This is a genomic window from Novosphingobium sp. (assembly GCF_030696665.1).
Taxonomy (GTDB): domain Bacteria; phylum Pseudomonadota; class Alphaproteobacteria; order Sphingomonadales; family Sphingomonadaceae; genus Novosphingobium.
Map to the genome: position 1 here is coordinate 1 of NZ_JAUYRV010000050.1, position 43,030 is coordinate 43,030.

The 43,030-nt window shown below is 62.1% G+C and carries 39 protein-coding genes and 1 tRNA gene; 25 read left to right on the top strand and 15 right to left on the bottom strand.

Going from position 1 to position 43,030, the window contains the following annotated elements:
• The coding region (locus Q8R81_RS15870; RefSeq protein WP_371135390.1) for a crotonase/enoyl-CoA hydratase family protein at positions 1-736 on the bottom strand (736 nt) is incomplete at its 3' end.
• Positions 737-883: 147 nt separating this feature from the next.
• Positions 884-2,083: an LL-diaminopimelate aminotransferase gene (locus Q8R81_RS15875; protein ID WP_305619535.1), complete on the bottom strand. Its 1,200-nt coding sequence runs from the start codon at positions 2,081-2,083 to the stop codon at positions 884-886.
• A gap of 181 nt (positions 2,084-2,264) precedes the next feature.
• On the opposite strand from Q8R81_RS15875, the gene Q8R81_RS15880 reads away from it, so the two are divergent.
• The 3 genes from Q8R81_RS15880 to clpS all read left to right on the top strand — a co-directional run bounded on the left by Q8R81_RS15880 (position 2,265) and on the right by clpS (position 5,793).
• The gene (locus Q8R81_RS15880) at positions 2,265-4,133 is read left to right on the top strand and encodes an alpha/beta hydrolase (protein WP_305619498.1); all 1,869 of its coding nucleotides are present in this window, start codon (positions 2,265-2,267) and stop codon (positions 4,131-4,133) included.
• Between the two features lie 147 nt (positions 4,134-4,280).
• A complete protein-coding gene (locus Q8R81_RS15885) occupies positions 4,281-5,165 on the top strand; it encodes a phasin family protein (protein ID WP_305619499.1) in 885 nt (294 codons plus the stop codon).
• A 217-nt stretch (positions 5,166-5,382) separates the two neighbouring features.
• Entirely contained in the window at positions 5,383-5,793 is a 411-nt protein-coding gene (gene clpS, locus Q8R81_RS15890; RefSeq protein WP_305619500.1) for an ATP-dependent Clp protease adapter ClpS, read from the top strand.
• Between the two features lie 4 nt (positions 5,794-5,797).
• On the opposite strand, the gene Q8R81_RS15895 is transcribed toward clpS, so the two are convergent.
• Complete coding sequence (locus Q8R81_RS15895) at positions 5,798-6,238, bottom strand: hypothetical protein (protein ID WP_305619501.1); 441 nt, start codon at positions 6,236-6,238, stop codon at positions 5,798-5,800.
• Positions 6,239-6,546: 308 nt separating this feature from the next.
• On the opposite strand from Q8R81_RS15895, the gene lptF reads away from it, so the two are divergent.
• Positions 6,547-7,788, top strand: coding sequence for an LPS export ABC transporter permease LptF (gene lptF / locus Q8R81_RS15900; protein WP_305619502.1), 1,242 nt, complete (start codon positions 6,547-6,549; stop codon positions 7,786-7,788).
• Entirely contained in the window at positions 7,778-8,878 is a 1,101-nt protein-coding gene (gene lptG / locus Q8R81_RS15905) for an LPS export ABC transporter permease LptG (RefSeq protein ID WP_305619503.1), read from the top strand. Before lptF ends, lptG begins: the two co-directional genes overlap by 11 nt.
• Before the next feature lie 4 nt (positions 8,879-8,882).
• Here lptG and Q8R81_RS15910 read toward each other — a convergent pair whose 3' ends face one another.
• On the bottom strand, positions 8,883-9,977 hold the full coding sequence (locus tag Q8R81_RS15910; protein ID WP_305619504.1) for a fatty acid desaturase: 1,095 nt from the start codon (positions 9,975-9,977) through the stop codon (positions 8,883-8,885).
• A gap of 155 nt (positions 9,978-10,132) precedes the next feature.
• Here Q8R81_RS15910 and Q8R81_RS15915 point away from each other — a divergent pair, with 155 nt between their 5' ends.
• A complete protein-coding gene (locus Q8R81_RS15915; protein ID WP_305619505.1) occupies positions 10,133-11,290 on the top strand; it encodes an N-acetyltransferase in 1,158 nt (385 codons plus the stop codon).
• Positions 11,291-11,536: 246 nt separating this feature from the next.
• Here Q8R81_RS15915 and Q8R81_RS15920 read toward each other — a convergent pair whose 3' ends face one another.
• On the bottom strand, positions 11,537-12,331 hold the full coding sequence (locus Q8R81_RS15920; protein ID WP_305619506.1) for a Crp/Fnr family transcriptional regulator: 795 nt from the start codon (positions 12,329-12,331) through the stop codon (positions 11,537-11,539).
• 237 nt (positions 12,332-12,568) lie between these two features.
• Between Q8R81_RS15920 and Q8R81_RS15925 the strand changes: the two genes are divergently transcribed.
• Positions 12,569-12,907 (top strand): response regulator, encoded by a 339-nt coding sequence (locus Q8R81_RS15925; protein ID WP_305619507.1) that lies wholly within the window; start codon positions 12,569-12,571, stop codon positions 12,905-12,907.
• An 83-nt stretch (positions 12,908-12,990) separates the two neighbouring features.
• The gene (locus Q8R81_RS15930) at positions 12,991-13,785 is read left to right on the top strand and encodes a response regulator (RefSeq protein WP_305619508.1); all 795 of its coding nucleotides are present in this window, start codon (positions 12,991-12,993) and stop codon (positions 13,783-13,785) included.
• A 72-nt stretch (positions 13,786-13,857) separates the two neighbouring features.
• Here Q8R81_RS15930 and Q8R81_RS15935 read toward each other — a convergent pair whose 3' ends face one another.
• Positions 13,858-15,582 carry a CHASE domain-containing protein gene (locus tag Q8R81_RS15935; protein ID WP_305619509.1) on the bottom strand — a complete coding sequence of 575 codons (1,725 nt, stop codon included), beginning with the start codon at positions 15,580-15,582 and terminating at the stop codon, positions 13,858-13,860.
• 315 nt (positions 15,583-15,897) lie between these two features.
• Between Q8R81_RS15935 and Q8R81_RS15940 the strand changes: the two genes are divergently transcribed.
• The 3 genes from Q8R81_RS15940 (at position 15,898) to Q8R81_RS15950 (ending at position 17,999) form a co-directional block, all read left to right on the top strand.
• Positions 15,898-16,071 (top strand): NepR family anti-sigma factor, encoded by a 174-nt coding sequence (locus Q8R81_RS15940; protein WP_305619510.1) that lies wholly within the window; start codon positions 15,898-15,900, stop codon positions 16,069-16,071.
• The gene (locus tag Q8R81_RS15945) at positions 16,064-16,678 is read left to right on the top strand and encodes a sigma-70 family RNA polymerase sigma factor (protein WP_305619511.1); all 615 of its coding nucleotides are present in this window, start codon (positions 16,064-16,066) and stop codon (positions 16,676-16,678) included. The genes Q8R81_RS15940 and Q8R81_RS15945 overlap by 8 nt, the downstream gene beginning before the upstream one ends.
• 148 nt (positions 16,679-16,826) lie before the next feature.
• Positions 16,827-17,999: an AI-2E family transporter gene (locus Q8R81_RS15950; RefSeq protein ID WP_305619512.1), complete on the top strand. Its 1,173-nt coding sequence runs from the start codon at positions 16,827-16,829 to the stop codon at positions 17,997-17,999.
• Here Q8R81_RS15950 and Q8R81_RS15955 read toward each other — a convergent pair.
• Both Q8R81_RS15955 and Q8R81_RS15960 read right to left on the bottom strand, forming a co-directional pair.
• Complete coding sequence (locus tag Q8R81_RS15955; protein WP_305619513.1) at positions 17,987-18,601, bottom strand: superoxide dismutase; 615 nt, start codon at positions 18,599-18,601, stop codon at positions 17,987-17,989. The genes Q8R81_RS15950 and Q8R81_RS15955 overlap by 13 nt on opposite strands.
• Before the next feature lie 125 nt (positions 18,602-18,726).
• Positions 18,727-20,037 carry a dicarboxylate/amino acid:cation symporter gene (locus Q8R81_RS15960; RefSeq protein WP_305619514.1) on the bottom strand — a complete coding sequence of 437 codons (1,311 nt, stop codon included), beginning with the start codon at positions 20,035-20,037 and terminating at the stop codon, positions 18,727-18,729.
• Between the two features lie 83 nt (positions 20,038-20,120).
• Here Q8R81_RS15960 and glmM point away from each other — a divergent pair, with 83 nt between their 5' ends.
• The 3 genes from glmM to thiD all read left to right on the top strand — a co-directional run bounded on the left by glmM (position 20,121) and on the right by thiD (position 22,524).
• Entirely contained in the window at positions 20,121-21,458 is a 1,338-nt protein-coding gene (gene glmM, locus Q8R81_RS15965; protein ID WP_305619515.1) for a phosphoglucosamine mutase, read from the top strand.
• Positions 21,459-21,698, top strand: a complete 240-nt coding sequence (locus tag Q8R81_RS15970; RefSeq protein WP_305619516.1) for a DUF1272 domain-containing protein — start codon at positions 21,459-21,461, stop codon at positions 21,696-21,698.
• A gap of 79 nt (positions 21,699-21,777) precedes the next feature.
• A complete protein-coding gene (gene thiD, locus Q8R81_RS15975) occupies positions 21,778-22,524 on the top strand; it encodes a bifunctional hydroxymethylpyrimidine kinase/phosphomethylpyrimidine kinase (protein ID WP_305619517.1) in 747 nt (248 codons plus the stop codon).
• Positions 22,525-22,533: 9 nt separating this feature from the next.
• Here thiD and Q8R81_RS15980 read toward each other — a convergent pair whose 3' ends face one another.
• Together Q8R81_RS15980 and Q8R81_RS15985 are read right to left on the bottom strand one after the other, a co-directional pair.
• On the bottom strand, positions 22,534-23,412 hold the full coding sequence (locus Q8R81_RS15980; protein ID WP_305619518.1) for an LOG family protein: 879 nt from the start codon (positions 23,410-23,412) through the stop codon (positions 22,534-22,536).
• Positions 23,413-23,488: 76 nt separating this feature from the next.
• Entirely contained in the window at positions 23,489-23,674 is a 186-nt protein-coding gene (locus Q8R81_RS15985) for a hypothetical protein (RefSeq protein ID WP_305619519.1), read from the bottom strand.
• A 246-nt stretch (positions 23,675-23,920) separates the two neighbouring features.
• On the opposite strand from Q8R81_RS15985, the gene Q8R81_RS15990 reads away from it, so the two are divergent.
• Complete coding sequence (locus tag Q8R81_RS15990; RefSeq protein WP_305619520.1) at positions 23,921-29,809, top strand: Ig-like domain-containing protein; 5,889 nt, start codon at positions 23,921-23,923, stop codon at positions 29,807-29,809.
• A gap of 266 nt (positions 29,810-30,075) precedes the next feature.
• On the opposite strand, the gene Q8R81_RS15995 is transcribed toward Q8R81_RS15990, so the two are convergent.
• Positions 30,076-30,149: transfer RNA gene (locus Q8R81_RS15995), tRNA-Gln, on the bottom strand.
• Positions 30,150-30,309: 160 nt separating this feature from the next.
• Here Q8R81_RS15995 and Q8R81_RS16000 point away from each other — a divergent pair.
• Together Q8R81_RS16000 and Q8R81_RS16005 are read left to right on the top strand one after the other, a co-directional pair.
• Positions 30,310-31,620: a Ppx/GppA phosphatase family protein gene (locus tag Q8R81_RS16000; RefSeq protein ID WP_305619521.1), complete on the top strand. Its 1,311-nt coding sequence runs from the start codon at positions 30,310-30,312 to the stop codon at positions 31,618-31,620.
• Positions 31,617-32,297 carry an RlmE family RNA methyltransferase gene (locus Q8R81_RS16005; RefSeq protein ID WP_305619522.1) on the top strand — a complete coding sequence of 227 codons (681 nt, stop codon included), beginning with the start codon at positions 31,617-31,619 and terminating at the stop codon, positions 32,295-32,297. The genes Q8R81_RS16000 and Q8R81_RS16005 overlap by 4 nt, the downstream gene beginning before the upstream one ends.
• Positions 32,298-32,390: 93 nt before the next feature.
• On the opposite strand, the gene Q8R81_RS16010 is transcribed toward Q8R81_RS16005, so the two are convergent.
• A complete protein-coding gene (locus Q8R81_RS16010; RefSeq protein WP_305619523.1) occupies positions 32,391-32,771 on the bottom strand; it encodes a hypothetical protein in 381 nt (126 codons plus the stop codon).
• A 125-nt stretch (positions 32,772-32,896) separates the two neighbouring features.
• Positions 32,897-33,523: a cytochrome c family protein gene (locus Q8R81_RS16015; RefSeq protein WP_305619524.1), complete on the bottom strand. Its 627-nt coding sequence runs from the start codon at positions 33,521-33,523 to the stop codon at positions 32,897-32,899.
• Between the two features lie 167 nt (positions 33,524-33,690).
• Here Q8R81_RS16015 and Q8R81_RS16020 point away from each other — a divergent pair, with 167 nt between their 5' ends.
• The 8 genes from Q8R81_RS16020 to Q8R81_RS16055 are packed head-to-tail and all read left to right on the top strand — an operon-like array spanning position 33,691 to position 41,383.
• Positions 33,691-34,581, top strand: coding sequence for a prephenate dehydratase (locus Q8R81_RS16020; RefSeq protein WP_305619525.1), 891 nt, complete (start codon positions 33,691-33,693; stop codon positions 34,579-34,581).
• Positions 34,582-34,627: 46 nt separating this feature from the next.
• Positions 34,628-35,290: a DUF4129 domain-containing protein gene (locus tag Q8R81_RS16025; protein ID WP_305619526.1), complete on the top strand. Its 663-nt coding sequence runs from the start codon at positions 34,628-34,630 to the stop codon at positions 35,288-35,290.
• Positions 35,287-36,567 (top strand): DUF4350 domain-containing protein, encoded by a 1,281-nt coding sequence (locus Q8R81_RS16030; RefSeq protein ID WP_305619527.1) that lies wholly within the window; start codon positions 35,287-35,289, stop codon positions 36,565-36,567. Before Q8R81_RS16025 ends, Q8R81_RS16030 begins: the two co-directional genes overlap by 4 nt.
• Positions 36,568-36,584: 17 nt before the next feature.
• Entirely contained in the window at positions 36,585-37,541 is a 957-nt protein-coding gene (locus Q8R81_RS16035) for a MoxR family ATPase (RefSeq protein WP_305619528.1), read from the top strand.
• The gene (locus tag Q8R81_RS16040; RefSeq protein WP_305619529.1) at positions 37,538-38,866 is read left to right on the top strand and encodes a DUF58 domain-containing protein; all 1,329 of its coding nucleotides are present in this window, start codon (positions 37,538-37,540) and stop codon (positions 38,864-38,866) included. The genes Q8R81_RS16035 and Q8R81_RS16040 overlap by 4 nt, the downstream gene beginning before the upstream one ends.
• Positions 38,863-39,930 (top strand): stage II sporulation protein M, encoded by a 1,068-nt coding sequence (locus tag Q8R81_RS16045; RefSeq protein ID WP_305619530.1) that lies wholly within the window; start codon positions 38,863-38,865, stop codon positions 39,928-39,930. The genes Q8R81_RS16040 and Q8R81_RS16045 overlap by 4 nt, the downstream gene beginning before the upstream one ends.
• On the top strand, positions 39,930-40,910 hold the full coding sequence (locus Q8R81_RS16050) for an RDD family protein (RefSeq protein WP_305619531.1): 981 nt from the start codon (positions 39,930-39,932) through the stop codon (positions 40,908-40,910). Before Q8R81_RS16045 ends, Q8R81_RS16050 begins: the two co-directional genes overlap by 1 nt.
• A complete protein-coding gene (locus tag Q8R81_RS16055; RefSeq protein WP_305619532.1) occupies positions 40,907-41,383 on the top strand; it encodes a GNAT family N-acetyltransferase in 477 nt (158 codons plus the stop codon). The genes Q8R81_RS16050 and Q8R81_RS16055 overlap by 4 nt, the downstream gene beginning before the upstream one ends.
• Positions 41,384-41,426: 43 nt before the next feature.
• On the opposite strand, the gene Q8R81_RS16060 is transcribed toward Q8R81_RS16055, so the two are convergent.
• A complete protein-coding gene (locus Q8R81_RS16060; protein ID WP_305619533.1) occupies positions 41,427-42,359 on the bottom strand; it encodes an electron transfer flavoprotein subunit alpha/FixB family protein in 933 nt (310 codons plus the stop codon).
• Positions 42,359-43,030: electron transfer flavoprotein subunit beta/FixA family protein (locus Q8R81_RS16065; protein ID WP_305619534.1), on the bottom strand; the 672-nt coding region annotated here is incomplete at its 5' end. The genes Q8R81_RS16065 and Q8R81_RS16060, both read right to left, overlap by 1 nt.

Genomic DNA, 43,030 nt, shown 5'->3' on the forward strand with positions numbered 1-43,030 from the left:
TCTTCGAATACATCAGTTCGTGCTGGGCGATGGATTCAGCCATCAGCACTTCGTCCACGGCCATATCGGGCGTGCGGTTGGAGAGCATCTTTGCGCCGCGCACAGCGGTGGGGCTTTTGGAGGCGATGTCCTGCGCCAGAGCCATCGCATCGGCCAGAGGATCAGCGCTGACGTGGGTGGCGAAGCCGAAGCGGACGGCTTCCTCACCGCTGAATTCGCGGTGGGTGTAGGTCAGTTCGCGCAGCACATCATCGCGCACGTTGCCGCGCCACAGCACGTATCCGGCCATGTCGGGCACGAGGCCCCATTTGACTTCCATCACCGCCAACCGCGCGTCAGGCGCGATGAAGCGCACGTCCGCGCCGCTGGCGACTTGTAGGCCGCCGCCGAAGCACACGCCGTGGACGGCGGCGATCACTGGCATGGGCAGCTTGCGCCATACCATCGCCGCCTGTTGTGCCCGGTTGGCGTTGCCGTGGGTGCGCTCGGCCAGGCCACCTTCACCCCAGCGATCCGCCTGCCCCATGCTCGACAGGTCCAGCCCCGCGCAGAACGAGCGGCCCGCGCCCGACAGCACCACTGCACGCACGCCACGTTCGGAATGGAGATGGTGCCCGGCGGCGATGATAGCTTCGAACATGGCGTCATCGAGCGCGTTCATCTTGTCTGCCCGGTCCAACAGAACGTGAGCGACATGGTTTTCGACGGTGATGGAAACGCGCTCATGAAAGTTCATCGGGGGCATCCGCTCATTGTTTGTTGCGAGCCAAGGTGCCTTACCGAATGGCGCGGGTCCAGTGTCCACTTATGACGGATGGCGCATACGGAAACGGCCCTCCCCGCGCTGGCGGAAAGGGCCGTCACTTCAATCAGATGTGGCGCGTCAGGCAGCCGAGGAATTGACGCCCATCGACTGCAGGTAGCGCTTGATATTGCGTGCGGCCTGGCGGAGGCGCTGCTCGTTCTCGACCATCGCGATGCGCACGTAGCCTTCGCCATCCTCGCCATAACCGACGCCCGGGGCGACCGCGACTTCGGCGTGGGTGAGGAGCTGCTTGGAAAATTCGAGGCTGCCGAGGTGCATCAGCGCAGGCGGCAAAGGTGCCCATGCGAACATCGACGCCTTGGGGCTGGGGATGTCCCACCCCGAACGGCCAAACGCCTCGACCATCACATCGCGGCGCTTCTGATACAGTTCGCGGTTCTTCTGCACGATGTCCTGCGGGCCGTTGAGCGCGGCGCAGGCAGCGGCCTGAATCGGCGTGAACGCGCCGTAATCGAGGTAGGACTTCACCCGCTTGAGCGCGGCGATCAGATGGGCGTTGCCGACCGCAAAGCCGACGCGCCAGCCCGCCATCGAGAACGTCTTGGACATCGAGGTGAATTCCACCGCCACGTCCTTTGCGCCCGGAACCTCAAGGATCGAGCGGGTGGGATTGCCGTCAAAATAGAGTTCGGAATAGGCAAGGTCCGACAGGATCCAGACCTTGTTTTCCTTCGCCCACGCAACCAGCCGTTCGTAGAAGGCCAGATCGACCGTTTCGGCCGTCGGGTTCGACGGATAGTTGACGATCAGCACCGACGGGCGCGGCACCGAATACTTCATCGCGCGATCAAGCGAATCCCAATAACGCTCGTCCGGCGTGGTCGGCACCGAGCGGATCGTGGCACCGGCAATGATGAAGCCGAAGGTGTGGATCGGGTAGCTGGGGTTGGGCGCGAGCACCACGTCACCCGGCGCGGTGATGGCCGTGGCAAGGCTGGCGAGGCCTTCCTTCGAACCCATCGTCATCACCACTTCGGTTTCCGGATCAAGGTCCACATTGAAGCGGCGGCCATAGTAATTGGCCTGCGCCTTGCGGATACCGGGAATGCCCGACGAGGCCGAATAGCCGTGCGCATCGGGCTTGCGCGCCACTTCGCACAGCTTGTCGATCACGTGATCGGGCGGCGGCAGATCGGGGTTGCCCATGCCGAGGTCGATGATGTCCCTACCGGCGGCGCGCGCGGCGGCCCGCATGCCGTTGACTTCGGCAATGACGTAGGGCGGCAGGCGCTTCATGCGGTAGAATTCTTCGTCCACGGTTGAATACTCATCGAAAAGGCGCGGCAAGATCGCCGCAAAATGGCCCTTACGCGAAATGCCTGCGTGTGGAAACTCTGCTCTCGCATTGAAGCCGTGGACCAGATCAGGGCTAACAAGCTGTCACATGGCGTGTATAGATTTACGAGAAACAGCCATGACGTAGCGGCGGGGGATGCACATGACGGACAAGACAATCACCGATTCGGTCGTGTTCGAGGATCTGTTTCGGCAGCAGGGAGAGGCCATGCGCGCCATGTTTGCGCCGATGGTGCCGGGTGCCGAAGGCATGAGCGCCGATCCTGCCGACTTGCAGCATTGGGCCATGTCAGCGGCCAAGCTTCAGAAGATGTGGCTGGATTTCAGCGCTGAACAGGCCGGCCACATCGAACCAATGCTCAGCCGGTTTGGGGACATCGGCAAATGGACGCAGACCTTCATGGCAATGGCCGGGCAGATGCCGATTGCCCATGCCGAAACCCAGACCAAGCTGTGGAACGAGAGCATGGCGCTGTGGGGTGCAGTGATGGGCCAGTTCATGGGCGGCACGAAGGCCGAATCAGAAAGCCCCGCCCTGCCCCGCAACGACCGCCGCTTTGCCGACAAGCGCTGGCGCGAACAGCCAGCCTTTGCGCTGATCCACCAGACCTACCTGTTGCTGGCCGAACGGATGCAGCAGATGGCCGAGGAAACGCAGGGCCTTTCGCCCGAGCGCAAGGAGCAGTTGCGCTTTGCCACCAAGGTGGTGACCGATGCGCTGTCGCCGGCCAACTTCCCGCTGACCAACCCCGTGGTGATTGAGCGGACGATGGAAACGCGCGGCGAAAATCTGGTCAAGGGCGTGGAGCACCTGCTGGACGATCTGCGCAAGGGACAGCTTACCCACACCGATCCCAATGCGTTCGAACTGGGCCGCAACATTGCGATGACGCCGGGCAAGGTGGTGCATGAAACGCCGCTGTTCCAGCTGATCCAGTACACCCCAACCACCGATGAGGTGTTCGAAACGCCGCTGCTGATCTTCCCGCCGTGGATCAACCGGTTCTACATTCTCGACCTCAATCCGCAGAAGAGCTTCATCCGCTGGGCGGTGGAACAGGGGCTGACGGTGTTCGTCGTCTCGTGGAAATCGGCCGATGCATCGATGGCCGACGTGGTGTGGGACGATTACGTTCGCGCGCAGATCGAGGCGATAGACCATGTCCGGGCGCGGTTGAAAGTCCCTGCCGTCAACACCATCGGCTATTGCGTGGCCGGCACGACATTGGCAGCGACGCTGGCCGTGCTGGCGCGGCGGGGTGAGGCCGACAAGGTGGCCAGCGCCACGTTCTTTACCGCGCAGGTCGACTTCGAAGACGCAGGCGAACTGCGCAACTTCATTGATGACGGCCAGCTCAAGATGCTCGAAAGCTTCTCGAACGACGGCTATCTTGATGGGCGCTACATGGCAGCCACGTTCAACGCACTGCGCGGCACGGACCTGATCTGGAACTACGTCATCAACAACTACCTGCTGGGTGAGGCTTATCCGGCGTTCGACCTGCTTCACTGGAACGGTGACACCACCAACCTGCCGTCCAAATGGCACAAGTCTTATCTATGCGACCTCTATCGCGACAACCGGCTGGTCGTTCCCGATGCGATGGTGGTCGACAATACGCCAGTGGATCTGCGCCGCATTGCAACACCCTGTTACATCCAAGCCGGGCGGGAGGATCATATTGCACCGGCGAACAGCGTGTGGAAGCTGACCCGGCATTTGTCGGGATCATGGCGGTTCGTTCTGGCAGGGTCGGGCCATATTGCAGGCGTGGTCAACCCGCCGTCGTCGGGCAAGTATCAGTACTGGTTGAACCCGTCCTCCCCCGACACGCTTGATGCGTTCATCGCCGGAGCGACGGAGACAAAAGGGAGCTGGTGGCCAGACTGGATCGAATGGATTGCCGCACAGGCAACTGCGCACGTTCCGGCGAAAGGCAAGCGCGTGCCGGGCGGTAAGGGTGACAAGGTGATCGAGGATGCACCGGGACGATACGTCCGCAGCCGCTGATCGCATCCAGTCCGTTATGGCTTCATTTCCAATATTGTGCAGTGCACAATATTCTTGACATTATCGCGCCGATTCCTATTTTGTGCAGTGCAGCAAGAGTGGAGAGATCCTTTTTCTCACCGGATTTGCTGAGCAGGAGTCGCGATGATGGCTGATGAAACGATGGCCGACGAAATGAAGGACAGCACCGTCCAACCCGCCCCCGTGGTGGAAGAAGCCGCAGTGCTGCCAGAAGCTCGGGCAATCGAAGCTGTCACACCCGTCGTTGAAGCACCGCGCAAGCCGGAGAAGCCCAGCAAGGCTCCGGTGAAGAGCGTGCCAGCCGCCAAGGCTGCCACCGCCAAAACGATGGAAGTTGCCGCGCCTAAGGCCAAGCCTGCAAAGGCTGCTGCCAAAGCCCCTGCCAAGACAAAGCCGGTGAGCAAGCCGGTCGAAAACGAACCCAAGGCGCGCAGTGCCAAGCCCCCCGTGGCTGCCGCACCCGTGCCTGCGGTGAAGCCCGCGACCAAGCGTCCTTTCACCGCCACCCCCCGCGTGAAGCAAAACAGCGCCGCCCCCAAGACAATGACGGCGCCCAGAAAGGAACTGTTCGCAATGGCTACTACCTCAACCGAAATCACCGAAAAGATGACCGCTGCGTTCAAGGACGCTCAGGACAAGGCCAAGGTCGCTCTTGAAAAGAGCCAGGCCGCGTTTGGCGATGCCGGCACTTTTGCCAAGGGCAACGTCGAAGCGATCGTTGAATCGTCAAAGATCTTTGCTTCGGGCCTGCAGGAAATGACCAAGGGTTATGTTGCAGAAACCAAGTCGGTTTTCGAAATCATGACCGCCGACGTCAAGGATCTGACCACGGTCAAGTCGCCCACCGAATTCTTCGAAAAGCAGTCGGCCCTGATGCGCAAGAACTTCGACGCTGCGGTTGCCGCCAGCTCGAAGAACAGCGAAGCCATGCTGAAGCTTGCGAGTGAGGCGTTCCAGCCGATCTCGACTCGCGTCAGCCTCGCGGTCGAAAAGATCAAGCACGCTGCCTGATCCGGTTGCGCTGATCCTGCATCAGCACCGCCTGTAAGGTTCGTGTGCTGCTGCTGACACGCTACAACGAAGGCCGCGCGGCACTGCTGCGCGGCCTTTGCTTTTTATGGTCAAACCAGCCAACGCGTTGAGATGCAGCTTTTGCGCCACACATTGCCGCCCTGCCCGCTTGTGCCTCTTGTGATTACGCGCGCTGAGTGCGATATTGTGATCGATCATGCGAACCGCTAGCTGCTTCCTGCCGGACAAGTCCGCGCTACCGCCTTGTGCAAGTGCCCTGCGCTGCGCGGGTGACGATGATACACGCGGCGCCGGGCGCGATAATGGCGGCGACGATCAGGTTGGCATTGCCACCAAAACCCGCGCAAAGCCCAAAAAGCCCAGCCAATTCAAAGTGCTGATGCTCAATGATGATTACACCCCGATGGAATTCGTGGTGATGGTACTCAAGCGCTTCTTCCACATGGATCTGGAACAGGCGACGCGGGTCATGCTCCACGTCCACCAGCGCGGCGTCGGCGTGTGCGGCATATTCCCTTATGAAATTGCCGAGACCAAAGTGAATCAGGTCATGGACTTTGCCCGGCAGAATCAGCACCCGCTGCAATGCACGCTGGAAAAAGCCTGATTCTTCAATTCACCTGAGCAGCGTCTGCTTCGATTGATTGACGCGCCAGCGCCCGCATAAGGGCAGCAAGCCACGCCATCGACAGGCTTCGAGCAGCGCGCGAGTGGGCTGCACCTCCGCCCTGCAGGATCACCTGTGCCACATATTGCCCATCTGCCAAACGTCCGCCGGAATAGATGGCATTGCGGGGTATCAAGGCCACTGCTGCACTTTCAAAAGCGCCGGAATCCGCCAGCAGAGCGACCCATTGCCGGGCAGCGCGTTGCATGGCTGCACTTGTCTCGGGACCGAAATCAAGTTCGTCGATAACTTTTTCAAATCCGGCGCGCTGATCGGTGGCTGCCAGATTTTCGCACCAATCTGCCAGCGCGTGAAGCTTTTCAGCATCGGAAGGTTCGCTCGTCAGTCGGCTCCACCAGAACTTGTGCCCCTTTTCCCCACCCATGCTTCAATCTCCCCGCCAGGGCCCACTGGCTTGGAAAGCCTACAACCTGAGTGGGGATTTTTCTATAACTTTAGTTATTCAACACAATGGCAGAATGCCTTTTCCCTTCCCCGGATCAAGACTTGCCGCTAGGCCTTCGGCTCGCTCACGAGCGGTTAACGTAGTCTCGTCGATGCCCTCGCAAGCTCAAGCGGGGCCACAGGAACCGCCATCGTGGAACATATTGCCCCCGAATCCGCTGAACTGCCCGAGTACGCTGAACCGAAAGCCCCGCCGATTTCCTCAACCGACATCATGGCCCTGATCCCGTGAAATTCTTCACTGCCATCGACCGCTATATCGCCCGGCTCGTGTTCGTGCCGATGCTGTCGGTCTTCGTGCTCGCCGCATCGCTGCTGATCCTCGACAAGATGCTCAAGCTGTTCGATTTCGTGGCGACCGAAGGCGGGCCGATCAGCGTCGTGTTCAAGATGCTGGCAAACCTCCTGCCCGAATATGCCAGCCTTGCCATCCCGCTTGGCCTGATGCTGGGCATTCTGTTTGCCTTCCGCAAGCTGGCGACAAGCTCGGAACTGGACGTGATGCGGGCGGTGGGCCTGTCCTACACCCGCCTGCTGCGTGTGCCCTACATGTTCGCGATTGGCCTTGCCGCGCTGAATCTGGTGATCGTCAGCTATCTCCAGCCGCTTTCGCGCTATTACTACGAAGAGTTGCAGTTCGAACTGCGCTCAGGCGCGCTGGGTGCCTCGATCAAGGTGGGGGAATTCAACTCGTTGCAGGATCGCACCGCGCTACGGGTCGATTCCAGCCGTGACGAAGGGCGCGATCTGCGCGGTATCTTTGCCCGGCTGCAAACCGAAGGCGGGCAGGTCATGGTCATCTCTGCGCGGGAAGGCCGGTTCTTTGCGAACCGTGAAAGCCCGGACACAGTGATCCTGCGGCTGACCGATGGCCAGATTGTGCAGGACGGGCCAGACATCACATCGCCCCGCGTGCTCACCTTCGCCAGCCATGATCTGCCGATAGACTTGCCCAAGATCGAAGAATTCCGCCAGCGCGGCGATGCCGATAACGAATATTTCCTGCCCGAACTGCTGCAGATCGGTTGGAGCGACCGCTACTCCGAAGAGCTGCGCGTCCAGTCGCAGGCAAATTTCAATTACCGCATCGTTGAAGTGGTGATGATGTTCCTGCTGCCGCTGCTGGCACTGGCACTGGCCATTCCGCCCAAGCGATCAACCTCGGCACTGGGCGTGTTCCTGTCGATCGTGATGGTCGTCGCCTATCACAAGGTGAACCAGTACGGGCAGGATGTGGCCAGCCTCGGGCGGGTTGATCCACTGCTGGCGCTGTGGGGACCATTCGTGCTGTTCGCGGCGCTGATCCTGTGGATGTACTGGCGCATCGCCTATGTCCCTGGCGGCCAGCCCATCGGCGCTCTGGAAACCCTGTTCAGCAAGATCGGGCGCGTGGTGCGCAAACTGTTCGAACGCAAACGCCTGCCGGATGAAGCGCCGCCGCAAGACGAGGCACCCGCCCATGCAGCTTGAATTTTTCCCCTCGCGGACATTGGCGACCTATATCGCCAAGATGTTTGCAGTGCGCATCGTGGCGGTGCTGCTGATGCTGGTGCTGGTGCTGCAGATGCTCGACCTGTTGAGCGAAAGCGGCAAGGTGCTGGCAGCCCCCGGCAATGGTCAGGGAGAACTGCTCACTTATGTCTCGTTGCGCATGCCGCAACTGGTCAGCCGGTTCCTGCCCTATTCGGTGCTGCTGGCCACGATCATCACACTGATGACGCTGAACCAGAACAGCGAGGTCATCGCGATGAAAGGTGCCGGGCTTTCCGCGCATCAAGTTCTTGCGCCACTGTTCCTCGTGGCGGCGGTGACCTCTGCGGTGACATTCGGCTTCAACGAACGCGTGGTAACCCGCGCTACGTCGACGTTAAAAGCATGGCAGAACGTAAAGTACGGGCCGATCCCGCTGGAATCGGGCACCAAGGCCAATGTCTGGCTGCAGGACGGGCCGAACATCCTGTTTGCCCGCGCCGTGGCTGGTGAAGGCAATGCCATGCGCATGGACGGGGTCAGCTGGTATCGCCGCGACCCCACTGGCATGGTGACCGAAATCGTGACAGCGCCTTCCGCAGCCTTTGCCAATCCCGGCTGGACATTCCGCAGCCCCGTGCTGTTTGACGTGCAAAGCGCGCGCAAGACGGCGCTGGGGCGCGATGCAGTCTACGCCAAAACCGTGGACCCGGTGCAGGTGCTGATCAGCCGCGTCGATGCCGATGCGGAATCGCTGGGCCAGCTCAATACCTCGCTGTCCGCCATTCGTGAGGCAGGGTTCCGCACCACCGAGTTGGAGGGCAAATGGTGGCACAAGCTGTCCGGCCCGCTTTCGGCGCTGCTGATGCCGTTGCTGGGCGCAGTCGCCGCGTTCGGCCTTGCCCGGTCTGGCCATCTGTTCGTGCGCGCGGTGATCGGCATGGCGCTGGGCTTTGCCTACTTCGTGTTCGACAATGCGGCGCTGGCGATGGGCAACTTCGGGGCCTACCCGCCATTTTTGGCGGCATGGGCACCGTTTGTGCTGTTCTTCCTGATCGGCGAGACCGTGTTGATCCGCACCGAAGAGTGATGGTTCAGCGCGCCATCATCGTGCTGCGCACCAGCCGCCCGAGCAACGGCATCAGCCCCACATAGTTCGCCTTCTCATACGTCGATCCAAGCCCTAGGTGCTTGCGCAACCTGCGATGTGCCTCGTCCAGCGAGTGATAGGGCATCGACGGAAGCAGGTGGTGCAGCGCGTGATAGCGCAGCCCCACCGGTGCCCACAGCGGCGCAAGCGCAGCGGGCGGCGGCACGTTGACCGAATCGAGGTACTGCCCGGTAACGGTCATCGCCTCGCCCTCATTCTCCCACAGATGCGCCACCAGCGTGCGAATCTGGTTGAGCAGGGCGGTGAGCGAAATGACCGCAAGGCCAATCAGCAGCGGACGCCATGAATGCGTTGCACTCCATGTCACGAGGAAGATCGCCCAGACAGATGCGCCCAGTTCTTGCCAGAACACCATGCGTGCAAAGTCACCCTCAGGCGCGCGGCGGCGGAAATCGGGGTTGATCGAAAGCGACGAAGCCCGCTCCCACACCAGCTTGCGCAACGGCGGAATCACCGCACCCAACGGCACCAGCACGGCCGAGCGGATCAGCAGGCCAATCGGCAGCAGCAACGCCGAAAGCGCGAACACCGGCAGCGACCACGGCTTCATCAAAGCCAGCGGCAGGTATTCCGGGTCTTCCGCCGTGCCATAGCGCGTGCGCGCATGGTGCAGCGTATGAACGCCTTCATACATCAGCGATGGAATCATCATCGGAATGCCGACAAGCAGGTTCCAGCCAAAGCGGAAGCCCGGCAGCGCAGTTTTGTGGATGTGCGTCAATTCATGGATAAACAGCAGCGCGCGATAGAGCGCCAATGCCGCAACTACGCCCGAGAGCGCGGCGACAAGGGGATTTTCCAGCAGGATCGCCCCTGCCAGTGCCGCATAGCCAAGCGCAGCCGACCCCAGCATGTCTGGCCAATAGATGTCGGGCCGTGCCGTAGCGATGTCGCGCGTCAGATCGACGGCAGCGCGGAGCATTTCCCGGTCATCAGGGGTTCCCGCAAGGCCGGGAGGGAGCGAGGCTGCTGCCTTGGTGGGCGCAGCAGCAAGTTCAAACGTATCGGTCGCAATCATGCCACAAATTCCAGTATGACCCGTATCTGCCGGTTGAAACCGGCATTTTTTGCACCGCCCAGCGCCCCCACACAGCGCCACCGGCTTGACAATATGATGATGCGGAACGCAGTCCGACCTTCATTACCCGCTTACCCGCAAACAAAGGCAAGATCGTGGCCCAAGGCGAAATAATCATCACTCCCGTTTCCGGCAAGGCGGACAAGAAGGCATTCGTTGATCTGGCGTATCGTCTTAACGCAGATGATCCAAGCTGGGTGCCCCCGCTGCGGATGGAAGCCGAAGAGCTGATCACGCCGGGCAAGAACCCGTTTTTCGAACACGCAGATGTGCAGTTGCTCCTCGCCCGTCGCGGCAGTGCCGTGGTCGGGCGCATTTCCGCCCATATCGACCGGCTGGCCATCGCGATGGACCCGTCGCAGGGCATGGGTCCGGGCACCGGCAATTGGGGCCTGCTTGAAGCCGAAGACGAAGCCGTGGCGCAGGCCCTGATCGGCAAGGCCGAAGATTGGCTGCGCGCCAAGGGCATGACCCGCGTGCTTGCACCGCTGTCCATGTCAATCTGGGAAGAGCCAGGCCAACTGGTCAAGGGCTTCGACCATCCGCCCACCGTAATGATGGGCCACCAGCCAAAGCGCTATGACGATTACATCAACGCCTTGGGCTATCAGCCCGCCAAGACGCTGAACTGCTTCGATCTGGACATTACCAACGAATTTCCACCGCTGATCCAGCGGGTCATCCAGTCTGGCGAGAAAAACGCCAAGATCCGCATTCGCAAGGTTAAAAAGGCGAAGTTTGAACAGGAAGCAGCGCTGATCCTCGACATTCTCAATGATGCCTGGTCCGACAATTGGGGATTTGTGCCGTTCAGCGATGCCGAGATCATGTACGCCGGCAAGAAGTTCAAGCCGATCGTGCGCGAAGACCTTATCATGATTGCGGAATATGAAGGCGAGCCGGTGGCCTTCATGATGACCCTGCCCGATCTGAACGAAGTGTTGAAGCCGATGGGCGGCAGCCTGTTCCCGTTCAACTGGGCCAAACTGTTGCTGTGGCTGCGCAATCCCAAGGTGCGCACGATGCGCGTGCCGCTGATGGGCGTGCGCAAGCGGCTGCAATCCTCGCGCCTTGCCAGCCAGTTGGCCTTCATGATGATCGAAACGATCCGCCGCACGTCGGTAAGCCACTATGGCTCCACGCGCGCCGAAATCGGCTGGATCCTTGACGACAATCAGGGAATGAACGCCATTGCCGAGGCGATCAACAGCCAGATCAACAAATCCTACGTGATTTACGACAAGGCGCTCTGACGCGAACCCCGGAAATGAAAACCCCGGTCGGGCATCGCTGCCCGACCGGGGCCGATCACCTGAAAAAAGGCCCCCGACGTTTCCGCCGGGGGCCTTTCGGGATCGTATCACCACCGCTTGGACGGGAGGGGGGGTCTCGGCGGTGACATCCTCTAAACGAGCGCACCCTTACCCGGTTCCCTGCGCTGGAAATTTTTTTCTCTTTATTTTTCAAAGGGGATATAAGAAAATTCGAGGAATGGGACACTAAATATAGGGTCTTGGTGACGGTGACGGGGCATCGAGCCTGGCAAACCTGCGCGCCTCATCCATATCGGGAATGCGGATCGCGGACAGCGTCCAATCCACCAGCCCCAGCCGACGCAAAGCCTGCAGGCTGCGGTTGGTATGCACCAGCGACAGGCCAAGCATGTCGGCGATCTGCCCCTGCGTCACGGTCAACGGTAGCAGGCCATTCGGAGCAAGCCCTGTATCCATGCCGCGCTGAACAAGAAACACGGCGAGCGCGACCATGCGTTCGCGCGCGTTGCGCTGACCAAGCGAGACAATGTGCTCCTCAAGCGCCGCCTCTTCGTGCGCCGCAAGCCAGGTCAGGTCGAACGAAAGCTGCGGCTGCTGCGCGGCAAGTTCGAAGAACCGTCCCCGCGCAAAGGTGCATAGCGTCACGCTGGTGAGCGCCTCGACAGAATGACTCATTTCCTCATCAAGCGCGGCCTGAAGCCCTATAAAATCGCCCGGGAACATGAAGTTGATGATCTGCCGCCGCCCGTCCTCAAGCAGGCGCGTGCGCATCAGCACACCCGACAGAACGGTAAACAGATGCGGCAGGCGCGCGCCTTGGGCAAAAACCTGCTCTCCTCGGGCAAAGCGCACCTCGCCCAAACGGAATGTCGCGATCCAGCCCCGCAATTCAGACTGTGGCTGGTGCAATCCGGGGCATGCTTCAAGCGGGCACGCAAGACACGGGGCACCGCCATTGCGGATCATGTGCCCCCGTACATCTTCGTCCGATCTTGCCGGAAGTTCGTCATCCCTCGCCATTTGCCCTCCTCGTCCAGCGACCCGATTCTGGCTTTCGACACCGTTTGAGATCTGGTCACGCCCGTATGTCAAAATCAATCCACCAGAGCACGACAATCGCACAGCCTTCAGCGCCTGCTATGTCAAAAGACAGGGTTTGTTCCCGAGATGTGCACTATCGCTCGCGCCGATCTTGTCGATGCGACGGGCCAAAAATTGGGGAATTTTCTGCAAAAACAAAGTTCTGATGGGCCGCTCGTGCTTGTAGTCGAAGACGGAATTCTTGTCGCTATGGCGATCGAGGATGCGCTGGTTGATCGTGGGATCGACGTGGCCGTCGCAACAACGTTGGCAATGGCCGAGGCACTGGTGGCTCAGCAACTGCCAGATGCAGCACTGCTGGACCTGCAATTGCCCGATGGGCTAACGCTCGATCTTGCACGGTCACTGCACGAACGCGGCTGCGCCGTGGCGTTCAGTTCGGCCTTCGACGCTGACGCAGTTCCTGCAAGTCACGGATTTGCCACACAATTCAGAAAGCCCGCATCGCCGGACCTTCTAAGCGATTGGGTCGTTGCGTCTTTGCATAGATCGTAGGATAGTTTGCAAGTTCCCGGCCGGGAACCGGATGGCCGTGTCGCGCGTTTTGGGCGCACGATACTGACCGGGAAGGGGTACGAATGTCTCTGGGTTCCAAGGTTGCCAATCAGTTGCCCTATCTGCGCCGCTATGCCCGTGCGCTGACAGGTAGCCAGTCTGCGGGCGACAGCTTCGTCCGCGCTACGCTCGAAGCCGCGCTCGCCGACGAAGAGTTGCGCGCACAAATCGGCGAAGGCCGTCCGCAACTATATCATGTCTTCAACCGCGTATGGTCGACAGCATATGTCGAAACCACAGAACGCGCGCACGGCATGCTCGAACAACACGAAGCCGCTGCGCAAGAGCGTCTTGCCGCGATGACGCCGGCGAATCGCCAGGCGTTGCTGCTCACCACGCTCGAAGATTTCAGCATTGATGACACGGCCTATATCATGGGGCGTGATCCGGCAGACGTTGAACTGATGGTGCAGGACGCCATTGCTGAAATCGACAATGAATCCGCCACCTCGGTTCTGATCATCGAGGATGAACCGCTGATTTCGATGCAGCTTGAAGATCTGGTTCGCTCGCTCGGCCACGATGTGTGCGGCATGGCTGCCACGCGCACGCAAGCGCTGGAAATCGTGCAGCGCGAACAGCCGGGCCTTGTGCTGGCAGACATTCAGCTGGCCGATGGCAGTTCCGGGCTTGATGCGGTAGACGATATTCTGAAGCTCGGCTCCGTGCCGGTCATCTTCATCACCGCCTATCCCGAACGTCTGCTGACCGGGGACCGGCCCGAGCCGACCTACCTGATCACCAAGCCGTTTCAGGAACAGACCGTGCGCACCGCGATCAGCCAGGCGCTGTTCTTCGGATCGAGCCGCCCGCTCTGACTTCAGGCCAATCGACCATTGCATACCGAAAAGGGGCGTCAGCAATGCTGGCGCCCCTTTTTGGCGCCCGGATCAACCAAACCTTGTCGGTCGCCCCTGCCTTATCGCAAAATCCCCACGTTGCCGCACCGGGATCAGCAGGGTGCAGCGCACGCCCTCCGGTTCAAAGCGCAGATCCACCGGATGGCGCAATTCGTGGGCGACGATCTTTTCGATAAGTTCGGTGCCAAAACCACGCTTGCGGCGCAGCTCGGGATTGATCTCCGGTCCCCCACGCTCGATCCATTCGATGCGCGCAACATCTTCGCCCGCCATCTCCCAACGGATCGTAACGCGCCCGCTTTCAACGCTGAGCGCACCATACTTCGCCGCGTTGGTCGCCAATTCGTGCACCGCAAGGCCCAGTGAGAGCGCATCGTTGGGAGCCAGATCGACGTCCGGACCACCCATTTCCAGATGACGCAGCACGTCTTGCGCATAAGGCGCGAGTTCTGCCTGAACCACCAGCGCCACGGGCGTCGTCCCCCAGTCCGATTGGGTCAGAAGATCGTGCGTGGCCGACAACGCGCGGATGCGCCCTTCAAGGCTGTCGGCAAAATCGCTCAAACTTGTGGCCCGGCGGCGGGTTAGCGAGATGATCGACAGCACGTTTGCCAGCGTATTCTTGACCCGGTGATTCAGTTCGCGCGTCAGCGAGTTGCGGATCGAGGACTGCTGCTCGAACCAGGCCAGGGCGATGCGGTCTTCCACCGCCTGCTGGGTCAACAGCCGCGCCAGCACCAGCAGCAGTGTTGCCACCAGCAACCCGAACAGCAGTGTCATCACCGACATGATCGAAAGCATCGGTGTTGCCGGAGCCTCAATCTCCAGCAGGAACCCATGCCCCGCAATGTCGAGTGGGCGATGCACGACGCGGCCGGAGTTTTCATCGGGGGCAATCGCGGCCATCGCCTTCATGCCAGACACCTTCATGCCGGACGCCTTCGTGCCGGACTTTGGCGCACCGTCCGGCGCATCGAACAGCCGCACGCCGGCCCCTTGAAGACGGCGCTCATCAATCGACGATTCCAGAAACCGCTGCGCATTGAACGGCGAATAGACATATCCGCGCAGCTTCGTCGCCGGGTCGGTCTGCCCCAGCGCGAATACCGGCATGTAGACCAGAAATCCCGGCTCCCCGGCGGACTGCCGTTCCTGCTGCAGCACGACTGCGCTGGTAGCGGTCGGTTGCCCCGTGCGCTCAGCCTGGATCATTGCAGCCCGCCGCGCACTTTCGGAGAACATATCAAAACCGATGGCGCGGCGATTGCGGTCCGAATCCGGCTCGATGAACATTACCGGCACGACATGCGCCTCACCGGTCCCCGGCGCGGAGCGCACCCTGAAATCGGGCAGCCCGCCGCTGCGCATGATGGCCTCTACCGTGGGCACATCGGCGCGCCGCACTTTCATCGCCCAACCAATACCGTCGGAGCCAACGTAGCGCCCATCCAGATGCAACTGGCGGACAAACGTGCGGAACAGCGGTGCTTCAACCATCTGCTGCGTAGCAAACAGGGCCGCGCTGGAGCGCAGATAGGCCGCGTTGGCATTGGAACCACGTTCGATGCCCGAGGCGACTTCCTGCGCCACCTGGGCCATCTGCGCACGCTGGCGCTGGTCCTCCGCCCGCTCAATCGCGAACACGCTGAGCACGGTTACAGCCATCGTCAGCGCAAATATCCCCACAGGCACCCCGCGCGGCCAACGCTCATACCACCGGGCAGTGAGCTTCTTCTGGGCAAGAAGCTTCTCCATTGCGCGCTATCCATCCTCCTGTGTTGCGGCACCGCTTGTGGCAGCGGCCTGGTTAACCGCAAAGTAGCCAACAAACACCTTCATTCCATTGCATCTTTTACCCGGCAAAGGAATTGCCGATGCGAACGTTGCAGGACGGGAACCGACCGCCCCCTATATCGTTCCTTATGCAAATCACTGTCGTTGGGACATCTGGCCGTCGGTTATCTGCCTTCTGGCTGGAGCGGCCCACCGACACCGTGTAGCAAACGCATCTGCCGCGCCTCAGCGGTCTTTCTTGTATTATCCCTGGAGGGGGAGGCGTTGACAGAGCGAATGTCGAAAGAAGATCCAATGAACCCCGGTCAACAACAGCGGAAGGGCGGCAAGTCGCACCCTCCCGAATGGGCGGACGGGCTTAAGCGCCTGTACGATTCTGTGCTGGACGAACCGCTGCCCGATTCCTTTGCACAGCTGCTTGATAAGCTGGACGATCCATCCAATGGCTGAGGCGGATGTTGACATGTCGCCCCGCCCGGCCATCGATCCTGTGGCCTTCAAGCGCGAACTCACCGGCGTTATCCCGCACTTGCGCGCTTTTGCGCGTGGCCTGTGCGGTCGCCCCGATCTGGCCGACGATCTTGTGCAGGAAGCCTTGCTCAAGGCGTGGGCAGCTCAGGAACGGTTTGAACCCGGCACGTCGATGCGCGCATGGACATTCGTGATTCTGCGCAACGCCTACCTTACCGACATGCGCCGTAATCGCTTCCGCGCCGACTATGACGAGACGGTAGCGGAACGTATCCTCGTGGCTCCGGCCGCGCAGGAAGGTCCGATGCATCTTTCTGACATGCACCGCGCCCTGCTCACGCTGCCGCCTGAACGGCGTGAGGCGCTGCTGCTGGTCGGCGCTGGCGGATTCAGCTATGAAGAGGCGGCCACCATTTGCGGATGCGCCGTGGGTACCATCAAAAGCCGCGTCGGCCGCGCCCGCGCCGCGCTTTCCCAGATGATGGAAGACGGCCAAATTCCCCGGCGCAGCACCAACGACGCCGTAGCCCATTCGGCAATCATGGGCGAACTGGACGATACCGTGCGCGAGGGCCATCGCCTTTAAACAGCTTGGCTGTCGGCAGACCGCCACGCTGTCGCCGGAAAAGTGCGCTAAAAAAAGCGCGATAAAAACCCGCGACAGTGCGCCAGCCTCTTGATCGTTTGAGGCTTGCGGTGAATGGAAAGATCACCACTCCAAACAGGCGCTTGCAGTGAATCAGCCCTTCCTGCCCGATTTGCTGCCGATTGACCCGGACGACCCGGCTGATCGTCGCACGCGTCTGCAGTCGGCCATCGTCCTGCTGCTTGGTCTTGGCCTGTTCCTGGCGCTCCCTTTCGTGCTGTCGATCGGCTCGGTGGTATTTCTGCCCCCGGTCACCGCTATGGTTTTCACCATCCTGCTCTCGCCTTTGGCCGGACGCCTGTGCCGCCTTGGCCTGCCTGCGATGGTAGCGTCACTGGTGGCAATCCTTGCACTGGTTGCGGTCGTGCTGATGGCGCTCTCGCTGATCCTGCAACCGGCTTTCGTGATGGTCGATCAAGTGCCCAGCCTTGCGCGCACCGTCGCGCGCCGCTTTGCCGAACTGCGCGGCGATCTGTCATGGATCGCCGATATTGACCGCCAGCTTGCCCGCATCACCGGACGGGCCGCCACGCGCGAAGTTATCGTCGCCACGCCTTCGGTGATCGAACAGGTCGCCTTTGCCACACCCAGCGTGATCCTCGAAGTCCTGCTGACGCTGCTGATGACGTTCTTCATGATCGGATCGCGTATCCGCATGGAGCGGCGCGCGTTGCGCATGCCGCCTGCCGCCAGCGCCGCGATTCGCCTCGCACGGGTCATGCGTGATGTGCAGGAACGTGTCGCAGGCTACATCCTGACGGTGGCGCAGGTGAATTTCGGCGTTGGCGTGCTTGTCGCGCTCGGTGCGTGGAACTTTGGCCTTGCCGCGCCGGTGATGTGGGGTGGGCTGGCTTTCGTGCTGAATTTCCTGCCTTATCTGGGTCCGCTGGTGCTGATGGGCCTGCTGGCACTGTTCGGCCTTGGCACCGCGTCCAGCGTGCTGGTCGGACTGATCCCGGTCATGGCCTACCTTGCGTTGCACGCCATTGAATCGAACGTAATCACGCCCACAATCCTGGGCGCACGGTTCACCCTCAACCCTGTCATGATTCTTATTTCAATCAGCTACTTCTCGTGGATTTGGGGCGTGTTGGGCGCGTTGCTATCGGTGCCAATCCTGCTGATTATCGCGGCCCTGCTTGACCATGTCGGCCGCCCCAACCTTGTCGGCTTCCTGTTTGGTGAACCATTGTTCGAACCGGGCCGTCTGGCTGCAGATGCGGCAGCAGGCGGCCCGGTTCCACACGATCAGGCCGGATAGGTCCAGTTGCCGTCGCGCGCCAGATTCTCAGCCGCGAAAGTCCAGTTCAGGTGCTTTTCAATCACTGCCTGCAGATAGGCCGGGCGCAGGTTCTTGTGATCGAGATAATAGGCGTGCTCCCACAGATCGATCACCAGCAGCGGCTTGGCGTCACCGACCGCAAACGTGGCGGCATCGTGCGTCTGCTCAACAGCCAGCTTGCCGCCCTTGGCCACCAGCCACACCCAGCCTGATGCGAAATGCGCCGCGCCCTGCGAGGCCAGCTCTTCCTGCAGCTTTTCCAGCGACCCGAAAGCGCTGTCGATGGCCGATGCCAGCTCGCCATCAGGCGCTGATGCTTCAGGCGTCATGCTGTTCCAGTAGAACGCATGGTTCCAGCTCTGCGCTGAGTTGTTGAACAGGCCCTTGTCGCCCTTGGCCTCAGCCGCAGCGATGATGTCCTCAAGGCTGGCATCGGCAAGATCGGTGCCTTCAATGGCCGCGTTGGTCTTGTCGACATAGGCCTTGTGATGCTTGCCATGATGCGTTTGCAGCGTCGTGGCCGAAATGGTTGGCTCCAGCGCGGTGTCGGCATAGGGCAGTGGGGGCAGGGTAATCGCCATGTCAGTTCAAGTCCTTTGATGTGAAATCTGCAATGCAGACCAACGCGCGAAACACGCATTGGTTGCCCCAGGGCAAGCCATCACATCGGGCGAACTGATTGAATTTTTCGAAGCAGCAGTTGCAGTTAGCGCGATTGCTCAGCGCTCTGTCCCCGGTCCACCGCAGCGGTCACGGCAACGTCCAGTGTCACATTGCCAAGCGTCCGCATCAGATCTGGCAGCACTTCCACAGCCACCAACAACGCCAATGGCTCCACCGGAACGCCCATCGCGATGGCGATAGGACCGACCGAAGCAACAAAGCTGATGGAACCCGGCAGGCTCACCGAACTCAGCGAAACAAGGATCGCCACGGTGAAGCCCGCGATCATCGCCATCGGCGTCAGCTCTACGCCATAAAGGTGCGCAACATATACCGCCACGGCAAGGTTCATCGCCGGGCTGGTCGCACGGAACAGCGCGACGGCCAGCGGCATCACGAACTCTGCCGTCGTCTCGCGCACGCCCAGATTGCGGCACGCGCCCAACATCGCTGGCAGCGAGGCTAGCGATGACTGTGTGGACAGCGCAAAGGCCTGCACCGGCATCATCGCGCGGGCAAAAGCGCCAAGCGGCTTGCGCGCAATCGCCACGGCCACGCCATAGCCTGCAAACATCACCACCGACCCGGTCAGCACCACGATCAGGATGTAATGCGCCAGCGCGCCGATTACCGCCGTCCCGCTCTTGGCCGCCACGGCAAGGCTCAGCGCAAAGACGCCCAAGGGTGCGAGCGCCAACACCCAGCCGATCACTACCAGCATGGCAGAGGCAAGCGCCGCAAAGAACGTGGTCATCACCTCCTTCTGCGGCCCCGCCAGCCGCGAAACCGCCAAGGCGAACACCGCCATGAACAGGATCAGCGGCAGCATCCGGTCATTCGCCGCCGCATCCAGCACGTTGGTCGGCACGATAGATCGCAGGAAGTCGGCAATCCCCGGCACCGGCCCGGCATCCTTGCCTGAAAGCGTCTGGCGCAACGCCTCCCCCGCTTCACCCGGAATCGGGATCAACCCGATCAGCGCGGGCGTGACCAGCAAAGACATCCCCGCGCTGAACGCCAGCACCGCAATGAACATCCCAAGGCTCCGCCGTGCCAAGGCCCCTGCACTCGCCGTCGCCACCGTCTGCGTCACGCCGGTGAACAGCAGCGCCGCCACCAATGGCACAATCGTCGCCTGCAACGCGCGGAGCCACATCTCGCCCACCGGCAGAACCCACGTCTCGACCAACGGCAGCGCAGATGGTGCGGCAAACGCAATGGCAAGCCCTCCGACCAGACCGCCAATCAGGCCAAGGAATGTCCACGCCGCCGGAACCTGCGCAATCGGCGGCAGGGTCATGGCTGCCGATTTTGGCTCCGGGTTGGACGAATTTTCATCAGGCGGTAAGGTCATCTTGAGATGACATTAGCTATGTCACGCGGCATGGCAACGTGTGCGCCTGCAAAAGGCGCTTGAATCAAGGGATGAGCCGTTCGATGGCACGCAAGTTTTTCGGCACTGATGGTATCCGTGGCCGGACCAATGCCGGCGTGATGACCGCCGCCACCGCAATGAAGGTGGGGCAGGCCGCTGGCACCTATTTCCAGCGCGGCGATCACCGTCACCGCGTGGTGATCGGCAAGGACACGCGGCTGTCGGGCTACATGATGGAATCGGCGATGGTCGCCGGGTTCACTTCCGTCGGTATGGACGTGGTGCTGCTCGGCCCGATGCCGACGCCTGCCGTTGCGATGCTCACCCGTTCCATGCGTGCAGACCTTGGCGTGATGATCTCGGCCAGCCACAATCCCTATGAAGACAACGGCATCAAGCTGTTCGGCCCCGATGGATACAAGCTTTCAGACGAAGCGGAACTCGCCATCGAAGCGCTGCTCGGGCAGGAACTGGACCTTGCTGACGCCACGCAAGTGGGCCGCGCCCGCCGCATTGAAGACGCGCGTGGCCGCTATATCCACGCCGTCAAAGGCAGCCTGCCCGACAACGTCCGCCTTGATGGCCTGCGTATCGTGCTCGATTGCGCCAATGGCGCGGCCTATCACGTCACGCCCTCGGCGCTGTGGGAACTGGGCGCAGAAGTCATCGCCATCGGCGTTGAACCCAATGGCAAGAACATCAACCTCAACGTCGGCTCCACGCACCTCGATGCGATCAAGGCCAAAGTGCGCGAAACACGCGCCGACATCGGCATTGCGCTGGATGGCGATGCCGACCGGTTGATCGTGGTGGACGAGAAATGCCAGACGGTGGACGGGGATCAGATCATGGCCCTGATTGGCACGCAACTGCACGCACGCGGCGAATTGCGCGGCGGCGGCGTGGTTGCCACCGTCATGTCCAACCTCGGTCTTGAACGACACCTAAATGCACATAACCTGCACCTGGAACGCACCGCAGTGGGTGACCGCTACGTTCTGGAGCGCATGAAGGCGGGTGGATTCAACGTTGGCGGAGAACAATCCGGCCACATGATCCTGACCGATCACGCCACCACCGGAGACGGCACCGTCGCCGCGCTGCAAGTCCTCGCCGCGATGGTTTCAAGCGGAAAGCCTGCCAGCGAGTTGCTGCACTGCTTCGATCCAGTCCCGCAACTGCTCAAGAACGTCCGCTTCGCAGGCGGAAAACCGTTGGAAGACAAGGCGGTAAAGCAGGCCATTGCCGAGGCCGAGGCCCGCCTTGCGGGCAAGGGCCGCCTCGTCATCCGCCCCTCCGGCACCGAACCCCTGATCCGCGTCATGGCCGAGGGTGACGATGCGGGCGAGGTTGAAGCGGTGGTCGACGACATCTGCAACGCCGTGCGGAAGGCCGCGTAAATGCTTGAAATGCGGCCCGATTGCGAACGCTGCGGCACTGATCTCCCGGCCGAAGCCCCGGGCGCGTTCATCTGCTCGTTCGAATGCACCTTCTGCGCCGAATGCGCCGATGCGCTCGATGATCGCTGCCCCAATTGCAGCGGCGAACTGATGGACCGTCCGACGCGGGCCAAGGCGCTGCATGGCAAGCATCCGCCTTCGAGCGAGCGCAAGTTCCCTCCTTCGACAAGCTCAGGATGAGCGGATTGGGTGCAGAAAAGAGGGAAGACCCGCTCATGCTGAGCCTGTCGAAGCATGCCAGCCACCTTGGCTGCGTCCGATGAACCCACCCCGCATCCTTTCCATCGCAGGTTCCGATTCCGGCGGCGGTGCAGGAATTCAGGCCGATATCAAGACGATAACGATGCTCGGCGGCTATGCCATGACTGCCATCTGCGCCTTGACCGCGCAGGACACCACCGGCGTCCACGCGGTCCTCCCTGTCGATCCGGCAATGGTAGCCGCGCAGATCGATGCTTGCCTGAATGACATTGGCGTCGATGCAGTGAAGATCGGGATGCTCGGCTCGCCCGAAATTGCCGCCGTGGTGGCCGACCAGCTTGAAAAACTCAACGTTCCCATCGTCTTCGATCCGGTGATGATCTCCACCAGCGGCGCAGCGCTGGCCGATACAGCAACGATCGCAGCGTTCGAACGGCTTATGGCCATCGCAACGCTCACCACCCCGAATGTGCCGGAATTGCAGGCCCTTGGCGGTGATGCTGCCATGCGCGCGCGTGGCATTGCCTATATCGCCAAGGGCGGTGACGCCGAGGGGCCGGACGTGACCGACCGCCTCTTCATGCCCGGCCAGCCCGAGCGGGTCTGGACTGCACCGCGCATCGTCACGCGGCACACCCACGGCACCGGCTGCACCATGTCGAGCGCCATCGCCACGTTCCTTGCCAGCGGCGCATCGCTGGAGGAGGCCGTTGAAGACGCGCGAGAATTCGTCCGCGCCGCATTGCTGGCCGCGCCGGGTTTCGGCGCGGGGCACGGGCCGCTGGGCCATCAGGCGGTGCGCTGAACCTTCAGGTCAGCAATCGAGATCGTAGAATTTCACGATGTGCGCCCATGCCTCGTCAGCAGTCTCGACCGGAGTGAACAGCTCGAGATCCTCGAAGTTGATCACGCCTTCTTCCGCCAGCGCCTCAAAATTCACCACCCGGCTCCAGAAATTCTTGCCGAACAGCAAGATGGGAATGGGCTTCATCTTGCCGGTCTGGATCAGCGTCAGCAGTTCGAAGAATTCATCGAAGGTGCCGAACCCGCCGGGGAACACCGCCACGGCGCGCGCACGCAACAGGAAGTGCATCTTGCGTAGTGCGAAGTAGTGGAACTGGAACGACAGGTGCGGCGTGACATAGCTGTTCGGCGCCTGCTCGTGCGGCAACACGATATTCAGCCCCAGCGATTCCGCCCCCACTTCCTCGGCCCCGCGATTGGCCGCTTCCATGATCGAAGGCCCGCCGCCCGAGCAGACCACGAACTGGCGCTTGCCATCTTCAACAATGCCACATTTCCCGGCGATCTGGGCCAACTGGCGCGCTTCTTCGTAATACTTTGATTTTGCAACCAAACGCTCAACCACAGCCTTGCGCTCAGGCGTTGTTGCCGTGCTCAGCGCGGCTTCTCCCATTTCGGGCGAGGGGATGCGCGCGGAGCCATACATGACGAGCGTGGAGCCGATCTTGGCCTCATCAAGCAACATTTCCGGCTTCATCAGTTCCAGTTGGAACCGGACCGGGCGCAACTCCTCGCGAAGGAGAAAGTCGGTATCGCGGAAGGCCAGCCGATAGGCCGGGTCTTGCTGTTGGGGGGTGGTCCGTGGCTGGCTCTCGACAAAACCGGCTTCCTGCTCGGCCTTGTAGAACTTGCGCTGGGTGAGATCGTGCTGCTTTTCTTCTTCTGTCATGCCACCCTAAGTCGGGCCAAAGGACGAAAAGCGCAAGGGGTTCTCCCCTCGCGGCGCTTCGCCCCCGTCGTTGCGCCTACCAGCCGAACGTTACACCCACGCGCCTACCGGTTGCTGCAACCGCGCGTTCAAACTGGCAAAAACAGGCCATGTCGAAATCGGTGGCAACCAGCCGCATCGCGCCGCTGCCCAGCGCCAAGGCAATCGTGCCGTTGGCCTGCGAGGAGATTGCGCCGAATAGCGTGCCGACATCGGCCTCCACTGTCGTCAGCCGCGAGGCATTGAAAACTGGAAGAGGCCGACAGCAACACCATTAAAACATCAGTGTGGATTTGCAGATCCGGCAGAAGTTGCGCCGAGCTGGATGTTTTAACTGATCTTAAACGCCGATGCCAGTAATCGTGCAACGATCTGAATGGTGGGGTAAGCATTCATGGCCGTATATGTGCGTTCGGGCGTAGAATTTGTCGTAAATTCAACACACGAGAGATCGCAGCGACAGTCGGACATGACTCGCCTTGCCAATGGCGATTTCATTGTCACCTGGTTCGATACCGACTTGTACTCAAACGGAAACAGGGTTGTCAGGGCCCAGATGTTCCACGCCGATGGCAGTGCTTCCGGTTCGGAACTGATCCTGCTCGGTCCTTCCAATGTCGTGCTCAGTCCTACGGTCACAGCACTTGCCAACGGCGGCTTCGTGCTGACGAGTTCGAGTTCGGCGAAAGTGCATATCTTTGACAGCGCCGGCACTCAGATCGGATCACCGCTTTCGCTGAGCACTTATTATACTTCCAACCTAGAGTCCGTAGCTCTGGCTAATGGGGGCTTCGCTGTCGTTTGGAGCGACAACCGGACGACGGGCGCTGATACATCCGGGTCGGGCGTTCGTATTTCCACGTTCGATCAAGCCGGAAACGCACTTCTGTCAGAAGTCCTGGTCAACACTTCGACGACCGGCAGTCAGGCGTTGCCTTCGGTTACCGGCCTTGCCGATGGCGGCTTTGTCGTCGCCTGGACAGATCAGGCAAGCGGCAATTGGCGGATAAAGGCGCAAATCTTTGATGCGTCCGGCAGCAAAGTAGGGACCGAGTTCGCCGCCAGCACTCTCACAACTCCCTATGGAGGGGAGGTCGGGACTTCGGCGATCACGCTGACGAATGGCAACTTCGCGATTGCCTGGTACGAAGGCTATGCGCAGCACATAAGAGTGTTCACCCCAACTGGCACCCCAGTCGGCGCAGAGATCACTGTTCCGGCCTATTTTGGCGGCGCTGTCGAGGGACCGGAACTCACCGCACTGAGCGATGGCGGATTCGTGGTCACGTGGGTCGGCAACTACGGCACCAACTCGGACGGATCGGGAAGCGGGATATACTTTCAGGCCTATGATGCCGCAGGCGCTCCTGTCGGATCGGTGCAACTGGCGAATGCCACGCTGGCAGGTGACCAGATCGAACCGAGCGTGGTCGCGCTCGACAATGGCGGCTTTGCGATAACGTGGACCGACATGAGCGTGGCCGGGTCAGACAACGACCAGATCCGCAGCCAGATTTTCGTCCTTAACGAGGGCGGCGCTCCACCGAGCGAAGTGACAATCACATCGTCACAAGGCGCTGCTTCGGCCACGATCCACGCCGTCGAAGGCGACACCGCCGTGGCCTTTGTCACGGCACAGGCTCCGCAGGGCAGCCCTGCTGTGCAATATGCCATCACTGGCGGTGCAGATGCAGCACAGTTCACCATCGATGCCGCAACCGGCCTGCTCCGCTTTGCAGCCTTGCCCGATTTCGAGGCCCCGACCGACGCGGGCGCAGACAACATCTACGATGTGATCGTGACTGCCAGCGACGGCATCACATCAGACAGCCAGACACTGTCGGTACAACTGACCGACATGAACGATGCGCCGGTCATCACTTCGCCGACGGCTTTCTCGACCAACGAAAACACCGTTGCCGTGACGACCCTTTCCGCCAGCGATCTGGAAGGTGACGCTGTACGGTTCTATATCACGGGCGGCGCTGATGCGGGCCGCTTCACGCTCAATTCCCAGACCGGCGCGCTTAGCCTGGTGTCCGCCCGCGATTTCGAAGCGCCAAGCGATGCTGATGCAAACAACGTCTATGTCGTCTCGGTGCAAGCACAAGATGCCGACAGCAATCTCTCGGCCGTGCAGACGATATCGGTCACCATCAACAATGTCATCGAAGGCACGGCGATCATCTCGAACGGTGGCGGCGCTTCGGCAGCGATCAGCATGGCCGAAAACCTGACCGCCGTGACGACCGTGACCGCTGCGGATTACGCGGGCGCTGCGGTCACTTATGCAATCAGCGGTGGTGCTGATGCCGCAAAGTTCACGATCAATGCGACAACCGGCGCGCTGGCCTTCGTTGCCGCGCCCAATTTCGAAACCCCGAACGATTCCGGCTTCAACCGTGTCTATGACGTCATCGTCTCAGCGAGCGACGGTATCGTCACCGACACGCAGGCTTTGGCGGTCACGATCACCAACGTGAACGAAGCGCCGGTGATTACCTCCAACGGCGGTGGCAGCACGGCGACCATCGCGCTGACCGAAGGCTCGACCTATGCCGGCATGATTGCCTCGACCGACCCGGAAGGCACCGCGCGCACTTATTCGATCGTTGGCGGTGCCGACGCCGCAAGGTTTGCCATCACCGCCAGCAATGGCATCCTGACGCTGACCAGCGCTCCCAATTTCGAAGCCCCTACCGATGCCAATGGTGACAACGTTTATGACGTAATCGTGCAGGCAAGCGATGGCGTGCTGGCCGATACGCAGGCCATTTCGGTCAACATCACCAACGTCAACGAAACGCCGATCATATCCTCGCCTGCTGCCTTTACGGTTCAGGAAAACACGGTGCTGGCGGCCATGGTAGTTGCCGCAGACCCCGACGGCGCGCCGCTGGCGTTTTCGATCACGGGCGGTCTGGATGCCGCGCGCTTTGCCATCAATGCCCAGACCGGCCAGCTGTCCCTCCTCGCTTCGCCCAATTTTGAAGCGCCGACCGACAGCAATGCCGACAACATCTATCAGGTGATCGTGCGGGCCAGCGATGGCGTGTTGAGCGCCTCGCAGACTGTGAACGTGACCGTTTCGAACCTGTTCGATTCGCCCGAGTTTACCTCTCCTGCAAGCTATACTGTTGCCGAGAACACGCTCGCTGTTGGCACGCTGGCAGCAGTTGCTCCGGGCAATCTGCCTGTCGCCTACGCCATCAGCGGCGGGCTTGATGCAGCACGCTTTGCGGTGGATGCGCAGACCGGCGCGCTCAGCTTTGTGGCCGCTCCCAATTTCGAGGCTCCGAACGACAGCGGCGCGAACCGGGTCTACAACGTGACCGTCAGCGCCAGCAGCGGCGGCGAGACAGGCACGCGCGCACTGGCCATCACAATCACCAACGTCAATGAAGCGCCAATCATTTCGTCGAATGGCGGGGGTGATATCGCCAACGTCTCGGTTGCGGAGAACGGCACGACTGTCACCACCGTGGTGGCCAGCGATCCCGAAGGCACCGCACGGACCTACGCGATCATCGGCGGTGCCGATGCCGCGCGCTTCTCGATCGTTTCGACCAGCGGCGCCCTGCGCTTTGTCACTGCGCCGAACCACGAAAGCCCGACCGACGCGAACGGCGACAATGTCTATGAGGTCATCGTGCGCGCCAGCGATGGCACGTTGAGCGACAGCCAGACCCTGATGGTTGGCGTAACGAACGTGAACGAAGCGCCGACGATCACCTCGAACCTTGGCAACACCACCATCACGCTGGCCGAAAACACCTCGGCCGTGACCACGGTGACCGCCAGCGATCCGGATGGCACCACGCAGACTTATTCCATCGCCGGCGGAACCGACGCCGCACGCTTCACCATCGATGCCGTATCCGGCGCGCTGGCGTTTGTGCAGGCTCCCGATTTTGAAGCGCCAGCCGATGCCAACGCCGACAACACCTATCAGGTCATCGTCCGCACAAGCGATGGCGCGCTTTCGGCCACGCAGACGCTGACGGTTGTCGTAGGCAATATCAACGAAACGCCGGTGATCGTGTCGGATGGCGGTGCTGCCAGCGCCAGCCTTCAGGTGCTGGAGAACACCACCGCCGTCACCACGGTCGTCGCCAGCGATCAGGAAGGAACGCCGCGCAGCTATGCGATTGCCGGTGGCAGCGATGCTGCAAAGTTCACGATTGATGCGGCAACCGGCGTGCTGAGCTTTGCTGCGGCTCCGGACCACGACGTTGCGGGTGATGCCGATGGCGACAATGTCTACGATGTGATCGTGCAGGCCAGCGATGGCGTGACTGCCGATACGCAGGCATTGGCCGTCACGGTCGGCAACGTCAACGAAGCGCCGGTGCTCGCGCCTGTGGCCACGCTCTCGGTCCTTGAAGGCCAGCTTGCCGCAGGGACCATCCTGGCCAACGACGTGGACGGGCAGACACTTGTCTACAGCATCTCGGGTGGCGCTGATGCAGCGCTGTTTGCCATCGATGCGCAAACAGGCGCGCTGAGCTTCCTGACTGAACCCGATTTCGAAGCCCCGACCGATGCCGATGCTGACAACCGGTATGATGTTGAAATCACCGTCAGCGATGGCAACCTGTCTGCCTCGCAGGCCCTGACAGTGGTGGTGGGCACGGTTGATGATGCCCCTGAGTTTACTTCAGGCTCGAGCTTTGGCCTGGCAGAGAATGTCACTGCCGTCGGCATCGTGGCCGCCAGTGATGCCGAGGGAACCACGATAGCCTATGCCATCAGCGGCGGCGCAGATGCCGCTCTGTTCTCGATCGATGCGGCAAGCGGTGCGCTGTCGTTCACCACCGCGCCCGATCACGAAGCGCCAGCCGATGCCAATGGCGACAATCTCTACGAACTGGTCGTCACGGCCAGCGATGGGTTTAACTCCACGGCCCAGACGCTGTCGGTGTCTGTATCTGACGTCGACGAGGCCGTTGTCATCACATCTGCGCCATCCTTCGGGCTGAGCGAGAACATAACTGCCATTGGCACTGTCGCAGCGGTTGACCCTGAAGGTTCGCCCATCACGTTTTCCATTGCAGGCGGTGCCGATGCGGCGATGTTCGCGGTCGATGCCATTACGGGCGCACTTTCGTTTGTCACCGCGCCTGACTTTGAAGCCGCAGGCGATGCCAATGGCGACAACCTGTTCGAAGTGAACGTGAGCGCGAGCGATGGCACGTCCGAAACGCAGCAAAGCGTGACGGTAGCGGTCAGCAACGCCAACGAAGCGCCGTTGATCGTCTCGTCGTCCGCCAGGTCGGTAACCGAAGGCAGCCTCGCAGTCGGCACAGTGGAAGGCACCGACATCGATGGTGACGCGCTGACCTACGCCATCACCGGCGGCGCCGATGCAAGCCGGTTTGCCATCAATTCTGCCAGCGGGGCGCTTAACTTCGTCACCGCACCAAACTTTGAAGCCCCAGCCGATGCTGACGCCAACAACGTCTATGACGTGATCGTCACCGCCAGCGATGGCGCGCTCTCGGACAGCCAGGCGCTTGCGGTTACCGTAAGCAACGTCAACGAGGCACCCGTCATCACGTCGTTCGGCGGTCTGAACGGGGTCGGGTTCCAGCTTAGCGAAAATACCATTTCCGTAGCGGCCATGTCCGCCAGCGATCCCGATGGGTCGGCGCTGACCTACAGCATCGGCGGCGGTGCCGATGCAGCAAAGTTTGCGATCAATTCCGTCACCGGACTGCTCTCGTTCGTCACCGCGCCAAACTTTGAAGCACCGGGCGATGTCGGGGCCGACAACAACTATCAGGTGATCGTCAATGTCAGCGACGGCGAATTGAGCGACAGCCAGACCCTCTCCATAGGCATTCTCGATGTCGTCGATGGCATCACTCTTACGGGAACATCTGCCGCCAACACGCTGACCGGCGGAACGGGAGACGATGTGATCAATGGTCTGGCTGGCAATGACACCCTGAACGGCGGAGCCGGCGTCGACAGGATAGACGGTGGCAACAACAACGACGTGATCATCGGTGGCGCAGGCGCTGACCGGCTCACCGGCGGCGCTGGGGCCGACACCTTCACGTTCCAGAACCTGAGTGACAGCGGACCGGGCAACATCGATTTCATCACCGACTTCTCGACCGCCCAATCCGACAGGATGTCGCTCAGTGCGATTGACGCCAATTCCAATGTCGGCGGAAACCAGGCCTTTACCTTCATCGGCACAGCAGGATTTTCAAATGCCGCAGGCCAGCTTCGCTATTACCAAGCGGGCGGGGACACCTTTGTCACTGGAGACGTGAACGGGGATGGCGTTGGTGATTTCCTGATCCAGCTCGACCCCCTGTTGTCGTTGGCGGCATCAAATTTCGTTCTTTGAAGTGACCGATGCGACAATTGAAGCTGCGGGCGACGGGCTTCAACGCGGTTTTTGCCTGACAGCATAGATTACGACGTTCACGTGCCGGAAGCGAGCGTCGTAATCTGGTCGGCAGCCACCGCTGGCGCTAACCGGTCCGAAAGGCCCCTATCCCGCTTTCGCAGCCGCTCACGCTGGGTGGAGTCTGCATTGCGCGGCGACGCTGTCTGGCGATTGAGCGAGGGGCGCCAACACCAGACGATAAATATTGATGATTTCAGAAAATATGGATGCCCCGCGAGGATTCGAACCTCGATAGACGGAATCAGAATCCGTAGTCTTACCATTAGACGACGGGGCAATGTGAGGCGCGCAACTACGGGGCGCGTGGCGGCAAGTCAAGCGGGGGAAGTGGCATTTTTGGGCGCTGGCCTTGCGGGCGAGGCGCTGCGGCGCTAGCATCGCCGCCAAGTACCCGGCAGGCATTATGCGGCGCGGGAAAACATAAGCGAATTTGTGACATGGCGGGATCCATTCCGCCGGCCAGTGGGCAAGGCGCGCGTTTCGGCAGAAAGAAGGGGCAACGGAAAAAGCCTCGCAAGCCGCGCAGCAATGCCGGGAACAGTGTCCCGTCCGGGTCGGCAGGCAAAACGCAACCGCCCGCATCGCGCGGCGGTGGCGGGAAAATTGATGCAACGGCAGTAATGCCGCCTGCATCTGCGCCTGAAGCGGTGATAACACCGGTTTTGGCAACGGCGCCCACGGCTGAGCCGGAAGGCCCGGCTACATGGCAAAAGCCGCTTTCCCCTCTCCGTCACGCACCCCACTACCGCCAGGCCTATGCCGCGATCGATCTTGGCACGAACAACTGCCGCCTCCTGATCGCGCGGCCATCGGGCGAGCATTTCGTGGTCATCGATGCGTTCAGCCGCGTTGTGCGGCTCGGCGAGGGGCTGGCGCAGACCGGACACCTTTCTGACGCGGCGATGGACCGCGCGCTGGCCGCGCTGCATGTCTGCGCTGAAAAGCTGCGCAAGCGCAACGTCCACCTCGCGCGGTCGGTGGCGACTGAAGCCTGCCGTCGTGCGACCAACGGGCAGGCGTTCATTGATCGCGTGCTGGAAGAAACCGGCATCCATCTGAACATCATCACCGCGCAGGAAGAAGCACGATTGGCGGTGCTGGGCTGCCACATCCTGCTGGAACAGGGCACCGGTCCAGCCATGATTTTCGATATCGGCGGCGGATCGACCGAGATGGTGCTGGTCGAAACCGGCGAAACGGTGCCACGCATTCTTGATTGGCAATCCGTGCCGTGGGGCGTGGTTTCGCTGACCGAAAGCATCGGCGCGATTGCCGATGATCCGCAGGCCCGCGCCGCTGCCTATGCCGAAATGCGCCGCCGCGTGGACGATGGCTTTGCCGATTTTTGCGAACGAGTCAGCCCGATGCGCAATGCCGCGCGCGGCGAAGGCCGCATCCGCCTGCTTGGTACCAGCGGGACCGTCACTACGCTGGCCAGCGTCCATCTGGAACTGCCGCAATACGATCGGCGTGCTGTCGATGGGCTGGTGGTTCCAGCGGATTCGATGCGCCACATCAGCCGCCGTCTTGCCACGATGACCCCGGCGGAGCGAATCGCCCTGCCCTGCATCGGGCGCGAACGGTCCGACCTTGTCGTGGCAGGCTGTGCGATCCTTGAATCCATTATCGACATCTGGCCAGCAGACCGGCTCGGCATTGCAGATCGCGGCATCCGCGAAGGCATCCTGCGCAGCCTCATGGCCATCGGCGCAGACCCGCGCAGCCCCAAACGAACGGAAGCAGCATGAGCAGGTCTGACAAGAATCCCCACGAGCGGCTGAAAACCGCCAAGGGCCGCACCGCATCTTCGGTCCGCTGGCTGTCGCGCCAGTTGAACGACCCTTACGTCAAACAGGCCCGCGCCGAAGGCTGGCGCAGCCGCGCGGCTTTCAAGCTGATCGATCTGGACGAGAAGTTCACCCTGCTCAGGAATGCCAAACGTGTGGTCGATCTGGGCATAGCGCCCGGCGGCTGGAGCCAGGTGGTGCGCAAAAAGGCCCCTGCGGCCAAGATCGTAGGCATTGATCTGCTGCCGACCGACCCAATTGAAGGTGTGACGATCTACCAGATGGATTTCATGGCAGACGAAGCACCGCAGGCCTTGCTGGACGCACTGGATGGCCCGCCCGATCTGGTGGTGTCAGACATGGCCGCCAATACCGTGGGCCACAAGCAGACGGACCATTTGCGCACGATGGGGCTGGTGGAAACGGCGGTGGACTTTGCCGTGCAGACGCTTGCCCCCGGCGGTGCCTTCGTGGCCAAAGTCTTTGCAGGCGGCACCGATACCGAACTGCTGGGCATCCTGAAAAAGAACTTCACCACCGTGAAGCATGCCAAACCGCCATCCAGCCGCAAGGATTCCTCGGAATGGTACGTGATTGCCCAAGGCTTCAAGGGCCGGGCCGAAGCTACGCCGGAGTGAGGGGTTAGCGCCCGCCCCCGAAAATCCGCATTGCGCGTTCCAAAGGCCGGTCAGTCCGAGGCTGGTTAGTCCGAGGCTGGCTTGCCCTGAAATTTACGGTTTTGCCGCAGGGCGCGCCGCATTCCAGTTGAACAGGAAGTTGCGGTGTTCGGCCCAGGTCTGGCCCTCGATTCGATCACCGACCAAGCAAGCTGCCGTATGATACGGTCCTGCACCGTCGGTTGTGCGAAAGCTGACGCAAGTGCGCCCGCGATCGGTTTTCCAGCGCCCGGCAAGTATATCGCTGTCGTAGAAGCTGCCCGTTGCCGTGCCATCGGCCTGCAATTCCAGAACCAAGGTCTTGGTATAGGGCTGAGCCGGATCTGCGCTTAGATCGACTGTCCATTCACCCTGCATCGCCAGCGGCGGTTCAGCGGCAACGGCAGGCACGGTAGCTATTGCCAACAGGATCAGGCCAATCGCATTCCGAAACATCGTGGTGTCCCCCTACTGATCCAGATTGGTCTGGCCCGACGACCGCCGCAACCCGCATCAAAGGGCACGAAAAAGGGCGCCCGAACCGAAGTCCACGCGCCCCTTTTCTTAGGTCTGCGATGCGATCAGGCGGCGGGTGCCGCCTCGCTTGCTGCTGCATCGGGAGCCGCTTCGCTCGCCGCTGCGTCAGCCGGAGCTTCTGCAGCAGGCGCCGCTTCAGCCGCTGGCAGCGGCAGGTTTGAGCCGAGCGAGTTGAGATAGAGAATCACGTTGGCGCGGTCTTCACCCTTGGGCAGGCCGGCGAACGACATCTTGGTGCCGGCGGCAAACGCCTTGGGGTTCTTCAGCCACGCATCAAGGTTGGCGAAGTCCCAGTTGCCGCCGTGCCCGGCAAGGTCAGCCGAATAAGCGAAACCGGCGGCATGCTTGCCGATGGGCTTGCCCACGAGGGCGTAAAGATTCGGGCCGATGCCGCTTGCGCCGCCTTCACCAGCGGTGTGGCAGGCCTTGCACTTGGCAAACACGGCTTCACCCTTGGCAACATCGCCAGCGGCCAGCCGGTTCGGCAAAGGCAGTTCAGCCTCGGCACCGGCCGCGGCTTCTTCTTCAACGCCTTCGATCGCGTAGCCCATTTCATGGGGACGATGCGCCTTATCGGCGAGAAAATAGTGTCCCGAGAGGCTTGAAAGCCCCAGAGCCACGATGCCTCCGAACAAGGTCCATCCGGCGATGGTATTGAAGCGGTCGTCCATTTAGAAGCCCCATTGGCGCACGCCAGCACCTTGCCGACACCCGCGCGAGTTGGGGCACGCTCTAGTGAGCGCCATGCCGCAACGCAAGATGGTTTCATCCCCAAAAAGCCCACAAAAAAGTGTTGTCACTTGCCGGAAAGGACACAGCAGCTTAACGCGCGCCCGATATGCAGAGCTATCCCGCCCCCGCGCTCGCCCTTGTCGAGCAGATGGCCGCCGCCGCCGCCGCTGATCCGGCACGCGCAGTTTCGTTTCAGGGCGCGCCGGGCGCAAACTCGCATCGGGCGGCAATGGAAGCCCTCCCCGATTGCCTGCCGCTGCCCTGCTTCTCGTTCGAAGATGCGCTGGATGCCGTAAAAGAAGGCCGCGCGGGACAGGCCATCATTCCCATCGAGAATTCGCAACACGGGCGCGTGGCCGACATCCACTTCCTGCTGCCGGAAAGCGGATTGTCGATCATCGGCGAACACTTCCTTGAGATTCATGCCAGCCTGATGGCGTTGGGCGATGGCCCCTTCACTGCCGCCTACAGCCACCCGCAGGCGCTTGGCCAATCACGCTTTTATCTGCGCGAGCGCGGCATCGTGCCGATGAGCTATGCCGACACTGCGGGCGCGGCGGCGTTCGTAGCGGAACTGGGCGATACCACCGTGGCCGCACTGGCCCCACGCATTGCAGCCGAACTCTATGGCCTGAAAGTCATTGAGGACAATGTCGAGGACGCGCACGACAACACCACGCGCTTTGTAATTCTCTCTAAAACACCGCTTGATCCAGCCACGATCAGTGTCCCGGCCATGACCACTTTCGTGTTCGAAGTGCGCAACATTCCCGCCGCGCTTTACAAGGCGCTGGGCGGCTTTGCCACGAACGGCGTCAACATGACCAAGCTGGAAAGCTACCAGCGCGGGGCGAGCTTTGCCGCGACCGAATTTTTCGCCGATATCGTCGGCGCGCCCGGTGAACGCGCGGTGGATCTGGCATTCGAGGAACTGGGCTTTTTCGCCAAGGATCTGCGCATGCTGGGCACTTATCCGATGGAGCGCATCCGGGGCTGATGCAGTTGCGCTTGAACCGGCTGGTTGCGCATGCAAGGTTGCGGCGGTGACAGTCGGGGCGGCAGCAAATACAGCAGATGATGGCGCATTGGCGGCGGAAGAGGCTTGGCGCTCGGTCCGCGAATCGTCAGACATCCAGTTCGCGCCCGTGGCACCCGATCCCCCGCCCCAAACGCCTGAATGGATGAAAACGCTGGGCGAATGGCTGGAATGGCTGCTGTCTCCGCTGGGACGGCTGCTGGGCGGCAGTTGGGGTGTCATCGAACTGATCCTGATGATCGGCGCGGGGCTGGGCATTGTATGGATTGCGTGGGCCTTGCTCTGGCCGCTGTGGCTGGCACGCCAAGGCCGCGCCAAAGTGGCCACACCCGAATGGACGCCGCCGCGCGAAGAGGCGCTGGCCTTGCTGGAGGATGCTGACCGGCTGGCCGCACAGGGCCTGTTTGCCGAAGCCGCGCACCTGCTGCTCCAGCGCAGCGTCGGCCAGATCGCGCGCGCCCGGCCCGATTGGCTCAAACCAGCCAGCACCGCGCGTGAGATTGGCGCGATTCAGGGCCTGCCTGCCGAGGCGCGGACGGCCTTTGGCACCATCGCCACGCTGGTTGAGCGTGCCCGCTATGCCCTGCGCCCGTTGGGGGCAGAAGATTGGTCCACCGCGCGCGCTGCCTATGCCCGCTTCGCGCTTGAACCGTTGGGCGCGAGAGCTTGAGCGCCGCTCCCTCTCCTTTCTCACGCGGCACGGTGATCGGCATGCTGCTGGTCGGCGCACTGGCGTTCGTGGCCCTCCTCTGGTTCCTTGGCAACAGCACAGGCGGCAGCGGCAACAATGGCGGTGCGCATGTTGGCGGCAAGGGGCTTAACGGCTTTGCCGGGCTGGCCCAGATGCTTGAGGCCGAAGGGCTGGACGTGCAGCGCCTGCGCAACCGCCAGACCATCGAAAGCGCTCCCGGTCTGCTGATCCTCACCCCACCCGCCGGGGCCGAGGGCAAGGAGATTGCCAAAGTCGTCGAAGCACGGCGCTATATCGGGCCAACGCTGGTGATCGCGCCCAAGTGGTTCACAAGTGACGCCAATTCCGCCAAGGCCAAGCGCGGCTGGGTGCAGATCATCTCCACCGTCCTGCCCGAATGGCCGGGCTTTGCCGACAATGTCGCGGTGGAACTGAGCGACGGAAAATCCCCTCCTGCAGGCGGCTGGCGCGTGGGTGAACGGCGTGGAATGCTGCCTGATGACAAGCAGGTCGAAAGCGGCTCCGGCAAGGGGCTGGTGCCCATCGTCAACGCCGGCAACGGCAGGATTCTTGCCGCGTGGCTGGATGATGATGGCTACTATCCCGGCCTCAATGATTTCGCCGGGATCGACCCGGACTACGGCGGGGATGACGAAGATCTCTACCCGGTGGTAATGGTGTTCGAGCCGGACCTGCTGGACAACTGGGGCCTTGCCGACAAAGCCACCGCGCTGATGGCCCGCGATCTGGTGCTGGCAACGGCAGATGACCGTGACATGCCGATTGCGTTCGACATGACTTTCAACGGCTTCGGCGCAAACCGCAACCTGCTGACGCTGGCCTTCGAACCGCCCTTCCTTGCCGCCACGATCTGCCTGCTGCTGGCCGCGTTGGCGGTGGCATGGCGTGCGCTGCACCGCTTCGGCCCCTCCTTGGCGCAAGGCCCGGAAATCGCAATGGGCAAGGCCGCGCTGGTCGCCAATGCTGCCGGGCTGATCCGCCGCGCCGGCCGCGTCCACCTCGCCGCCGCGCCCTATGCCGATGCGGTGCGAGAACGAATCGCGTTGGCATTGGGATTGCCGCGGGGCCTTGTACCTACCGAGATCGAGCGACTGATCGACGTGGCGCAGGAACGGCGCAGCGTTCCCGGCCCGACATTTTCCAGTGCTGCCCGGCACTTGCGCGATGCTCGCAAACCGCATGACGTGACCCGGCGCGCGCTGGTTCTGCAAAATATAGAAAGGCTTCTGAAGTGAACCTAGATGCACCTAGAATGACCCTAGGCGACCTTGGCGCGCTTTCCGCCGCCATCCGGGCCGAAGTTGGCAAGGCTGTGGTGGGTCAGGAACAGGTGCTCGACCATCTCCTCGTCGCACTCTTCGCAGGTGGCCATGTCCTGCTTGAAGGACCGCCCGGAACCGCCAAGACGTTCCTCGCGCAGACCTTCGCCGCCACGCTGGGTCTGGACTTCGGCCGCATCCAGTTCACCCCCGATCTGATGCCCGGCGACATCCTCGGCTCCAACCTGTTCAACTTCCAGACCAGCCAGTTCACGCTGACGCGCGGCCCGATTTTCCACGAATTGCTGCTGGCCGACGAAATCAACCGCACCCCGCCCAAGACGCAAGCCGCGCTGCTGGAAGCGATGCAGGAACGCCGGGTGACGCTCGACGGGCAGAGCCATGCCCTGTCGGATCGCTTCATGGTGGTGGCAACGCAGAACCCGATCGAGAGCCAGGGCGTATATCCCCTGCCCGAGGCACAGCTCGACCGCTTCCTCTTCAAGCTGCTCGTCGAATACCCCTCTGCCGAGGAAGAAGCGCGGATCGTCACCCGCTATGGCGAAGGGCGCGGCGCGCCAAAGCCTGCAGAACTCGGCGTTACAGCAGTGGCTGATGCCGCGCAGTTAAAGGCGGCGCAAGCAGCAGTCGCAGCGGTGACGATGGCCGAATCGGTGGTCGACTATGTCGTCCGCCTGATCCGCGCCACGCGTGAAAGCGGCGATCTGGTGGTGGGCGCAAGCCCGCGAGCAGCAGTGTTGCTCGCAGGCGCAGCGCGGGCGCGGGCGGCGCTGGATGGCCGCGAATACGCAATTCCCGATGACGTGAAAGCGCTCGCCACCGCCGTCTTGCGCCACCGCCTGATGCTCAGCCCTGCGGCAGAGATCGAAGGCAAGCAGGTGGAAGCCATCGTGGCCGCGCTGGTTGAGGGCACGGAAGCGCCGCGTTGAACAGACCGCCTGCCCTTCTGCCAACAGGCCGCGCGGTCCTGCTGATCGCAGGGTTGGCTCCGGTGGCGCTGTTGCTGGCAGCAGCGGCCCCCGGTGCATGGATCGCCGCGCCTGCGCTGGGCGGAGCGTTGCTGGTTCTGGTGCTGCTCGACGGGCTGTTCGCCGGATCGCTCGACGATCTGCGCGTGGTGGTGCCAAGCGATTCGGAAGTCGGTGAGACGTCAAAACTGACCGTATTGGCCGACCTTTCGCGCACCGCCCCCCGCGCGCGCCCTGAAGCCGCGCTGGAATGCGACCCACGCCTCAGCGCTGGCGGGCGCATCTCCCTGCCGCTCACTTTTGCCGACGGCGCATGGAGCGGGACCACCGACCTTGTGCCCAATCGTCGCGGGACCGGCGCGGTAACGCGCGTCTGGCTGCGCTGGACCGGGCCACTCGGCCTTGCGCACCGGCAGGCGAACCGCGCGCTGGACGCCGAAGTGCGAGTCTGGCCCAACATCGCCCCTGTACGCAGCCCGGCACTGCAAATCTTCCTGCGCGATGCCCAGTTCGGCATGATCGCACGCCGCATCCGGGGCGAAGGCACCGATTTTGAAGCGCTGGCCGAATACGAACCCGGCATGGACCGCCGCCGCATCGACTGGAAAAGCTCGGCCCGCCACGGAAAGCTCTATGCCAAGGAATACGAGGTCGAGCGCAACAACCAGATCGTCTTCGCCTTCGATTGCGGGCAGGCGATGTGCGAACCGATCGAGGGCCTGCCCCGGATCGACCGCGCGGTCACCGCCGCGCTGACCACCGCTTACGTCGCACTGAAAGCGCAGGACCGCGTCGCTCTGTTCGGCTTTGCTGCGCGGCCCGAAGTCGCCACGCCCTTCGTCACCGACAGCCGCGATTTCGCCCGGCTACAGCGCGCCGCCGCCAAACTGGATTACCACCCCGGCGAGCCGAACTTCACACTGGCCCTTTCCACACTGGCCGCGCGGCTGCGGCGGCGTTCGCTGATCGTGCTGTTCTCGGACTTCTCGGACCCCACCAGCGCCGAACTGATGGTGGAAAACGTGAGCCGTCTGGTCGACAAGCACTTGGTGCTGTTCGTGGTGATGACCGACGCCGAACTTGCCGGAATCACCACGGCGGACGTGACCGACATGCAATCGGTGGCCGAAGCCGTCACCGCCAGCAGCCTGATCCGCCAGCGCGCGCTGGTGCTGCAGCGGTTGCGGCATCTTGGCGTGCGCGTGCTGGAAGCGCGGCACGACCAGATCGGCACGCGCCTGCTCGACGCCTACCTTGCCATCAAGCGCGAAGGGAGGATCGGGTGAACGCCGTCACGACCGGTATTGCACAACGCATCGGCGGCTGGTTCTCCAAACCGTCCGAAACTGTCGTTGCTGCGGAACAGGCAGCGCTGCGGTCCGACCGGTTCCGGCTGGAGCGCGAGGCTGACTGGAAGCGGCTCGATGCGATCCTGAAACGCATGGAAGCAGGCCGCACGCGCGGGCTTTCAGACGAAGACCTGCTCGCCCTGCCCGCGCTTTATCGCACGGCGGCCTCAAGCCTTTCGATTGCGCGCGAAACGTCGCTCGATGCCGCGCTGGTCAGCTATCTTGAAGCATTGACGCAGCGGGCGTGGTTCCTGGTCTATGGCCCGCGCGCTTCGCTCTGGTCGTGGTTTCGCGGGTTTCTGGGCGGCGGGTGGAGCGCCAGTGTGCGCGGGCTTGGCATCGACCTGCTGATTGCGCTGGCGCTGATGGTGGCGGGAACGGTGGTCGGCTGGTTGCTCGTCGCGTCCAATCCCGAATGGTACTATTCGCTTGTCCCCGGCGGCTTCGCCGATGAACGGGTGCCGGGTGCCAGCAAGGAAGTGTTGCGCGGCACACTGTTCGGCAATCAGGATCAGGATGGGATGAGCGTGTTTGCCGCCAGCCTGTTCAGCAACAATGCGCAAGTTTCGATCCTGTGCTTCGCGCTGGGCTTTGCCTTTGGCCTGCCCACGATGCTGCTGCTGATCCACAACACCGCGCTGCTGGGGGCGATGCTGTGGCTCTATCACGGGCAAGGGTTGCTGCTCGATTTCGTCGGCTGGCTTTCCATCCACGGCACGACCGAGCTTTTCGCGATCCTGCTGGCAGGCGCGGCGGGCATTCACGTGGGGCGGTCGATGGCCTTTCCCGGCAACCTGCCGGTGATGGATGCGGCCGCGGCAGCGGGCCGGCGCGCAGCGCAAGTGATGACCGGAGTGGTGCTGATGCTGGTCATCGCCGCTTTGCTTGAAGGATTTGCGCGCCAGTTGGTCGATTCCACACCATCGCGGCTGATCGTGGGCACTTTCATGCTGGTGATGTGGACCGGCTATTTCTTCGCCTTCCGCAGGGGCGTGCGCTGATGGCCCTTGCCCTGAAGATACCCTTCCGACGCCGCGGCGAGGCCCGAACCGGTCCGATCCGCGCCGATGGTGACAAGCGGCGACGCATGGTGGTCTCGCCCGAAGGCGTGCCGATCCCGTTCATGCTGGCATCGCGCGGGTCGCGGGCGGCGGCGCTGTTCCTTGATCTGTTGATGATTTTCGGTGCCATCATCGGCTCCACTCTCATTCTCGCCTGGATCGCCGATGGCATCGGCTTTGATTTCGACAAGGAGGATGGCCCCGCCGGGCGCGCGATGCAGGCGCTGCTGATCGTGTGGGTGGTGGCGATGTTCCTGTTCCGCAACGCGTGGTTCCTGTTTTTCGAACTCGGCCCGCGCGGCGCTACGCCCGGAAAGCGCATCTGCGGCATCCGCGTGGCGGCCCGGGCGCGCGGGGAAAACGGCGGGCGGCTGACCACCGAAGCGGTGATTGCGCGCAATCTGGTGCGCGATATCGAACTGTTCATGCCGCTGATCTTCTTCATTTCCGCCAGTGTGGAGGGTGGCGATACCGAAATGGCCGGATGGGCGGGCCTCGGCTGGTTCCTGATCTTCGCGCTGTTCCCGTTCTTCAACCGCGACCGGCTGCGCTGTGGCGACATGATCGCAGGCACGTGGGTGGTCGAAGCGCCGAAGACAAAGCTCGAGACGGCGCTTTCGGTCGGCGAAGCTGCGCGCGGGCGCTCACAGGCGACCGGCGCGCAGTACAAGTTCAGCGATGCCGACCTTGCCATCTATGGTGAGTACGAGTTGCAAGTGCTCGAGCGCGTGTTGCGCGAAAACCGCGCCGATGGCATGCGCGATGTTACCGAGGCGATCTGCCGCAAGATTGGCTGGAGTGCAGGTGCGGGCGACGAACGCGCGTTTCTCGAGGCCTACTACGCGCAACTGCGCGCAAGGCTGGAAACCGGAATGCGCTTTGGCAAACGCAAGGCGGACAAGCATAGCGGGGGCGCATGAAGGAGAACTTGTGGATCGTCGAGGACGATCTTTCCGGCGAAGCGATACGCGAACTGGTGGCGCTGCACCTTTCGGGGATGCATGCCCATTCGCCCGCCTGCAAGGTTCACGCCCTGCCGGTGGAGCAATTGCGACAGCCCGGCGTGACGTTCTTCTCTGCGTGGATGGGCGAGGGGCTGGTCGGCATGGGCGCGATTCGTGAACTGGATGCTGCCCATGGCGAACTGAAATCGATGCGCGTTGCCCCCGAATGGCTGGGCAAGGGTATTGGCGAGGCGATGTTGCTGCACTTGCTGGGCGTGGCGCGGACGCGCGGATATGGCCGCGTCAGTCTGGAGACAGGGCAAGGTCCGGCATTCGAGCCTGCGTTGGGCCTTTATCGCAAACACGGCTTCGCCAATTGCGCAGCGTTTGCCGATTACGTGCTGGATGATTTCAGCCAGTGCCTGACGGTGACGCTGGGATCCAACTAACCTATTTGGAGTGTTTCCCCGGGGAAACACTCCAATATGGCAATCACAGCTTCCCCGTAAGTTCCGGCACGAGCGTGAAGAGATCACCGACAAGGCCGATGTCTGCGACCTGGAAGATGGGGGCGTCTTCGTCCTTGTTGATGGCGATGATGGTCTTGGAGTCCTTCATGCCGGCAAGGTGCTGGATCGCGCCGGAGATGCCGACCGCGATGTAGACTTCGGGGGCGACGATCTTGCCGGTCTGGCCGACCTGATAGTCGTTGGGCACGTAGCCTGCGTCCACCGCAGCGCGTGATGCGCCGATGCCTGCGTTCAGCTTGTCGGCCAGCGGGGTGATGATCTGCTCGAAGGTCGCTGCGTCCTTCAGCGCGCGGCCGCCCGAGACGATGATCTTGGCGCTGGTCAGTTCGGGGCGCTCGGACTTGGCGATTACGGCGCTGACGAAAGTGGACAGGCCGCTGTCGGCGGTTGCCGCGATGGCTTCGACGCTCGCGCTGCCGCCGGTCGGCTCAGCCTTGGCGAAGGCGGTGCCGCGCACGGTGATGACCAGCTTGGCATCGCTGCTTTCCACCGTGGCGATGGCGTTGCCGGCATAGATCGGGCGGGTGAAGGTCTTGGGGCCTTCGACCGACAGGATGTCGGACACCTGCATCACATCGAGCAGCGCGGCGACGCGCGGGGCGACGTTCTTGCCGGTGGTGGTGGCGGGCGCGACGAAGGCGTCGTAGTCCGCCATCAGGCCCGCGACGAGCGGGGCGAGATTTTCGGCCAGCGCGTTTTCGAGCGCGGCGTCATCGGCCTTGAGCACCTTGGCGACGCCTGCGATCTGCGCGGCGGCGGTTGCCGCACCATCGCAGCCTGCGCCTGCGACCAATGCGGTCACTTCGCCGATTTGGGCAGCGGCGGTGACGGCGGCGAGGGTGGCGTCCTTGACGGAGGCGTTGTCGTGTTCGACCAGAACGAGAACCTTCGACATCAGGCTACTCCCATTTCCTTGAGCTTGGCGACCAGCGTATCGACATCGGGCACCTTGATGCCCGCGCTGCGCACCGGCGGTTCGGTAACTTTCAGCGTCTTGAGGCGCGGGGCCACATCGACGCCGTAGTCGGCGGGCGTCTTGTTGGCCAAGGGCTTGGACTTGGCCTTCATGATGTTGGGCAGCGAGGCGTAGCGCGGTTCGTTCAGGCGCAAGTCGGTGGTGACCACGGCGGGCAGCGCCAGGCGCACGGTCTGCAGACCGCCATCGATCTCGCGCTTGACCACAACGGCGTCACCTTCGACGCTGATCTCGTTGGCGAAAGTGCCCTGCGGACGGCCCAGCAGCGCGGCGACCATCTGGCCGACCTGGTTCGAATCGTCGTCGATCGCCTGCTTGCCGGTGATGATCAGGCCGGGGGCCTCTTCATCGGCAATGCCCTTGATGATCTTGGCGACGGCCAGCGGCTCGACCTCATCCTCAGACAGCACCAGAATCGCCCGGTCTGCGCCCATCGCCAGCGCCGTGCGCAGCGTTTCCTGCGCCTTCTGCGGTCCGACAGACACCGCCACGATCTCGGTCACCACGCCCTTTTCCTTCAGGCGAATGGCTTCCTCAACCGCGATCTCGTCAAACGGGTTCATGCTCATCTTCACGTTCGCAAGATCAAC

Coding starts and splice junctions, on each gene's coding strand:
- Q8R81_RS15920 (WP_305619506.1), bottom strand. CDS start 12,331: ATGGCGAGGGATGACGAACTTCCGGCAAGATCGGACGAAGATGTACGG.
- Q8R81_RS16055 (WP_305619532.1), top strand. CDS start 40,907: ATGAAGGAGAACTTGTGGATCGTCGAGGACGATCTTTCCGGCGAAGCG.
- Q8R81_RS16020 (WP_305619525.1), top strand. CDS start 33,691: ATGCAGAGCTATCCCGCCCCCGCGCTCGCCCTTGTCGAGCAGATGGCC.
- Q8R81_RS15935 (WP_305619509.1), bottom strand. CDS start 15,582: ATGGAGAAGCTTCTTGCCCAGAAGAAGCTCACTGCCCGGTGGTATGAG.
- clpS (WP_305619500.1), top strand. CDS start 5,383: ATGCGAACCGCTAGCTGCTTCCTGCCGGACAAGTCCGCGCTACCGCCT.
- Q8R81_RS16010 (WP_305619523.1), bottom strand. CDS start 32,771: ATGTTTCGGAATGCGATTGGCCTGATCCTGTTGGCAATAGCTACCGTG.
- Q8R81_RS15940 (WP_305619510.1), top strand. CDS start 15,898: ATGTCGAAAGAAGATCCAATGAACCCCGGTCAACAACAGCGGAAGGGC.
- Q8R81_RS15885 (WP_305619499.1), top strand. CDS start 4,281: ATGGCTGATGAAACGATGGCCGACGAAATGAAGGACAGCACCGTCCAA.
- glmM (WP_305619515.1), top strand. CDS start 20,121: ATGGCACGCAAGTTTTTCGGCACTGATGGTATCCGTGGCCGGACCAAT.
- Q8R81_RS16050 (WP_305619531.1), top strand. CDS start 39,930: ATGGCCCTTGCCCTGAAGATACCCTTCCGACGCCGCGGCGAGGCCCGA.
- Q8R81_RS15930 (WP_305619508.1), top strand. CDS start 12,991: ATGTCTCTGGGTTCCAAGGTTGCCAATCAGTTGCCCTATCTGCGCCGC.
- Q8R81_RS16000 (WP_305619521.1), top strand. CDS start 30,310: ATGGCGGGATCCATTCCGCCGGCCAGTGGGCAAGGCGCGCGTTTCGGC.
- Q8R81_RS15955 (WP_305619513.1), bottom strand. CDS start 18,601: ATGGCGATTACCCTGCCCCCACTGCCCTATGCCGACACCGCGCTGGAG.
- Q8R81_RS15980 (WP_305619518.1), bottom strand. CDS start 23,412: ATGACAGAAGAAGAAAAGCAGCACGATCTCACCCAGCGCAAGTTCTAC.
- Q8R81_RS15945 (WP_305619511.1), top strand. CDS start 16,064: ATGGCTGAGGCGGATGTTGACATGTCGCCCCGCCCGGCCATCGATCCT.
- thiD (WP_305619517.1), top strand. CDS start 21,778: ATGAACCCACCCCGCATCCTTTCCATCGCAGGTTCCGATTCCGGCGGC.
- Q8R81_RS15895 (WP_305619501.1), bottom strand. CDS start 6,238: ATGGGTGGGGAAAAGGGGCACAAGTTCTGGTGGAGCCGACTGACGAGC.
- Q8R81_RS16035 (WP_305619528.1), top strand. CDS start 36,585: ATGACCCTAGGCGACCTTGGCGCGCTTTCCGCCGCCATCCGGGCCGAA.
- Q8R81_RS16060 (WP_305619533.1), bottom strand. CDS start 42,359: ATGTCGAAGGTTCTCGTTCTGGTCGAACACGACAACGCCTCCGTCAAG.
- Q8R81_RS15990 (WP_305619520.1), top strand. CDS start 23,921: ATGACTCGCCTTGCCAATGGCGATTTCATTGTCACCTGGTTCGATACC.
- Q8R81_RS15960 (WP_305619514.1), bottom strand. CDS start 20,037: ATGACCTTACCGCCTGATGAAAATTCGTCCAACCCGGAGCCAAAATCG.
- lptG (WP_305619503.1), top strand. CDS start 7,778: ATGCAGCTTGAATTTTTCCCCTCGCGGACATTGGCGACCTATATCGCC.
- Q8R81_RS15880 (WP_305619498.1), top strand. CDS start 2,265: ATGACGGACAAGACAATCACCGATTCGGTCGTGTTCGAGGATCTGTTT.
- Q8R81_RS16005 (WP_305619522.1), top strand. CDS start 31,617: ATGAGCAGGTCTGACAAGAATCCCCACGAGCGGCTGAAAACCGCCAAG.
- Q8R81_RS16015 (WP_305619524.1), bottom strand. CDS start 33,523: ATGGACGACCGCTTCAATACCATCGCCGGATGGACCTTGTTCGGAGGC.
- Q8R81_RS15910 (WP_305619504.1), bottom strand. CDS start 9,977: ATGATTGCGACCGATACGTTTGAACTTGCTGCTGCGCCCACCAAGGCA.
- Q8R81_RS15970 (WP_305619516.1), top strand. CDS start 21,459: ATGCTTGAAATGCGGCCCGATTGCGAACGCTGCGGCACTGATCTCCCG.